This window comes from Paenibacillus luteus, from assembly GCF_006542765.1.
Taxonomy (GTDB): domain Bacteria; phylum Bacillota; class Bacilli; order Paenibacillales; family Paenibacillaceae; genus Pristimantibacillus; species Pristimantibacillus luteus.
In genome coordinates, this window is sequence record NZ_SKCD01000097.1 from 1 (window position 1) to 57671 (window position 57671).

Annotated in this window: 21 protein-coding genes and 1 rRNA gene (1 of these 22 running past the window's edge); 5 read left to right on the forward strand and 17 right to left on the reverse strand. The window is 48.2% G+C overall.

What is annotated here, in order from left to right:
- Positions 1–317, reverse strand: a 16S ribosomal RNA gene (locus E0496_RS34500); the annotation flags it as partial.
- Positions 318–733: 416 nt separating this feature from the next.
- On the opposite strand from E0496_RS34500, the gene E0496_RS34505 reads away from it, so the two are divergent.
- Entirely contained in the window at positions 734–2947 is a 2214-nt protein-coding gene (locus E0496_RS34505) for a sensor domain-containing protein (protein ID WP_241675103.1), read from the forward strand.
- Positions 2948–3024: 77 nt separating this feature from the next.
- Here E0496_RS34505 and ligA read toward each other — a convergent pair whose 3' ends face one another.
- From ligA to E0496_RS34545, 8 genes are all read right to left on the reverse strand, one after another.
- Entirely contained in the window at positions 3025–5028 is a 2004-nt protein-coding gene (gene ligA, locus E0496_RS34510; RefSeq protein WP_141506578.1) for an NAD-dependent DNA ligase LigA, read from the reverse strand.
- A gap of 63 nt (positions 5029–5091) precedes the next feature.
- Positions 5092–7494 (reverse strand): DNA helicase PcrA, encoded by a 2403-nt coding sequence (gene pcrA / locus E0496_RS34515; RefSeq protein WP_175598168.1) that lies wholly within the window; start codon positions 7492–7494, stop codon positions 5092–5094.
- Between the two features lie 92 nt (positions 7495–7586).
- Complete coding sequence (locus E0496_RS34520) at positions 7587–8726, reverse strand: response regulator (RefSeq protein ID WP_141506427.1); 1140 nt, start codon at positions 8724–8726, stop codon at positions 7587–7589.
- Positions 8723–11857: an ATP-binding protein gene (locus tag E0496_RS34525; protein ID WP_141506428.1), complete on the reverse strand. Its 3135-nt coding sequence runs from the start codon at positions 11855–11857 to the stop codon at positions 8723–8725. The genes E0496_RS34520 and E0496_RS34525 overlap by 4 nt, the downstream gene beginning before the upstream one ends.
- Before the next feature lie 210 nt (positions 11858–12067).
- Positions 12068–12757 carry a S1 family peptidase gene (locus E0496_RS34530; RefSeq protein WP_141506429.1) on the reverse strand — a complete coding sequence of 230 codons (690 nt, stop codon included), beginning with the start codon at positions 12755–12757 and terminating at the stop codon, positions 12068–12070.
- A gap of 18 nt (positions 12758–12775) precedes the next feature.
- The gene (locus E0496_RS34535; protein ID WP_141506430.1) at positions 12776–21823 is read right to left on the reverse strand and encodes a chitobiase/beta-hexosaminidase C-terminal domain-containing protein; all 9048 of its coding nucleotides are present in this window, start codon (positions 21821–21823) and stop codon (positions 12776–12778) included.
- A 117-nt stretch (positions 21824–21940) separates the two neighbouring features.
- Complete coding sequence (locus tag E0496_RS34540) at positions 21941–29620, reverse strand: S-layer homology domain-containing protein (RefSeq protein WP_141506431.1); 7680 nt, start codon at positions 29618–29620, stop codon at positions 21941–21943.
- Positions 29621–29740: 120 nt separating this feature from the next.
- Positions 29741–34969 (reverse strand): hypothetical protein, encoded by a 5229-nt coding sequence (locus tag E0496_RS34545; RefSeq protein WP_141506432.1) that lies wholly within the window; start codon positions 34967–34969, stop codon positions 29741–29743.
- A 472-nt stretch (positions 34970–35441) separates the two neighbouring features.
- Here E0496_RS34545 and E0496_RS37320 point away from each other — a divergent pair, with 472 nt between their 5' ends.
- The gene (locus E0496_RS37320) at positions 35442–35723 is read left to right on the forward strand and encodes a DUF6199 family natural product biosynthesis protein (protein ID WP_479680883.1); all 282 of its coding nucleotides are present in this window, start codon (positions 35442–35444) and stop codon (positions 35721–35723) included.
- Positions 35724–36646: 923 nt separating this feature from the next.
- On the opposite strand, the gene pcrB is transcribed toward E0496_RS37320, so the two are convergent.
- The 4 genes from pcrB to E0496_RS34565 form a co-directional block, all read right to left on the reverse strand.
- A complete protein-coding gene (pcrB, locus tag E0496_RS34550) occupies positions 36647–37342 on the reverse strand; it encodes a heptaprenylglyceryl phosphate synthase (protein ID WP_141506433.1) in 696 nt (231 codons plus the stop codon).
- Positions 37343–37517: 175 nt separating this feature from the next.
- A complete protein-coding gene (locus E0496_RS34555; RefSeq protein WP_141506434.1) occupies positions 37518–40052 on the reverse strand; it encodes a U32 family peptidase in 2535 nt (844 codons plus the stop codon).
- A gap of 164 nt (positions 40053–40216) precedes the next feature.
- Positions 40217–42127 (reverse strand): stalk domain-containing protein, encoded by a 1911-nt coding sequence (locus E0496_RS34560; protein WP_141506435.1) that lies wholly within the window; start codon positions 42125–42127, stop codon positions 40217–40219.
- Between the two features lie 57 nt (positions 42128–42184).
- A complete protein-coding gene (locus tag E0496_RS34565; protein ID WP_141506436.1) occupies positions 42185–43300 on the reverse strand; it encodes a S1C family serine protease in 1116 nt (371 codons plus the stop codon).
- A 311-nt stretch (positions 43301–43611) separates the two neighbouring features.
- Here E0496_RS34565 and E0496_RS34570 point away from each other — a divergent pair, with 311 nt between their 5' ends.
- Positions 43612–44580 (forward strand): sugar phosphate isomerase/epimerase family protein, encoded by a 969-nt coding sequence (locus tag E0496_RS34570; protein ID WP_141506437.1) that lies wholly within the window; start codon positions 43612–43614, stop codon positions 44578–44580.
- A 66-nt stretch (positions 44581–44646) separates the two neighbouring features.
- Here E0496_RS34570 and E0496_RS34575 read toward each other — a convergent pair whose 3' ends face one another.
- Entirely contained in the window at positions 44647–44862 is a 216-nt protein-coding gene (locus E0496_RS34575) for a hypothetical protein (protein WP_139996993.1), read from the reverse strand.
- 461 nt (positions 44863–45323) lie between these two features.
- On the opposite strand from E0496_RS34575, the gene E0496_RS34580 reads away from it, so the two are divergent.
- Positions 45324–46343: a DUF7309 domain-containing protein gene (locus tag E0496_RS34580; RefSeq protein WP_141506438.1), complete on the forward strand. Its 1020-nt coding sequence runs from the start codon at positions 45324–45326 to the stop codon at positions 46341–46343.
- A 78-nt stretch (positions 46344–46421) separates the two neighbouring features.
- Here the strand turns inward: E0496_RS34580 and uvrA are convergent, their stop codons facing one another.
- The 3 genes from uvrA to E0496_RS34595 all read right to left on the reverse strand — a co-directional run bounded on the left by uvrA (position 46422) and on the right by E0496_RS34595 (position 52689).
- Complete coding sequence (gene uvrA / locus E0496_RS34585) at positions 46422–49301, reverse strand: excinuclease ABC subunit UvrA (RefSeq protein ID WP_141506439.1); 2880 nt, start codon at positions 49299–49301, stop codon at positions 46422–46424.
- A 16-nt stretch (positions 49302–49317) separates the two neighbouring features.
- The gene (gene uvrB / locus E0496_RS34590; RefSeq protein ID WP_141506440.1) at positions 49318–51318 is read right to left on the reverse strand and encodes an excinuclease ABC subunit UvrB; all 2001 of its coding nucleotides are present in this window, start codon (positions 51316–51318) and stop codon (positions 49318–49320) included.
- A 213-nt stretch (positions 51319–51531) separates the two neighbouring features.
- A complete protein-coding gene (locus E0496_RS34595; protein ID WP_141506441.1) occupies positions 51532–52689 on the reverse strand; it encodes a response regulator in 1158 nt (385 codons plus the stop codon).
- Positions 52690–53218: 529 nt separating this feature from the next.
- Here E0496_RS34595 and E0496_RS34600 point away from each other — a divergent pair.
- Positions 53219–57671, forward strand: partial view of an SdrD B-like domain-containing protein gene (locus E0496_RS34600; protein ID WP_206669942.1) — the 5' portion only. It continues 2507 nt past the right edge of the window; the window shows 4453 of its 6960 coding nt (coding positions 1–4453); its start codon is at positions 53219–53221; its stop codon lies off the right edge, out of view.

The following is a 57671-nucleotide window of genomic DNA, read 5'->3' on the forward strand; positions in this document are numbered from 1 at the left end:
ATCACCCTCTCAGGTCGGCTACGCATCGTCGCCTTGGTGAGCCGTTACCTCACCAACTAGCTAATGCGCCGCGGGTCCATCTGTAAGTGATAGATTGCTCCATCTTTCCCGATTCAGTCATGCGACCATATCGCGTATCCGGTATTAGCATTCGTTTCCGAATGTTATCCCAGTCTTATAGGCAGGTTACCCACGTGTTACTCACCCGTCCGCCGCTAAGTATCAAAGGTGCAAGCACCTCATCAACTCCGCTCGACTTGCATGTATTAGGCACGCCGCCAGCGTTCGTCCTGAGCCAGGATCAAACTCTCCAAATTGGTGTTTGAAATGCTCATAACTTAACTAGCTATTTTAAAACATTATCGGATCGACGTGATCCATTTGTTCAGTTTTCAAAGAACTTGTTTTGTCACATTTTGTCGGTGACAAGAAGTTATATTATCATCTTCGTTTCACAGTGTCAAGCTTTTTGTTTCACATTTGTTTGTGTCTCATTAAGCTTGTTTGTCTGTGCCTCAGAAGCGACAAGAAATAATATATCACTTACGTTTGCATAATACAAGTTGTAATTTTTTACAGTTACTTTTGCACACGTTTTTCACATCTTATTGAATAGCACGGTTATAATTGACAATCATTCTCAATGAATTTAACATGATGAATAATATCTCTATATAAATGTATTCAAACAATACAGCAAAGCTAACGAGGGAGTGTTTCCACATTGTTTTACATGCATCATGCGGCACTTTCGTCCCTATGGCTCGAAAGTTCCCACAGGAATGAATATATCGTTATTGCCGTGTTTGCCAGTTTAATGGCCTTCATTATTCTTTACTATATTAGAAAGCAATTTTGCAGCAAGCTATATCATCCAAGCAGCAAGCTGCTATTCAGCCATATGGATGAAGGAATTGTCATCTTCGGGCTAGATGGGCAGCTTGTCCTCCATAATGATGCCGCGACCAAGTACGGCTACCAAATCCATGATGCAAGCCAGAAAGGAAACTCACCTGCTTTTTTTCATGTTAATGGTGTTACAAAACTCCCGTTCCATCATGAGCCGTTGCAGCAGCTCTTACAAGGAACACAGCTTACTACTCAAGAGCTTTGGTTAGTGCCGAACGAAGGAAAAGCTGGCAGTATCGTCCGGATAACCGGAAAACCCATTCGCACTTCACGAAAACTAGAAGGATATATGCTGGTCATCCATGATATTACTCAAAGCAAATGGGCAGAGAAACGGCTTGAGGTAAGCGAGCAACGTTTCAAATCACTATATGAGCATAATCCGGACATTGTCTTTTGGTTCAATCTCGATGGACAGCTTCTGAGCGTAAATCCCGCAATGGAGAGGATTACCGGTTTTACCTGGCTGGAGCTCAAAGGGAAAAACTTCGAAGATTTAATCAGTCATTCGTTAAATAAGTCTTCTTCTGATTCGTTCTCTCAGCTTAAAGCAGGTCATACGCTGAACGGTGAAACCACTTTCGCCCATAAGTCTGGAACCACGGTCTATCTGCAAACAACCGTGATACCGATCACTGTTGAACAGCAGTTGGTAGGCGTCTATGTCATCGCGCAAGACATAACTGCCAAAAAACAATCTATGGATACCATTCGGCATATTGCCTATTTTGACACCTTGACTGGTCTTCCCAATCGGCATCATTTTTTCGAAACCTTGACCGATACTTTAAATAGCTGCTCTAATGCTGATACTGAACAATCCTTCGCCCTCTTATTTGTTGATTTGGACCGCTTCAAGCTTATTAATGATTCACTGGGCCATCAGGCGGGGGACTGGCTCCTTAGGCAAACGGCAATGCGAATGCAAAATTGCATCGGCAGCAAAGGGATTATTTCTAGGCTTAGCGGTGATGAATTCATTATCCTGCTTTCCCATTCGGACGCGGAAGAAGCGGAGCAGCTAGCTCTTCACGTTCAGGAAACCGTCATCGAGCCAGTCCTATATGAAAATCATATTATCCATACTACGGTCAGCATAGGAATCAGTTTATATCCCGACCATGGTACCGAGCTTGAACAGCTCGTTCAATATGCGGATATTGCCATGTATCGGGTCAAGGAGCAAGGTAAAAACGGGACACTATTTTTCAATTCAGAGATGAATGAAGCTATTATTAGAAGAACGACAATGGAAAAGGAACTGAGAGAGGCTTTAACGAACAAAGAGTTTACCCTATATTATCAGCCGCAAACTGACGCTGCCACGGGCAGAATTACGGGGCTGGAAGCGCTTGTGAGATGGGAACATCCGGAGCGCGGACTCATATCGCCAGTTGAGTTTATCCCACTTGCCGAGGAAACCGGTATGATTACGAAGCTAGGGGAATGGGTCTTGCGGGAGGCCTGCTTTCAAACGAAAAGCTGGATAAATGAAGGACTAGCTCCGATTACAATCGCCGTCAACATCTCAATGAAGCAATTCCAAGATGAGAGCTTATTTGAGATGATTCGCTCGATTTTGGAGGAAAGCCAGCTTCCTCCTTCCCTGCTTGAGCTGGAGATTACCGAGAGCATCGGCTTGCAAGGCACCGACCAAGTGATACAAAAGCTTCATAAGCTAAAAACGTTGGGCGTTCGTATCGCGATTGATGATTTTGGAACGGGCTACAGCTCGCTTCATTATTTGCAGAAGCTTCCGCTTGATACGTTGAAAATAGATAAGTCATTTATTCGAGAAATGTCGAAGGAAACGACCGGGAGCTCCATCGTTCATTCGATTATTGAGCTGGCTCACAGCCTTAAGCTAGATGTACTTGCAGAGGGCGTAGAGCAAACCTCCCAACATGTCCAATTGGCCGCATTTGGCTGCGATCGGCTGCAGGGCTATCTCTTCTCTCGTCCTGTTGCTGCGGAACAGACTAGAGCATTGTTAGCGCTAGAAATCCTTAGCCTTGCTCCCGTTGAGCCACTAATATAATGAACTATAACCTCTCAGGGGACAAAACAAAGCGGCAGGCCGAATTCGGCCTGCCGCTTTGTCATTATATTGTATCGTTATAGATCGACCGTCTCACCTAATAAGCGCATGAGCTCTGCTTCTTCTTCTATTACCGTGATGCCAAGCTCTCGAGCCTTGGTCAGCTTGCTTCCCGCGGCTTCGCCAGCGACGACAAAGTCGGTTTTTTTGGAGACGCTGCCTGAAATTTTGGCACCGCAAGCTTCGAGTAGCTTCGCTGCCTCATCCCGCGACATCGTAGGAAGAGTACCAGTTAACACGACTGTTTTCCCGCTGAAAATACTATCATTCCTTGCTACAAGCTGCTGCTCTGCTTCTGCCTTCACACCTAGCTCGCGCATTCTGGCAATGCTTGAAAGAATGATTGGATCTCTAAAATATCCGACAATGCTCTCAGCGACAATGCCGCCAATATCAGGAAGCGTCACAAGCTCCTCTGCTTCCGCCTTCATAATCGCATCCAGACTGCCATAGTGGTCGGCCAGCAATTTCGTAGTCGCCTTGCCCGTATTCGGAATACCGAGTGCGAACAAGAAGGACGACAGCTCCCGGTCCTTTGATTTCTCAAAGGCTGCAAGCAGCTTAAGCGCCTTCTTCTCCCCAAAGCGTTCAAGCTTAATCAAATCATCATAAGTCAGCGCATATAAATCCGCGGGATCATGTACGTCGCAATCCTTGTACAACTGGTCCGCCGTCATGACGCTGAACGTGTCAATGTCCATCGCATCACGCGAGGCAAAATGCGTAATGCGCCCAATAATTTGCGGCTGACAGCCTAATTTATTGTTGCAGAACAAATGAGCGCCACGCTGCTCAAGCACCGTTCCACAGGATGGACATTCCGTCGGAAATACAATTTCCTCGCCGGGCTCTTCTTCTGCTTTGCCCAGAATTTCCGGAATGACGTCATTCGAGCGGCGAATCGTTACAAGCGTGCCGAGTGCGAACTTCAGGTTTTTGCGTTCGATGTCGCCAATATTGTTGAGTGTGCAGTTCTGAACGGTAACGCCTGCCAGCTCGACTGCTTCTACACGGGCGACCGGCGTTATTTTGCCAGTACGGCCAACCTCCCAGGATACGGACTCCAATACCGTCGTCGTCTCTTCTGCCTCAAACTTAAAGGCAACGGCCCAGCGCGGAAACTTATCCGTATACCCCAGCGCTTCCCTTGTGCGAATATCCACAACCTTGACGACAGCCCCATCGATTAGAAAATCCAGCTGATCGCGCTGCTCAGTTACCCGAACCAGCTCTTCCTGAACCTCTTCAATCGTGCTCTGATAGGTTACATAAGGATTAACCTTAAATCGGTTGTCCTTTAGAAATTGCTGCATTTCCTGATGGTTCTCAAAAGCGACTCCATCAGCGTAGCCAATATTATAGAAGAAAGCGTTCAGTTTCCGCTCTGCGGTTACTTTCGGATTAAGGTTGCGCAGTGCTCCGGCAGCCGCATTCCGGGCATTTTTGAGCGGTTCAACCGCGGTTTTGTTATATTTCGCAAGCACCGAAAGCTGCATAATGCCCTCGCCTTGGACCTCGATAATGCCGTTGGTGAAAGGAATCGTGAGCGGTACCGAACGAATCGTACGAACTTGCTGCAAAATGCCTTCGCCTACCGTACCGTTGCCGCGCGTTGCCGCTTGTACCAACTGGCCATCCTCATACGTTAAATTAAGCGTAAGTCCGTCAAACTTTAGCTCAACGACATAGGTTGGCTGCGGCAGCGGATCAACTTCGGGATTTTTGGCGTTATAGTCAGCCACCGCTTTAAGCAGCCTTGTATTCCAGGTCACCAGATCCTCGATGTTCTGCGCCTTATCCAAACTCCATAAGCGGGCACGGTGCTTGTAAGGCTCAAAGCCCTTCAGCAAGTCGCCGCCTACCCGCTGGGTAGGCGACTCCGGCAAAACGGTTCCCGATTCAGCCTCCAGCGCAACCAGCTCATCGTACAGCTTGTCATAATCCGCATCGCTGACCGTCGGCTGGTCCAGCGTGTAATAGCTATAGTTATGCTCGGTAATGATCGCAATGAGCTGTTGCATTTTCTCCAATTGAGCGTTCACGGGCGGCTCCTCCTTCTAATCGTCCAAAATAAGAAATGAATCTTATACCTTTGTAATGGGCGCAAAGCCTGCAAGCAAACGCTTGATACCGACGGGTGCCGGGAACGCGATATTCAGCTCCATGTCCTTGCCCGTCCCTTTCACGGAAACAATAACGCCGATGCCCCATTTGCCATGGGACACTCTCTCGCCGGAAGCAAAGCTTCCGGAAGCGGCGTCTCCCGCTCCGCCGCCACTGCCTTGGGCCGCCCGAGCGGCGTCCTGCAGCGGCGTGCTAACCCGCACGCCGCCTCTGCCGCCCATCGCGGCCGGGCCCGTTCCCCCCATACCCGGGGAACGGCCTCCTGCGCCAGGCGCGCCACTTGCTGGCGCGCGCCCTGGCATGGCGCGGCTGGCTCCGCCTTGCGCCGCGCCACCTGTACCGCCAATGACGCTAACGCCGCCACTGCGAGCACCTCCAGCGCGTGCGTAGCCGCCGCTGCCGCTTGAAGCCCCTTGCCTCACGCTCTCTGGAATCTCCTGCAGAAAGCGTGAGGGCAGGTTACTGCTTGTGCGGCCGAATAGCGTCCGCATGCGCGCGCAGGTCAAGTACAAGCGCTTCTCCGCACGCGTTATGCCCACATAAGCAAGCCGGCGTTCCTCTTCAAGCTCCTCATTGTCCGCCAGCGCGCGGCTGTGTGGAAACACGCTTTCCTCCATGCCGATGATGAACACCACGGGAAACTCCAAACCTTTGGCGCTATGCATCGTCATCAGCGTGATCGCATCCTTGTTTTTCTCCGCTTCTTCCTCGTCCTTGTTCAGCGAATCAATGTCCGCGATCAAAGCAAGGTCGGTCAGAAAAGCAACTAGCGTCCGATCTTCGTTTCGTTTCTCGAAGTCCATCGTCACAGACAGAAACTCATCTATATTCTCAAGACGAGCCTTTGATTCCAGCGTATTCTCCTGATGCAGCTCCATCCGGTATTGCGATAGCTCGAGCACCTTCTCGGTCAGTTCCGTCACCGATAGATATTCCACCATACGCGTCAAGTTATCGATGATCTCGTAGAATTCGCGGAGCAGTGTTCTTGTGCGCCCATTCACCTCAACCTCGCCTAGGTTGTTTAACACCCGATAGATCGACGTTCCGCGTCTCGCTGCCTCATCGGCGAGCTTCCCGACCGTCGTATCCCCGATGCCACGCTTTGGCACATTGATAATACGCACCAAACTAATATCGTCATCCGGATTGGAGACCAGCTTGAGATAGCCGAGCAAGTCCTTGATCTCTTTGCGGTCGTAGAACTTGATCCCGCCGACAATCTGATACGGAATATCCGATTTGATTAGTATTTCCTCAATTACCCGGGACTGTGCATTCGTTCGGTACAAAATCGCATGATCAGCAAATTTGCGGCCGCTGTTCACATTTTTGCGAATCTCGCCCGTTACGAAATAACCCTCATCATGCTCGGTATCCGCCTGGTAAAGTGAAATCAGATCGCCTGCGCCTTGATCCGTCCACAGCTTCTTCGGTTTACGGCCGGTATTCAGCTTAATAACCGCATTCGCCGCATCCAAAATATTAGCGGTCGAGCGGTAGTTTTGCTCCAGCATGATCGTGCGTGCCTCAGGGTAATCGCCTTCAAAGTTCAAAATATTCGTAATATCGGCCCCGCGCCAGCGGTAAATGGATTGATCGCTATCGCCAACAACGCATATATTATGATGCTTATCTGCCAGCATGCGGGTAAGCATATACTGCGCTCTGTTCGTATCCTGATACTCATCGACATGGATATAGCGGAACTTGTTCTGATAGAACTCAAGCACCTCCGGCACATCCTTGAACAATTGAATCGTCATCATGATCAAATCGTCAAAATCGAGCGAGTTGTTGCTTCTGAGCTTCTTCTGATATTTCGTAAATACCTGGGCCACGATGCCCTCGAAGTAATCGCCGACCTTCTGCTCGAATTGCTCGGGCGAGATCAGCTCGTTCTTCGCCCCGCTGATCGCCGCCTGAACGGCCTTCGGCTCCACTTTTTTCGTATCGATGTTCATATCCTTCATGCAGCCTCGGATAACCGACAGCTGATCGGAGGAATCCAGAATAGAGAAGCTGGAAGTGAAGCCGATCCGGTCAATATCCCTGCGCAATATCCGTACACACATGGAGTGGAAGGTGGACACCCAAATGTCCCGTCCCGAAGGCCCCACAAGAGCGCTAACCCTGTCCTGCATCTCGCGTGAGGCTTTATTTGTAAAGGTGATCGCCAGTATGCTCCACGGCGCTACACGCTTTTTTTCAATTAAGTAAGCAATTCGATGCGTAAGCACGCGTGTCTTGCCGCTGCCCGCTCCTGCCATAATAAGCAGAGGACCATCCGTTGCCTGAACGGCATCCCGCTGCGGCGGGTTCAGCTTCTGCACCGCTTGCTCGATACTAATATGATTCAACATGCTCCGACTCCTTTGTTCCCATTTGTTCGCCTCTTCCCAGTGTAGACAACGGTCTCCCCTGTGTCAATTTGAGAATACAGGAATTTGGTTCATTATGCCCGGCTCAGCCGCATATGAATTTGCGCATACAACTCTTTGGTTTGCTTATCTGGCTCAATCTTCAGATCCGCGCGGACCACAGCCTCAAAGTTTTCGTAGTAACGCTGCAAGGCCGCTTTATCTCTCAAATTTTCGTAGGCAAGCAGCATGTTGCGGCAAATTTCATCGGAGTACGGTTCTCTCTCCTGCAGCGTATTCAGCCTCAATACCGCTTGAAGCCCTCTTCCACTCGCAAGCTCGTACGAAACAAACGTCATGACGAGCTGGATATACAGCCGCCGCAGCTGCTCACGTCTTGCCACGGCCCAGAAGCAATCCAGCTCCTCCAAATAATCGCCACGGTACAAAGAAAGCAGCCCTTCATAGTGCTTCAAATTTTGCTGGGTAATGACCGGCTGTTCCGTTACCTTCTCTAGTAAATCTGCATCCACGCTCAGGTTCTCTACCGATAGGCGATAGCTGTTCCGGTCAAACTCAACCTTAATGTGAGACTTCCAGTTGCTCAGCAGCTTTCGCACTTGATAGATGGAAGTATGTAAATGATTGATCCCCTTCTCTTGGGAGAAATCGGACCACAGCGTCTCAATAATATGATTCTTGTCCAGCCACTTCCCTTTATGATGCAGCAAATAAGCGAATAACTCATGACATTTCAGCGTTCTCCATTTAAAAGACTCTAGCGTGTCAGGGGAGCTTCGCAGCACCAATCTGCCCAAACAAAGAATTTTCGCCTCTTCCTCTTGGACTGGGGGCTCAGCTACAGGTATACGCCGGGCAGCTCCTGCCCCGATTCGGGTAATCGTTTTGGCTAGACGGGCCGGGTATACCGGCTTCAGCAAATAGTCGAAGGCCTGAAGCTCGAACGCCTCTACTGCATATTCCGAGAAAGCCGTCACGAACACGATCGTAATATCGCTGTCCATCTGCTGAATATACTCCGCCGCCTCCAAGCCATTAACCTCCGGCATCTCGATGTCTAGAAAAACGATATCCGGCTTTTCTGTTTTGATATGTCGTATCGCATCAGCTAGCAGCGTAAATTTACCTCTCACCTCCAGACGTCCATCCGCAAGCAGCAGACGCTCCAGTTGGAGCAAAGCTGGATTTTCATCATCGATTAGAATCGCCTTCACTTTAATCCCCCCCTTGTGGCTGCCGCTGTTAATCCAGCGATTTTTGTTCTTGCAATCGCAAAGCTCACGGTTGTTCCTTCTCCTAGACTGCTTTTGATTTGCAGTCCGTTTCCGTATAGGGCAATCAACCGCTGGTCTATATTCCGAAGGCCTACCCCTTTTCTGCCTTCAACCGTCCCTGCGAGCACCTCCTCAGCATGCTTCTCCGACATGCCCACACCATTATCCGATACCGAGATTACAATTTCGCTATCGTTTTCTTTTACCGAAATCGTAACGGTACCTCCGTGGGCTTTGCGCATAATGCCATGCCGAATCGCATTTTCAACAAGGGGCTGGATGCTAAGCGGCGGAATAAGAGTATACATCTCCTCGTTCACTTCATACACCACCCGCAGCCGTTCCTCAAAACGAGCCTGCTCCAGCATGAGATAGGACCTGACCAGCTCGATTTCCTTCTGAACAGAAACCATGCGATCCCGATTATGGAAGTCAAAGCTTCCGCGTAAATATTGACTCAATTCCATCAGCAGCATGGAAGCCTTATCCGGATTGACCGGACAAATTGAAATCACCGTATTCAGCGCGTTATATAAAAAGTGAGGCTTAATTTGTGCTTGCAAAAAAGCAATTTCCGACTGGACCGCCTGCTGCACGGATTTTCGCAGTTGAATAAGCGTTCTGACGCGGGCACGCAGCTCCTTGGATTCCATCGGCTTGCTAAGGAAGTCGTTAATCCCTGTTTGGAATGCTTTCTCCATATCATCGGGATAGCTTCTGGAGGTTAAGAGCAGCACCGGCAATTCCGACATCAAAAACCGTTCCCTAATCATCCGGGTTAGCTCGATGCCTGTCATGCCTGGCATCATCCAGTCCGCTATGACGAGATCAATACTCAGATTTTGCCTAATTTCGTTAATCGCCGCTTCTCCTTGCGTTACCGCAATCACATTATAATGCTCGACCGACAATAGGTTTTGCAGCACTTGCAAGTTAACCGGATCATCGTCTACGATCAGAATCGTTCCGCTGCTCACCTTATCGCTGTAATCTGCTATGACTTCTGCTGCTGTAGCAGCCTCATTATTGCTACTATCCATCAGCTGGTTTACATCCCTGTACGCAGGCGCTCCAGGCAGCTCCTGCACATCGGAAATCGGCATCGTAAAATGAATCGCCGTACCGATTTCCCGCTCCGGCTCCAGCCAAATCCGACCGCCCCCTAGCTCCACTAGCTTTTTCGTTATGCCTAGCCCGAAGCCTGAGCCTTTATAGGCAGGATCATAACCCTCAGCGTCCCGATAGTTGCCATGAAACACATCCTCCAAGCGCTCCGTATGGATGCCGATGCCTGTGTCTGCAACGGTTATAACGGCCCTCTCGCCCACGATATCTGCAGAGATGCTGATTTCTCCCTCATGCGTAAATTTCACCGCATTGCCGAGCAGATTGTACAGCACCTGAACGAGGCGATCCTCATCCGCATGCAGCAGCGGCATATCATCCGGCCATTGCTGGACAAAGCTTATTTTTTTGCTGCCTGCCGTATGCTTCACGACCTCGATGACCGAATCAACAACCGTCGGCAGATGAACCGGACGGAAGTACAGCTGAATGCTGCCATTTTTGAGGCTTGAGAAATCAAGAATATCGTGTATAAGCAAGGACAACCGTTTGCCGGTTGCGGAAATCATCGCGATATGGCGAGACTGCTCCGTCGTAATAGTTCCCGCAGCCCCTTCCATAATGGAGTCTGCCATATTAATAATACCGTGCAGGGGCGTTCTCAACTCGTGAGAGGTATTAGCCAAAAACTCATCCTTGAGCACGTCCAGGGTGATCAGTCTACGGGATAATTGTTCAACTTCCATATAAGAGTTGGCAAACCGTTGAGACATCGTCATGGCCTGTATAATGACAAAAAACAACATTTCATAGGATATAATCGTCAAAGTGTCTAGCAAGCTGAGCAGTAGCAGAGATTGCAGAGCAATCACAGTGAGAATGCTTAATATGCTGAGCATATCAAAGAAAGTGTTGTTAGAGCTTCTCGAAAAGTTTCTCAGCATAATATAAAATACAAACAATACCGTGCTCGAAGCGATGACAACCACGAGCAACTCCATCGCTGAAATCAAGCTCGCTGGAAGCACAAAGGTAATAGCCATCAAAGAGATTGTCAATACTTTAAAAGCCCGAAGCAGCTTTTTAGAGACTATGATTAAGGAGACCGATGAGGTATATAATAGCAAAAAATAATAGATAAATGCCGTTGAAGCAAATTGTATTTTTAATATCACAGCATAAGCTATCCACGGCACAGCGTCAGCCAGCAGCTTCTCGCCATGGGTAAGAACATAGAGGCTTCCCGCTATACATAACAAACCAAGGTAAAGCAGCGACAGCTCCTGCCTGAGCTTACGGTAGAAAAGCAGCAGGTAAATGGCGGGCATGATCAGGCCGATAGCCGAGATTAAATCCTGAAGCACTCTCCATTCCCGATTATGAAGCACATTTCCCTGCTCGCCAAAGGAAATGGGCATAATAATGCCGCCCGAATTATACGTATAGTTAGATACTTGTACAATAAGCTCCACAATGTCCCCCGTCACGGACGAAAAACCGATATAAGGAACGTTATTAGGTACCGATGATTCGGGAGATTTCGTAGGGTTTCCGCTAGCGCCTACTTCTCGTCCATTTATATAAATACGGTTAGCCATTCGAATGTTGCCTGTATGTATGCCGTATATCTTATCTGATGTATTGTCCAGCCGAATAACTAAACGGTAAGTTCCATAACCGTAAGCGCCTAACACGCTTGTACTTTCCATATATTCGTTCCACATGCCAGGCACGTCCACTAACAAAGCATTATCTAGCACCTGTGCTTGGCCATCTTTCGCATCTGCGAAGGCCTTCGGCTCCAATAACTGATTTCGATAAAACTCCCATTCCCCTTTTAAAGGAACGATTCCATCCTCGCTAAAATTCCAATCCCGCAAATCCAAATAACCGCCTTTGGCTTCGGGCATGCTCATGCCGGACAATATGATTTGAATAATCAAAACCGCCGGCAGCACAAAGCCTAGCAGCACACTAGCTGCAATTGACAGCTTACGCCGATTCATACCCTTCTCCCCAATCGTCTTTGAATGCCAGATAACTCCATCATAACTTTAACAGCCTGAACCCGGCAATGGCTTTCAAGCCCCTGAACTTAATGACTAGCAGATAGAAAAAAAGAAGATGAATGCAACGAACTCACATTCATCTTCCAATCAGAAACAACCCGGCTGCTACAAGGAACAGCCAACATGCGCTGCCGTTCCAGCCTCTCTCTATTTTTTCATTAAAGCCCGCAAGTCTCCGGTATCAATAACCAGATGAATATTGTTCATTGTACGAAGCGAACCAGATATCGTTCCTACTAAACGCCCTTGCTCATCAAGCAGCGGTCCGCCTGACATCCCGCTCGCAATTTGGGCCGACGTCAGGATACGGGGTCTGCCATTGATCTCTGCGCTAGGATTATTAACAATTCCCTCCGTAATAATCGGCGTGTCACGCAGCGGGTATCCAATGGCAAACACTTTCTCCCCATGCTTGACGGGCGCTTCGCGAACCTGAAGCATGTTGTAGACTGCTACTTTGCCCTTCGCGTCTTTGCGCTCGGGAAGCTTAAGCAGAGCCGCATCTGTCAGCTCGTCATAGCTAAGCAGCTTAACTGCCTTAACGACCGCGCCATCGGAGAGGATCGCTTCGAAAGAAGCGGCTCCTTTCACAACGTGATAGGCTGTTGCCGCCTTGCCATCCTCAGAGATAAGCGCCCCGCTGCCCACCGCCAGCACGGTTCCATCGCTGCGCAGCGCCCGCAAATAAAATGTGGCAGCGCTGGCCTTCTCATAGGTTTGTTCGGCGTTTTGTGCGGCAGGCGTCTCCGCCTTCGCACCTGTAAACCAAATCGTACCGGTTAATAAAGCGACGATCAGGCACGCAGCGGCTAGTTTCAGGTTAAGGGTACGCTTCACTTCTTATCTCCTCTTTTCCTACTTGATTAAAGCAGACATAATTTCCTCATAAGCCCAATGTGTAGCTGGCAGATCCTTATAAGCAGCGTTTGTCTCGCCTTGCTTTTGCGCTTTGATCACCCGGTTAATAAGGACAACGGCCTGCGCTCTTGAAATTTCGTCATTCGGACGGAACGTTCCATTAGGGAAGCCCTTGACATAACCCGCTGACGTAAAGGCATTAATATATTTTTCCGACCAGTGACCCTTGACGTCCGAGAGAGAAGCTGCTCCCTGCTGAGCAATGGAGAGATTCAGCACTCTGGACATAATGACAACGAACTCCGCTCTCGTAAGACCACGGTCGCTTCTGAAGGTTCCATTCGGATACCCTTCTACGATGCCTGCGGAAGTAAAGAAGGCAACGAGCTCCTCTTCCCCTGCGCTTACGTCACTGAACAGGCTGCCTACGCTCACTTGCTCCATATCGAGCAGCAGGGATAGCGACTTGATCAATTCATAACGCGTCAGTGCTGTGTTCGGTTTAAACAAATCGTTTGAATAACCCGTAATATAAGGGGTTTTATTCGCATCGCTCTTCAGCTCATACTTGGCATTCTCTACCTTGTAAGCGATCGTAACCACTTCTTCGTTCTTATCGGTTATCGCTTTAATGGTCATATTGCCAGTAATCAGAATTGGCCCTTTATATTGAAGACTCTTTGTTGTTGGTGCAGATCCATCCGTTGTGTAATAAATCACTTGGCCTGTCGGCGCCGTCAAGACTAGCTTGCTATTGCGTGCGACAGTAACCGGAGTGCCCGCTTCCGCATCCACGGATTTTTGGCCGATTTGAGCGGTGACTGCCGGCTGCGTGACAACCGGAGCAGCGCCTCCGCCTCCTCCGCTAAATACAACCTGCTTCGTCCAAACGCCGGACAAAATCGCGCTGTATTCTTTTCCATCTACAACCGTTATCGCTTTAATCGTAGTCGTAGCCGTCAATTCAATAGGAGCTGTGTAAAGCTGTGAATGCTCATCAGGCTCCGTACCATCTACCGTGTAATAGATAACGCCGCGAGGCTCATCTGAAGCCAGCTCGACGGATACCTTATCACTGAAACTCACTTCACCCGAAACGACTTTAGGTGCAAGCGCTGCTTCAGCAAATGGAACTGAAGGGGCACCGAGAACAACAGAACGAGACTGTCCATTAACCGCTACGATAAATTCTACTGGCCCTGTCTTCGTCAAAGTTCCTTTCAGCTTGCCGGCAACACTAGTGATCGTTGCCTCTCCAAGCTTCGCCGTCCATTTCACTGCACCGTCTGTTGTCAATTCAAAGGCTGACTTGATGCGGTTGATTGAATCACGCTCGCCCAAGATGACAGCCGCTGTTCCAAGTACAGCTGTGTCAGAGTTTTCAAATGCTTGCAGTCTCGGATAGAAACCCTGTAATGCCTGCCATACAGACGAGCTGAGCTGCGAAGGCAGTGTTGCTTTTACAAGCTCCTGGGATATGACGCCCGCAGCTTCTGCCGCTTGTCCCGCCGTCCGGTTGCCTGCTGCATCATAATAAGCGACGTTCAGCTTCAGCATTTGCTTATTGAAGACGTTTTGCGCAAGGGATGCGCTATTGTCCTTCTGTCCAGCAATGCCTCCGAAGAAGGTATTTCCGCTAATCAGCTTGCCCTCTACGGCAGCTTTGATTTCGCCCGTATTTAAGGAATGGCTGATCATGCCTGATTGCGCATGGCCGGCGATGCCGCCTGCCCACGCTTTACCTGTCCCTTCCGAGATCACACGGCCTGCATTATAGGCGTTATCGATTAGGCCCAGTTGAATGCCCGCAATACCGCCTGCCGCCGCTTGGGAGGATACGGCATGGATGTCCGCCAGCGAGAAGGCTTCCGTAATGGCTGCTCCTGCTTTATTTTGGCCAGTGATACCGCCAAGAGCAGTTGTCGATCCCGAAGCTAGGCTTCCGATACTGCCGCTAATAATCGTTTTATTGATTTTGCCTTCGTTGATGCCTGTCACTCCGCCCACATTAGCCGTTCCTCGAACAGCTCCGCTAACGGAAACATTTTCGATCGTACCGCTTGCGCGGTTGATGCCTGCGACAATGCCGGCACTTTCTCCGCCTTCAACATTCGCGTCTACAAACGTCAAATGATGAATATGGCCTTCATTCTCAATAACAAAACCGATTGTGCCTGTATCTCCAGCCGCAAGCTTCAAGCCTTTAATCGTATGTCCTTGACCATCCAGCTCGCTTCCGAAGCGGGTGAATGGCGTCATTTTTTTGCTTGTAAGATCGAGGTCTGCCGCCAGCATGATTTTCGTAAAGCTTGGTTTAGCTGCAGCAGCTCTATCGTATAGACGATAATAATCCAACCCTGTGTCGTTCATAAGAAGAACAATGCCTTGCAATTGCTTCACCGTTCGGATGACAGCCTCCCCAGCCGATTGATCGCTAAGGAACGTCGTATCCACTTCAAAGTCCCAATCGCCAAGCCCTAGGCCGGCTGTCAGATCAGCCTGCTCCAGTGCTGCTCCAGCTCCCAGATTTCGGCCAATGGCAATAAGCGTGCCTTTGTATGAAGACTGCTCCACCTTGCCGTCTCTAAAGTTATAGCCGATAAAAGCGCCTGTATGGACATTTGCTCCACTAGCTTGGACTGTGATACTGGCTGCATCTGCATAAACCTGCTTCAACGTCCCGTCATTGTAGCCCGCGAAACCACCTGTATAAGACCTAGTGGCACCGTTCGTGCCTGTAGTCTTAATGCTAGGAGCAACTGCATAGGCTCGGCTTATCGTCGCATTTCTCTCAACAGCAGCTGCAAAGCCGCCGCTTCGCGTGTCGAAGCCCGAGGCCTGCACGCTGCCGGATGCATAAGCATCCGAAATGAGATAGTGATCAACCGAACCGGCAAAACCGCCTGCATAAGCGCCAGTCCAGCCCGTAACATTAACGTTGCCTGTAGCATAGGCCCATTGGATCAATGCCTCGCGTGTATCTGAATCGCCTAGCAATCCTGCGAAACCGCCCGCATAAATCGTATTATCCGGATTTGTGCAATTCACTTCAACGGCTACGTTTGTTGTAGAGTTGGTTATGCGGGTATAATCCGCCAAGCCTACAAAACCGCCAACATGTGTCGAAGGTACAACGTTTGGCTGCGTTACCGCAGTACCCAGAACGATTTTTTCTCCATTCGGGGATACCGCTTTTGAATAATGGATTTCTCCTCCGGCGGAAATCCCTGCTACACCGCCTACCGAATAGATGCTTCCCGCTTCGGCATGGATATTGCTCTGTGCATCCGAACTAACGATAATGCCATCATTAAAGCCCGTTAGGCCGCCGATTGCAACTGCCTTACCGCCGTTCACTCCAAGATCAACGATTTCCTTAGACTGATAGATCGATGCGTTGCTGTTTTTGCCTGCAATACCGCCCACGAACAGATCGGTACTATGTGCCGCTTCTACCAGCAATGCTTTGCCGCCCTGGACCTTGGCATCGTATATGCCATGATAGAACGGAATCAAGCTGCCAAAAGAATACGGCTTGTCGCGATCAGTTGAGGCGCTCACGCCTGCAATACCGCCAATCGCGCTTTCTCCTTGACCTGTCGTAAAGGCAAAGTCCGGTTTCACATCAGCTTTCATGATAATCGCATTTTGCGCATAACCAACGATTCCTCCTGCGGTTACACTATTTCCTGCCCCATGGATTACCCCGCGGAAGACCGGGCGGGCAATCGCGGTATCCGTAAGCTTGCCGGCAATCCCGCCGACTACAACGGCTTCGCTGCTTGCTTTCGTTGCGATTACTACATTCTCAGTAGAAACATCCTCGATATCAAAGTTGCTGTTTCCGCTGCCTGTCTTCGCGCCTATGACGCCTCCAACCGTACCTGCTCCGTAGAGGTGAGGGCCTTCGCCACTGCCAATGATTTTAATCTGACGAAGTGTGCTGCCAGCATCAGCCATTCGAAGAAGCGGGCTGTTAGCATCAGAACGGCCAATGACTCCGCCCAAAATCGAATCCTTGCCTGTAGCTTCAAGCTTTCCATCCGAAATGCTGACGGTCATGTTCTCCACCTTGCCGGATACGTGATTTCCGATGACGCCGCCTACGATACTGCGTTCGCCCGTTGCGTAAATGCGCGAGGAAGCATGGACTGCAAATTCAAGCTTGCCAACATCTCCAGCTTGTCTTCCGATGAGTCCACCGATGATCGCATCATTTTCTGAACTGCCAATGCTTCCGCCTTGCAGGTTCAGCACCTGCGCTTCATATGCGCCAGAGTTATCCCCGATAATACCGCCAACGATTGGCTGCGCACCTGTTCCTTCAATAAAGCTTGCATCTTTAAGCGAAATCGTTAGGTCCGCATAGGTTCCACTATTGCGGCCAATGATGCCGCCCACGATGCCGCCTGTAACGTTGGCATGATCAAGCAACGTAATCGTGACGTTTGACACGCTGCCTTTGTTCATCCCGGCAAGCGCACCCGTAAATCTGCTGCCAGCAATGGATGCTGGTTCCATAACGATGTTCGAAACCTGTCCATTCGTGCCTATGACACCAAATAATCCGGCGTAATCTTGAGACGAACCTACCGTAAGTCCGTCGATTAAGTAATTCTTCCCTTCGAATTCACCCTCAAAGGCATGGTTCTCGTCCTTGCCGATGGATGTCCATTGTTTGGATTGAATATGAATTGGATTGAGCAAACGAATCGTCCGGTCCTCGAAATTAAATTTCTCAAGCCCCGGAATCGTACCGTTTACGATAGCTGCAAGGCCAGCCAGCTCCGCTTCGGTTCCGATATCGTAGAATAGCGCGTCCTTATCCAGCATGTACCAGCGAATATTCGCATTGACATCGTTGCTGCCCCCGCCGTCATTGTTCGCGCTGCGGTTCAGCTCTGGATATTTGTAGCTGGCATTCAGCGAGCCGTACTTCCATGATTCATTGAAATCCCAGCCAGACAGACCTGGGAATACTTCCCTATCGCGAAGCGTTGCTTCAAGAATCGTGCTAAGTCTTGCATGTACATTCAAGAATCGATGATTTCCATCCGCAAAGTCAGGCAGGTCCTTATTAATGTTATGATCCTCATCCTTCACGTAGAAGGATTTGTACAACAGTTCTTTGCTTGCATTGTCATAACGACCAGCAAAGCCGCCGGCAAATGCGCCATTGGATGCCGATACCTGTACAGCAGAGTAACTGGTCGTAACCTTACCTCCGGTAATACGGCCGATAAAGCCGCCTGCGAAGGAGTTCGCATTGGTCGCTTTAACTTCTTTGGCTGTATACGAATCGGTAATATACCCAGCTGCATGCTCGCCGACCAAACCGCCCGCATAGCTGTAAGCCCCAGTTGCTGTTACATTAGCAACGCTGTATGATTTCGTAATCTCACCTGTATTGCGGCCAACCAAGCCACCCAGCACCAGTGAACGCGCCGCTGTACCGTGAGCCAGTGTCGTAACGTCCGTATCGAAGTAGGAAGCAATGACATGACCTGCGTTTTCGCCGACCAATCCGCCGACCAGTGCATTTTCACCCTCGATTTTTAAATTGGCATTGGAATACGTATAATATAAAGTTCCGCTTGCATGGTTTAAGCCGACAAGCCCGCCGATGACTCCATTGTTTGCTTTGAAGTTAACCGGAATTTTGTCAGCAATGCTGTTATTCGCAATCAGACTGCGGTTCTCGCCTACCCAGCCGCCAGTTACCGTGGATGGAGCAGCAATATTAACAACACCGACAAAACGGCTTTTTTGAATGGTACTGACCGCTGTCGCAGGATCAGTTCCGACTTCATTGGCACGCGCGTCATTCAGACCGACAAAACCGCCCGCGATGGAAGCTGAAGCCGTTGCATTAACTTTCAAATTCATATCTTCCGCATACACGTTTGTAATAATTGCCGTGTTCGTGCTGCGATTATAACCGGCTGCACCGCCGACAACCGCATGATCACCGTTAATCGTAAGGTTGGTTTTGCTCGTAACCAGACTATCCAGCAGCGTATCCTTGGCATAACCCGCAATTCCGCCAAAGTAGCCGTTAGTTGCTGCGGTCGTCGTGGAAATGACCAGGTTTTTGATATTCGTTTTGACCGCGTCGCCTTTAATCTTGCCAAGCTCGATGCGGCCCGCGATTCCTCCCACTGCCACGCCGCTGCCTTTGACAGACAACATCGCGTACTGAGGAATCTCAGTGCCCACGATTGCATCTATCAGATCCGTGCGGCTTGCTTGCCCGACGATACCGCCAATATTGCTGTTTGCCCCTGAAGCGGTGATCATAGGCTCGCCTTCTGCATACACCTCTACATAGGAAATGAGTGCTGCCGCACCATTCTCAGCCCCTATGGAATGACCTGTAATACCTCCGGCGGAAGTGTTTGCTCCGCTTGCTTGAATAACAGGATTGAAGGAGCCATTGTCAATCAAGGTTCCCGTATTTCTACCAGCTATACCGCCAAGCTCATTTCCTGTGCCGCTTGCCGTAATCGTAATATTTTCTGATCTTCCAAGCGACGCATGACCCGCATGCTCGCCATACAATCCGCCCAAATGGGCATCATTTCCTTGAGCTGTAAATTCGATGCCTTCAGCCCACAAAATACTCGATTCAGCTTGAATTGCTGCATTGTTTACCCCTGCGATAGCTCCGGCATTAACAGAGCTTGCCGGTACGTTGAACTGTATGTCTTTTACCTTTACGCTAACTTTAGGCGCATAGTTGATGCCAATGGCCCCTCCGACATTGCTCTTCTCCCCTTGAACGTTAAACAGCATTCGTTCAACCTGAATTGCCGTATCATCCTCACCAATTGTCGCTTCGGCTGTTAGAAGGCCCGCTACGGCTCCAAGCGCATAGCTGCTTCTGCCTACTTCGCCAAGCAGTCCAATTTGAGCAACATGGCTATTGACAACGGTCAATAGTCCCGCGTTCGTTCCTACAATACCGCCAGCCGTAATGTTGTCTACATTACCGACTGCATTGCGGACAGCAGCCTTAATAAGGACGCTATCTCCATTCCGCTCGTCAACAAGCCCGACGTTCGCATCAGTGATCAAGCCCTGCGCTTTACCAGCCACACCGCCAGCCGTACCGCCAGCGCTGTTTACTTCAAGAGCAAGCGTCTTAACGGTCGCTCCTTCAATCGTTCCTTTCAAATCACCAACGATACCGCCGGCGACACCGTCCGTTGAAATTTGTGCAAAGCTGCTAAGTGCATTCCCTGCATAAACCTCAGATAAGCTTCCGCCGTTAAACACACCTGCGATGCCCCCTGTGTACACGTGGTCGCCGCCCGTAACTTCAAGCTTCCCGTGGAAGGAGCTTTTGTCAATAATCCCATTTACGATGTAGCCGACAATTCCTCCCGTGCGCACCGCTTGTTCAGCGCTGGAGGATACTGTCGTTACCTTGATCTCCTGCGCAAAAACAGCTTTCAAGAACGTTCTGTGGCTTCCTTCCGAAGCCATGCCCACAAAACCGCCTGTGTACAGCTTGGCCGCTCCGTTTACTTCAATATTAGCCAAGCTCAAGACATTAACGCTGGGCTCGCCAGATACTTTTGCATATCCACGGTTAGAAACAATTCCGCCCGTATAGACACCTGTCCCGCCAAGCACTGTCATTTTACCGCTATTGGAATAATCGCCTTCGCCTGTGCTCTCAAGCTGTACCCTCGAGCCAGCATAGCCAACAAGTCCACCGCTATAAGCTTCATTCGGATTGCCGGAAACCCATACTTCTGCCGTATTATGGGCAGCTCCGTTGAAGCGAAGATCGCCAGAGATATTTCCGATCAGACCGCCTGTATAGACATTGGCCGATCCACTTGAGGTGATCGCTACATGGTTTGAATAGCTCTTGTTCCAAGTGAATGAACCGTTGATGTAACCGACAATGCCGCCCGTATTGACGTTAGTGCCGCCTATATTAACAATAGGTGCTGTATTCTCAAGCGCAATATTAAATATAGTCTGGTTTTGCTGCGCCGTAATCGCTCCAGCCATACCGCCAGCATAAGAGCCTTTAGCGCCGCTCGCATCCACTTTTACTGCACCGTTGTTGACCGTTTCATTGGAGAATCTGACCTCTGCTCCAGCTTTACCGACAATACCGCCCGCATAGCTCAGTTCGCCGCTTGAAGCCGTTACCGAAGCCGTATTGATAATCGGTGTCGCTTGATCCTCCATCAGCAAGGTGCCGGAAGCATGTCCCGCGATACCGCCAGCGTATACTTCCAATGCGCCCCCGTTACCGGAATGGATAGTACCGTTATTTGTTGCCTTCTTAATAATAAGCCCGCCATTAGAAGCACTGCCCGTAATACCGCCGGCATACGCATAGGCTCCGGACACTTCGACCAAAGTATCGTTCGTCGAATTCGAAATCGAGCCTTCGCCCGCGCCGACGATTCCACCTGCGTAAGCACGCTGTCCAGCAGCATTTAGCTTAACGGGAATCGTATTGGTAATGTTATAAACGATACCGTTGTTGACCATTTTACCGACAGCCGCACCTGCGTATGCCGATGAGTAAGTAGATTGAGTTACTGTATTAATGTTGATGCTGCCGTTGGCAAAATGAAACCCGCCCACGGTGCCTCCGTCCATGTAGCCGACAAGTCCCGCATACACGTTATTGGAACCCAAATTCATGCCTTCAATGGCGAAAATATTGGCGCTCTCTGCAACCAATGTGCCTCTAAACGGCTTCTCGTCCGTTCCGATAGGTACCCAAGTATAGGCCGATAGATTAAGATTTCCGGTTACTGTCAATATTTTGCCTCTAAAACCATCGATATTTTTGCCGTCTGCCGTTACGCCGTCATTCACCAGCTTCGCAATTCCCGCTAGCTTCTCCACCGAATCAATAGTGAATGTATTGTAATCTTCGTTATACCAATCTACCTGGGCATGCTCTGTCCAGTGATCCGAGCTTGCCGTAAGAATGGATACGCCAGCAAATACCGCTATTGCCGCGCCAACTAGCGCAATTACCATCCGGTAGATTGATTTTTTACTCAATGCCATTTGTACACCGCCTTAAATGAATGTCTGACTCTATCGTTGCTTGTGACTCTATCAACCGTAGGATGTCGCAAAGGTGCCCACATAGGTCTATGCGACTTATGTGGGCAGCACCTGCTATTAACGATTTGTAATAAATTCGTCAAGTCTTGTCGATATCGCCGCAGCCTGTGCTCTGGTCAGCGATTTCGTCGGATTGACGTTATTATTGTCTCCAAGAATGATGCCGTGCTTAACGGTCAAAGCAACCGATTGCCTAGCCCATGCCGGAATGGAATCTTTGTCATTGAAAGCTTGTAAAACTTGCTCGACTTCCTCAGCGCTGAGTTCTCCGCCTAGGCCAAGTGATGTCAGCAATCTGCCGACCATCGTCATCGCTTCAATACGATTCAATGTTGCCGATGGAGCATAGCTGCCGTCTGCATGGCCATTTACAATACCAAGTTTCGCTGCAATCGCCACGCTTCGCTCATACCAAGCACCAGATTTCACATCTGTAAAGCTATCGCTAGCCGTTTTGTTCATGAGTCCCGCTACGCGAAGCAGAATCGTTGGATATTCCGCTCTCGTTACTGTGCTCTCCGGCTCAAAGCGACCATTGCCCTTGCCAAGTACAAACAGCTTGGAAGCTGCATCGTTGATGCCCTTCTGCCCCCAATAGCCGGCTTTCACATCGTTAAACGTATTGGTGCTGCTAAGGAAGATCAGCTTGCCTTCACCTGTCAATTGAATATCAAGGATCGGCGCTGAGCTTGTACCAGCAAGCTTCCAAGGAACCGTTGTCCAGCTTCCGTCCGCGCTTTGCAGAACGACGGCTGTGATCGCTTTCGCTTGAATGCCATTCGGCACCGGTACATGAATGGGCACATATTTGCTCCAGCTGGTTTCCGGCAGATTAGTCGTGATCGTCACGCCTTTGCCATCTCCAAGCAAGGTAGCGCCAAGCTCCTTAGCGAGATTGACTGAAGCTGTTTTCCCTGCTTCGCTGTTAGCCCCGATGGATACCACCATGTCTTCCTTTAAACCATCCAGCATAGCAGGAGTAATGACCAATTCTGCTATCGGTAATTTGATGCTTATCCCCTTCTTCGCGGTTGCAGCTTTTTGAGCATTAGCTTTATCCATACGGAAGGTATAACTTGTGATCGTAGCATCTTCAGAAGTAATCGTGATGTCGCCATCACCAGCTGCCTGTAGATCCTCATCCGTAATTGGAAGCACTACCCCGCCATCCTCGCGCGTGACTTCAAGCTTCTTGCCGTTGACGATGATTTCAGCTGGTCCTTCTGGAAGCTCGCCGCCTCCAATTGCACCGCCACCACCGCCGCCACTGCCTCCGCTGCTCGCCGACCAAACCCTCGCTGCCAGTTTAGCCGATAGTGCAGTCGCTTTCTTCGTAGAGGAAGCTCTAGCCGCAATGACGATCGTTTCTCCAGCTTTTGCAGCAATTTGCCCATTCTGAGGGAAATAAGACCAATCGCTGATCTCTGCTCCAAACGTTGGAAGTACAAAAGAGCCGCTGCCTTCCGGATACACTTTATAAACCAATTGCTGGCCCGTCATGTCTCCTGCGGAGCCAATCGTTGCCAAAGTCATAGCGTTATTGCCGCTAATAGCAGACAAGGTTGCCGTTATCGTTCTTAGGCTGGTTTGCTCCGGCCATTCAACCGTCGCGGCTGCCATTGCCTTAAGCGATACATCCTCAGTCAGCTGATATTCCGCTTCAATCCGGCTGGCTCCGACATCAAGGCCAGTTATAACGCCAGTCTCCGATATGCGAACCGAGTCTCCCATGCCTACAGAGAAGCTCAGACGGCTCAGATCAGCTTTCGGAATATCTTTTTCCTCAAACTTCGGCTTCCCAGAATCGTCCTTCCCTTTGGCATACTTGAGGACCGCTTTAACTGCTATACTGTCGCCCGGCTTTATGTCGCCTATCGGCTTCAACACCAGTGCTGAAGGCACTTGGAAAGAAGCATTGGTAACCACAACAGATGCTGAGTTTTCGTTGCCGGCTTTATCTTTAGCGATAAAATGGAGCGGGACAGTCGCTTCGTTGCCCGTAACAGGCACCGTGCCGCTGAATGTTCCGTCATCTGCCACTGCAAGCTTGGTTCCGTTAACGGAAAGATTTGTGTCCTTTGTCGTCGTTCCAGCTACCTCTATGTTTCCGCCGCTTGATCTAGCCCCAGTAATCGGCTCATCGATGTAGATAACGGGAGCAATGGTGTCGACAGTCAGGTACAGCATTGTTACCGAAACGTCCTGCGTAACCTTATTCGTTGCTACTAGTTCAATTGCATAAGCCCCGTCAGTCTTAAACTGATCAAAGGTTAACGTACCGTTGCTGCCTGACCCGCTGTTTTTCAAGCTTGTTTTGCCAATCGATTTGTCGGCATAGAACGCCTCGATTTCAACATCATTTTGATTGGCCGTTAGATTAATCGTTTGTTCAAGCTGATTAGTAAGCAGCTCCATATATACCTTCGATGTGTCCAGCGTTCCAGCTGTCGTGCTCACTCCAAGCTTCGGCTTGGAAGGAACCGGCAGGAATTTCAATGCGCTATTCACTTTTCCAGCAAAATGATAGTTTTCATTTTTGTCCGCGTCCTTGGTTGGCTTCGTCACCGCAGATACCGAAATGACGTAATCCTTGCCGACCTCAAGACCTGTGTAGGTCACGGGAGCCTGCGCAGCATCGATTGGTACGAGACTATCTGTACTTATCGCATCCGATGTAGATGTTGCGGCCCAGCCGCCAACAAGAATGCCTTCATAGCTGCCTGTCTTCGCATTCCAGTAAGGAGCAAGCTCGGTTTCCGTAAACAGAATCTCGCCGAATTCCGGATAAGATTCAAGTGCTCCGCCGCGCTCTTTCAATGCTTCCAAAGCATAGCTATGCTCGTAGTTCTCATGACCAGCTTTTTTCTTACCTGGCTTGAACGACAAGGAGAACAGTCCATTGCCGGCTGGCTTAATCGCTACATCGCTGACTGGCTGCGGTGCAAGCGGATCAATGATTTCAAAGCGCTCCGCAGATGTCTTCGTACCGAAGGCATCGTCCGATTTCAGCTCCGCACGCAAGTAGTAGTTCCCTTGCTGCAATAAGCCGCGGATATCCTCGACATCACCAAGCATCGATACTTTCGTGACGTCAAGCGTCATGCTGCCGCTCGTTTTATTCCCTGTTTTGCTGCCATTTTGGCTGACAGGAATATCCTTCGCAATCAACAGACCCGGCTCGCCCGGCTCCAAGATGGCATCGGAACCCGCCTTGGCGGATTTAGCATCTGCCACTGCATTTTCTGTCAGGTACAAGCTGATCGTATCGCCTGCATGCGCATTCGTGACATTCCACGCTCCTGTAAAAGCATTGGCGTCCGTATTGCTCTTCTTCAAGCTAACATCCGTCAGCTCCGGCGTTGTCGGAATGTTAAGCAATCTGCTCTCCACCGCCGACACGGAAGCTAGTGTCCAAGTTCCGCCTGCCGCTGCGCGGTCCTGCGGGATAATGATGTACGCTTTTTTCGAATCTACGCCATCCACAGATTGATTTGCCGGGATATGCTGAACGAATGCATTCGCATTCGGATTAGTATTCGTGTTGTCGAAGACAACCGGGTAAAGCTTGCCTTTGGAATCCTTAAGTGTAAAGCTTGGGGTTTCCTTCGACGTGTATTCCACTTCAATCATGGCATTGCCCGTTACGCCGCCTAGCGGAATTTCATGCGTTCTGCCGCTGTTTTTCACAACGATTCCGCCGATACCCACGCCCATTGGGCCGTTATCCAGCACGCTTACGCCTTCCGATACTTTGCGGTACGTAATTTCCTGTATCGCTTTCTCCGTATCCAGCCACGAAGTGGCCAGCGTCTCAACACCTTGTCCAATAACCATTAAACGCGGACCTTTCTCAGGGTCCTCGACAACCATATGAATGAAGCCCTCTGGAAGATTTTCGCCCGAGGTGCCGAATTCAACGCCACCGCCCCAATAGTAGGTAATGCCAAGGGAAATGAACAGAATGCCTACGCTTCCCCACAGCTTGTCATTATTTACGCCCATAAACACGCTTGCCAGCGGCATGCCGCCAACGACAGGCACACTGCTTGGAATTTGAACCCTTGCTCCGATAAAGCCTTCGAAATCAATGCGGTTTTTTTCCAGGTTTTGGCCAACAAAAATGCCCGCTTTGCCGACAATGACCTCCCAGCCGCCAATATCAACCTCGGCCTCCATCCTTACAAACCATGGCGTCACCCATTGCGCTTCAATCATCGCTCTGGTCAGCATTGGAATAAGATCGTCGTCATCCGGCTCAGCTTTGGAAGAGTAATCCATCTTCCCTTCAACCTTGATGCCTGTTCGCTTCACGGTCAGGTCGATATCGCCAAAGAAATAAGCTGGCGTAATACCAAATTTCAAGCTGACACCCGCCTGCACAACAAGCGGGAAAGGATCTTTTTTCGAACCGCCTGCAATCGTATCTGCAAGCTCACGAACCGCACCGCGAATTGCAGTTAAATAGGTGGCTCCCGTAATGAGAACACCTGGTTCAGGCAAGCTTGTTCCAAATGCGATTACATCCGGCAAAACCCGGCCGTCTGCAACCTTCTTAAAGGACAGCTCAAGCTCAACATCGACCATGCCCTTGAGATCAGCTTTAAACTGAAGGCCGTATTGATTTTCAACATCCTCTACCTGCTGAACCATATGGACAATGTTGATTCTTCCGCTTGCCGATGAGCCTTCATCATCCTCAGCGCCGTCTTTTTTAGCTCCGAACAAGCCCATATCCTTATCCAGGCTGAACTTCAGCGCAGTATCAATACCGACAAAGCCTTTGTCGTTAAAGACAACGTTGCGCATCTCTGCATCAACGATTTTCAACGAAATCGCGCCCCCGAACGAAACGCCTCCCTGTCTCAAAATAAAATCATTAAAAGAGAGCCCGAAGCCTTCAATGGAGAAGCTCGGCGCTGCAAACAAGCTATGCTTGTTGAAGTAAACCGTCTCAATCATGAGCCTGCGAAGCGGGTTAACCGCATCTCCTAGACCACCAACCGCCCAATCGAGCGATCCATTCTCACTATCATCTTCTTCATTATCTTCGCTATCCGGCATTTCCTCGTCATTGACAAAGTAGCCTTCGCCTAGCGACTTATTGAAGCCGTTATAGAAGTCTAATGTCCATTCCCCTTGATGAAATACAAATCCGCTGTTCGCTACGCTCAAAATACCGTCGCCTTTAACGACTAGCGTATCGAAAAATGGCGTATCATTAACGTTGTTGTTATTATTAGACTGCTTGGTGAACAGGCCAAGATCCAACTTGCCTGGAACTAAAACGATGTTTTTGCCTGTATAAGCAACGGCTTCGTTAATAATTGCCGGCTCCGTCTTCGTATCCACAACAATCTGCTGCTCATCACCCGTACCGACCTGCTTGATCATACCCCGAATGACAACCAGCTGCTCGGGTCCATCCTCTTCACCGAAAAACTCTTCCAGCGCTTCCTCTGATTCAAAAAGCTGGTACTGGTAAGCAGCTACTTCCTTTAATGATTTCGGATCCAAATACTCTCCCAAATCAAACTCAGGATCGCTTGCTTTACTCGCCATGCCCACAATCGTTTTCGCTTTTTTATATTCCGTTACTGCCGTATAAAGATCCGTACCGGATTTAAAGGGCTCTCCCGGAAAAGCTTCATTAATAGAATCTAGCAAAGCTCCGCTTACGTTAGCCGTTACGAAGCTCAAATCCACCTCTTGCTTATAAACCGCCAAAATATTTGCTTCCCTAATACGTGTTTCCTCATTATCTGTTACAAGGAAGGTTTGATTTGTCGTAATGTCGTACATCGCCGCGATTTCCTCATCGCCGCCGGTATCGCCTTTAAAATCAATTTGAACCTGATATTCGCCGAGCGGCAGCTCAGGTCCCAAATCGGGATCTATTACATTGCCCTTATCGTCCACAAGGTCGCCGCCCCGGTACGTAATACGCATGTCTCCAGCGAAACCATCAGCTCCCGGCTGCAAAATGACTGAATCTTGCGTATCCACCTTGTAGCGGTTACCCGTAACTTTTTCTTTGAGATAAACATCAAAATTCGGGGCGATGGTCTCATTGCCCGTGTTGTAAGCCTCAATATTAGAGAGGTTTACCGTCATGTACTTCACATCCGTGCTGTACAGCTCGGAAGGCGAGATCGCATAGACATACGTCGGCACCGCTTCGCCAATTGGAGGCAGCAAGATAAAGTTTTTCTTCGTAGACTCGTATTGCGCCCGGAGGTCCTGGTCTACATTTTCCTCTTTCTCTTTTCCCTTTTCATCCCTTTCAATGACTGTACCTGTTTTTTTCTCAAAAGCTAGCTGGGTTTCCGGACTTTTTACCGTGAGCATATACTCTCTTGTCGTTGGCCATGGTCTGCCTTTGGCTTGTACAACAAAAGTAACCGTCTCCGTATCGCCTGGTTGATATTTAGGTACTATACCTTCTTCCGCTTCTTCCGGCGAAGGAGTCTTTTTCATCGGCTCCTTCACAAATTTCCGTGACGGCTCCGTTTCAATCTTATTGTTTTTATCCCGCTCAATTTTCCCGAATTTATCGAGTTTCACAAAACTCAATCCACTTTGCAGCGTCATAGAAACGTCAAGCTGAGTATGCTCCATGTCGTACATCGCCAAATTTTCAATCTCGGCTGTTATTTCAAATACACCTTCATCGACGTAATTACTACCATCGGACATTGTAGCAAGCTGCTGCACAGGGTCCATGTAGCGAATCGAGAATACCTTATCCGGCGCTACGATTTCACCCAGCCCATAGATCGTTTCGAAGGTTTGCGTTGCTTGCTTCGCCAGTTTCTTCGGGTTCCAGTAGAAGGCTACTGCCGAATCTGCCGTTCCGTAGTCATTCGTATCTCTTGTAAAATCCAAATTCGGATTCGGAGTGTAATCCCACTTTGTATTAGAGAGATTATTCCAGTGAGCTACCACCATTTCATCAATGATGTTGATGTTGGCTTCCGCAATATTATTGAAACCATAAGCCATTACATTCGTGGCGAGCGGGTTGTCTAGCTCCAGCTTGTCCCTCATCACCCAATAGGCTGGTATTTTATAAAAAGGCTGTTCACCTTCCGGAATACCTAACTTCCCCGGATCATGTACAAGCTTCCTCTCTACTAACAGTGGCGATTTGTAGGCCGTTCCAATCTGAAACTGCGGGCCATCATTGCCGCCTACCATCGTATCCAGCAAAATCCGGCTGCCGAGCGCGACTTCCGCACCGCTCTTGTTAACCACCTCATACCGGATGTTGACATTACCAGCATTTTGCATGTCTGCACTATCGGTATAAAGCATCAAGATTTGCTTGATCTCTACCCCTTTAATTTTCCAGACCGTTTCAATCTGCTTGGTACCGTTAATATTTTGAATAATCTTCGGTGTTGTCGTCTCCGAGAAAAAATTCGCAGCAAACTTATATGGATTACCGAAAATATAATCCGTGCCGTCAATTTTGAACGTCGTAAACGAGGTTTCCGGATCATCGCCGCGGAAGAGCATGTCGACGTTCTGATCCTTCTTGCGCACCGGCTGTCCCTCTACCGTACGAATCCCAAAGCGCCCCGTGCTATTATCTACTGTAATTTTAATAAAATCATTCTGAAGCACGGTTGTGTTGGGGCTGCTTACTGCTGCTGCAACGGCTTCCATGCCTGAATAGTTTGAAGCTATGAATAATAACAAGGCGAGCATGAATATGCCGCTTTTTCTAGCTACTCTCACCTAAATGCCTCCTGTCGTCTGACCAAATCTAGTATTCGCATTATTTCAATACGCCAACAGAGCAGCAGGCCGAGAACCAGCCGTGCTAAACGCACGGCCGATACTTGGTCTGCGGATCAATTACTGCGCCTTCGAAATGAAGAATGTAGCAAATTCCCGCTCGCGCTCCTGGTTTCTCACAATAATGGTATACCAGCCTGCGCCAGGGAAGGTCACTTTAAATTGACCGCTAATGAGTTCCTTATACGTAATCTTGCTCGCAATATATTTCATTTGGCCTTCACGATAGAGACCTGGCTGATAGAGCAAATCATAGGTACCCAGCTCATTCACCTGATCCTTGCCGCCAACGTTCATAAAGTTGTAACCGGAAATGCTGAAGGTCAGCGTGCTGCGGTCAAACAAGGCTGTCTCTCCTGCAGATGAAGAAATCAGCATGTCATTCGCAAAGATCAGGATTCCTCCGTCTTTGACCACATACACATTCTGTACAGCAGAAACCGTATTGCCTACTTCATCTACAGCTGTGTAAGTAATTGGCTGACGCCCTGTTTTGGTTAGGTCCAACGTGCTGATCGATACCTTAATGTTTTCAGGCTTCGATACGTTGTCTGAAACGGTAAAACCGCCTAAATCAACGGCGAAGTTGAAATCCTTTTTATTCTGAACCACTGCTGCTGAAGCGCGTTTCAATACAAGCTCAGGTGCTTTATTATCAATTCCATCAACAGTCACCGCTACTTTATTCACGTTGCCAAGCAGATCAGTAACTGCTATCGTCGTTGAACCATTGGCCGTGTACGTTCTGGAATAGTTAAAGCTGCCATCATCACCGCTGATTTGATTGATATAGCTGCCATTTTGCGCGATGGGCACAACGCCCGAAAATACTTTATTCGGAGCAGTCGTATGACCACTTAACGTGACTAGCATGTTTCCATTCGCATACGTCTTGCCGTCAATAGTAACGATTTTGTTTTGCGGCAAGGGTTGTCCGTCCTCATCAACATACGTATACGTCATGCTCTCCACTTGAGGCGGCGCTGCAATGATATTGTCAATCTCCGCGGTCAACACCTTCGTATTGCCAAGCAGATCGGAAACGACAAACGTTTGAATGCCATTGCTTTGCAACGTGACTACATCTTTCCCATTAACGATTTTGATTTCTTTTGTTTCCCCTGACTCTGCCTCTACCGACAACGTTACGCCGGAAGAGAATAGGATATTGCCATTCGCATCTTGAATGGTACCGAATGTCTTTGCTCCGTCTTTGCCATAGGCATAAGACCGTATCAGGCTTACTTTAGGGCTCTCTCTGTCTATATTGTTGACAACTGCTGTTGCTGCACCCGTATTGCCCGCTTCATCCTTAAACTCAAAGGTGAAGGACCCATTATCCGTAAAGGTATAAGCGCCTCTGCCTTCATTGTTTGTTACTTGTACAGGCTCCGAGGTATCCAGCCTTACCGTTACATTGCTTTTCGTTTGGGCGGTAATCATATATTCGATACTGCCTTCCGGCGGTGTTCCGTCAATATTATTAATAACGACATATAAGGTATCCTTGCGTTCTCCGTCATTCACATCTGTAAGATCGAATGTATAGAAACCGTTCTCCTTCACTTTGAACGTATTACCAGTACGCTCCGGTATAGACGGATTCATGTCCGTTGGAACGACTTTAATGCCAAGCGGCGCTGAAACCTCAATGTTGATACCAGTAACTGGGCTAATGGGCCTTGTTGTGCTCAGTGTGGTAAGCGCATAAACCGGCTCAATCGTCGATAGCGTCTCAATGTTGATCTTCTGAGGATCGCTGACCGCTCCGCCTGAGGTTCTGTATTTCACTTGAATCGGCAGCGCAGAAGCATGATCGGAATCTACCTTCACGGATACAAAGCTCGTGAATGACCGCCATTTGTTCCAGCTGGCTCCATTGTCCGCGGAAATGGAATATTCATAGCCTTTCTTGTCTTCTGTGTCGAGAGTCAGCTTCAAAATCGCTGTATAACCATCGGTATCATCACCGTACAAATAGATTAAATCGGAGTGCGACGGTGCGGGCGGAATTTCCGCTCCTGCGTTTTTGGAAACCTTGAAGGTTCCTACCGTGCTCTTGATCGTGCTGTTGCCGGCACCGTCAATTGCATACACATACAATCGGTAATCCGCAATTTCGCCATCCTCCAGCTCCTTGCTGTCCAATACAATTGCCCCGTCATCCGGCAGCTCCAACCAGTCTGGCGAATCTGCATCAGGGGCCGCTTTGCCAAGCTTCACCCATTGGTATTTCTTCACCAATCCAGTTTCGCTATAGGATTCGCTGACCGAAACCGTTACCTTATGCGATTCAAGCGGATAGGTGACTCCATTTTTGCTAAATCCGATGGTTGGCGCCTGATTATCAAAATAATAGGCTTTCGAGAAATAATAATAACGGTCTCCCGCTTTCGCCATCATATGGATATAACGCTGTCCGTTCACATCCGTATTGACTGGAACAAGATAATCGAAACCAGCAGTTATGCTTCCGCCTCCGGATACATTCAATGCTGTGAAGTCAGCATTATTTACTGGTCGTGTTGCATTAGCGCTTATCACATACCCAACGGTATCTGGCGTAACGCCGCTGATGTTGAAGATTACGTCATGGCTTTTTACATAATTCGTATCAGCAGGAGGAGAAAACTCAGAGAGTACCTTCTCTTTCGAATTAACCGTTACCGGTGTTGCTGTAGAGGTAACGAGCTCATTCCCCGCTTGGTCAACAACCTTGATGTACAAGTGGTAGACGCCATCCTCTTCCACTTCGTTCAGACTGGAAACACTAAGCTTATCGCCTGTAAGAGCAGCGGTTTTCCAGTTAATTTCTTTGGGCTGCTTGCCATCCAGCACCCATTGATAAGAGGTTTTCTTAACCCCGCTATGATCATCTGATATTTTGGCGCTAAGCTGAACATTAAACGTGTTGTCTCCATTAATTTCATTGATCAAAACGGCCGGCTTGCGGTTATCCAGCTTGATGAGTGTTGAATTATAGTTCCAGTTGGAATCTTCATGTGTAAAGTCTTTCAATTCCCACGAGTTGATATTTCCGTAGTCACCAACAGCAGCTAGTGCTTTGTTATCTGCATAAAAAGTTCTGTCAGCATCTGAACCGCTAGTTAGCTCCTGTTTCCAAGCTTCATACTGCTCTGCATGCTTAATGACGTAATCCGCTTTCTTCTTGTACTGCATCAGCTCTCTGGCACTGTCCCATGTCATATCTGCTGTCCAGGTATGCAAGTACCAATCTCCGCTGTTTTCAGAAGTTAGCGCTTCAGAAGGAGGAGCGAGCATGTTGGTTTTGTTATTAACGACCTGGAGGGAAAGGTCCGTATACTTCCCTGGATATAGCTCTTCACTCGGCTGCTTTGCCGATAAAGAGTAACGCTTGATCGCAGCGTATTGATCCGCAGCCTCCGCCGCAAAAGGATCATTTGGTGATTGGGTCCAAACGTAATAGACTAGTCCAACAGATGGCGAACCTGCGCCTGTATTGTTGGAGGGGCGATAGATCCCGCGGCTTGGTCTTTCTTGACCGCGCTCTTCGACAACCGGATCAAGCGCCGGAATCAACACAGATGGGTCGTTAGCATCAATCGTAATTTTCCCGTTTTTCTGATAAGTCTGATTAGTGGCTCCACCTACTTCGTAATGGTAGTCAATAATCGGCGCTTTATTGTCAATCGCAAGCCGTGCCCAATCAATCTTGGAATTGACCAGTGATTCATCGCCATCAATATGGATGCCATCATAGTTGGCCGGCTGGATAAGAAGATTCCCAGCATAATCCTGAATGACATTGATATCGGAGTCATCTCCTTTACCATCATTCGAGACGGCTATTGCTTTCAACAGCGGCGTTTCCATAAACTTTTCATCCGTAATGTTAGCACGGAAAATCCAATTTTTCGTGTTGCTGCCCGATACGTAATACGCCTTCATTCCCGTGTTAAAAAGAATAAAGGTCTTCTTCACATCCAAGCCTATCTTCACGATCGCTTCCTCGGTCATTTGCATCGTGAAGTCAACCGTATCGTTTTTGTTCAGCGTAACGCCTGTCACGATTTCCGGCTGTATTCCGTTGCCGGTCTTCGTATATTTAGGTGCGACTGCGTCAACGATGATGCGATAGCCGCCGTTGTTGTAATCAAAGGGATTCACCACTTTCCCTTTCAAATATGGATTACTGGCGTCACTGGCTATATTCGGAAAATCAGTAATGGCGACGTTCCCCGCAGTATCTGCCAGTACAGCCCCCCTAATTTTCTCTTCCATCGTCTGGTTAAGTGGCACACCGCTTGTTGAAGTACCCGTAATCAGCGGCTCTAGCGGCAAATTTCCGCTGTTATGGTATTTTACGCCTGTATATTCATACTTAATGTTTTTTTGATATGTATTTAGATTATTAGCCGTGTATGTTTTGTTTTCTAAATATTGCGTCTGTCCCGCTGCCGGCAGCCCTGTTCCGTTTGGATTAGCAAATAGCGGATGACGCAAGAAATGCTCATAATACGCCGAGTTCAACGCAGTAGGCTTAACTGGCTCAGTAAACTGATAGTTGAGCGTCAATTTCTCGTCCTGCTTAACGTACAATTCGCGTTGATTAATAGTATCGTTCTGGCGTTCAGCACCATTTCCTGTGAAAATATAACTCGTCATCTCAGGTCGTTTTTTATCCTGGAACTTTATGTACAAGCCTCTGGCGCCGGTAAGGTCTCCATCATCGTCTCCCTCGCCGTAGACGCTAATCTCAAGCTTGGAAGTCTTTTTAATGATCTTCGACGCTGATCTTGGGCCGACATCACTGCCGTTAGCATCCCCGAGTAACAACAGCTCCCCATCCAGATCAAAACGTGCCCATGATGTACGTGTCCAAGTGGGTATGCCTAGAAATGACCCTTCATAATAGACCAGTCGATTCCATCCCACCACAACTTCAGCTTCTCCACTTTCGGCAAGCTCTCTTAATCTAGGATTGTCAGCAATATTAATTTCAAATCTAACTTCGGTTTTACGATCTCCTTTGCCTGTGTATATATCTCCAGTACCCCAATCAATTTGAGAATCCGCATCGGTTTTCGTTTGTTTAAACCCCGGCGTATTCGCATAAATATTCACAAACGAATTATCCGCTTCATAGGTTAAATTACCTATGTGCGTACCAGCACCAAAAACAACTTCCAAATCCGCGGGTGCCGCCGCCTCCACTTTTTCTGCACTAAAGCCCTGCAGCATCGTCCCAAGCATAGCAATAATGATCATCGTTGCCATGCTTCTGAAAGCCTTTCGATTTACGTGCATAAACTTATGACTCCTCTCTGTAATCCAGCTCTGTTACCCAGCATACTGCCCTGCTTCACTTTCGTTTTAAACGAAACGAGCATACCTGTAGATCGCTATAAATCAGCAATAAATTCTCAATTCCGTCATTAATCGACATCCTATGAAAGTGTACCAAATAGCTCTGTGCAAATTCTGAGCAGAATGGGGTCTTTAGTCCCCTTTCACTCAGAAACCTGAGCAAACAAGGTGAAACGGCTGACGCCGTCCTCTGGCGGCGCAGCGTGTTTCATTCCGAGAAATATAGAGAAAGGATATACTTTCCTATATTTTAAAAAAGAAAGCCCTATCACAACTGGATTTCTTATTAATCTATAAAAATCAAAAAGCATCCAGTATATCCAAAACTGTACAATTAACTTATGATATATTTGCAGATAAAAAGGGCATGTAACAATTAAAAGGAGGCAATGTAATGTCGGATAGAATCATAATGTCCCGGTTCTTCTTTGTCATATTTTGCGGATCGGGGATTTTAACTATTTTATTTCCTGAATTCATGGTCAAAACATCCTCAAGCTCAAAACATCAGAAGGAACCCACAAAAGACATCATTTATTTATATAAAATCGGAGCATATATCTCCATATTCTTAGGTTTAATCATGATTGCAGGGGTCTGGATGGGAGGCCTGGTAATAAATATAATTTGTCTAATCAGACATAGTAAAGGGGAATATTCGTTTGAAAAATCGTTTAACTCACGGGGAGTTTAAGCTAAAGGTTTTATTACAAAAAAATTTGTGCATGGTTCTCGTTTATTGGGCAGTAGCATTCGCTACATCATGGATAGATCCAGCCATGCATACTATAATCTACTTCATTGTCGAGATTTTAATTTTGCCATGTTTTATTTCTTATCTCAATTATAAGTTCTTTCTTGAAGCCGGAAAACGGTTCTTTTTTCTAGGTTTTATATTCGTCATACTAGTCATAGTCTTAGGCCATATCCTGAGCTATTTTGTATTTTCATTGTATATTTACAAAAATGACTTAAGCCTTCCCGAAGAACAGTATTGGTTATCAGCGTTCTCCACAGTTGTCATTGTGATCGGGATTATTTCCTGTATCATTGCTCAAATTTTGTTGATCATTAGACTCAAGAATGTAATAAAAACAAAGAGCGGACGGAATACTAAAAAGTTATCGTAGACGATTGATTATTAACTTCGTAGCCTATACACGTTCGAGCAGGTGGAAATAAATTTGCGGGAGTGACGCCATATTATGAATTGGATTATATTTTTTCTTCTTGGATTACTACTGTTGTTTTTTCCAAGAACATTTTCAAAGATTGGGTGGTTTAACTTAGATAATATGGACGGTAATGCAGGACCAATGGAAAAATACGATAAACAGAAATTCATATCGGTCAAAACGATTTATGTGTATAGAATGATTGGCATGGTTCTTATTATATTAAGCTTGATATTCATTTTGTCATAATCTTTTGATGAATAATATGAATCTACCTTCGTCTTAAATTTCACAAGCCACATGAGATGAAGTGACCACCTAAAGTTAGACAGTTTATTTTGCTAGCCGATAGGCATGAATTCGGTACTGTACCTAGCTCATGCCTTTTTATTTTCAACTTATCCACTGCTCATTCGGCTTTGCAGCGCTCACAATACATCCTTCATATTCCCTTCACAGCCGCAACCGTACTAAGAGCCGCTTCCAAATCGCTATAAATCACATTTCCGACCACAACCGTATGAGCTGATTCCGCCGCTTGGCGAGCTTTGTCCGCACTATCAATGCCGCCGCCGTAAAATAATCTAGCTTGAACGGCTGTTGCCCGTGCTCGCTTCACAAGCTGCATATCGCCGAAACGGCCGCTGTATTCCAAATAAATAACAGGCAGGCGCATCAGCCGGTCAGCCATCCGCACATGAGCGATCAATTCTGCTTCTGTCAGCTCCGTATGTGCATCGGTTACCTTTGCGGCCGTCGCCTCGCCATTCAAAATAATGTATCCCTGCGCCGCTGTCTCTTCCCATGGAACAAACGAGCCGTATTCGAGCAGTCCAGCGGTTTGCCGTCCGGTAATCCATTCCGCCTTATCCGTATTCAGAACGAGCGGCACAAAATATCCATCGAAGCCAGGAACTGCCCCTTCCAGCGTCGATACCTCCAGCGCACAGTCTACCGCATATCTGCGAATCCGTGCCATGAGATCAACAGTATTCTCAAAAGTCACTCCGCTGGAGCCGCCCACGATAATCGCATCCGTCCCTGAATTGCATATCAGATCCAGTGCTTCATCGGTTATTTCACGCTCGGGGTCAAGCTTAAACACATGCCGCCAGCCCGAAAACCAAACCTCACTCATCAATGACCAAACCTCGCTTTTTCGCCAAAATCGAATGTCGCATAATTGCGCTATCCCTCTATGCTATGCCAGCGCCCATCGCGTGTCAAACCTGTCCTGCGCCGGCCATCAAATAGAAAAATGCCGCCCTCCTACGAATAGGAGAGCGGCATACCTTTTTCACGTCAAATCTATCCTATTTCTTGACTAGTTGACCACGGGTAACGCCTAGCTGATTGATCGCTTTCAGGCTGCGCCAAACCTGCGTGCCGCTGATGCGTCCATCCAGCGCGTCGCGGTATAGACCCAATACCTCAAGCACCTTCTCCGGCGTTTCTTCCAAAAACTCTACACGGAAGTTAGAGACGCCATAGCCGACAAAATTGCGGATATACTCTGCGCCTGATTGCTCAATCGCATTATATACGGTGTTGCGGCAGCCCTCATCTACGCGCACGGGGTGCGCCATGCCGATCCGGTCCTGCAAGGAAGCGCGCTGCTCCTCGCACGGACGGCCGCAGTTGGTGAAGTCGGTTCCTTCACTCATAAAGGTGCAATATACGCAGTGCTCCGTATGGAACATCGGCAAATGCTGATGGATGACCATCTCCAGCATCGACGTATCCGAGTTTTCCAGCAAATCGACCATCTGCTGAATGTTCAGGTCATACGAAGGCGTAATCAGATCAAGCCCAACCTCCGTGAACAAGTTCACTGCTTTGTGATTGGCTACATTCAGCGAGAAGTCACCGATCAATTTTGGGAACGGCTTGTCCGGGTTAGCTGCACGAGCGCGCAGGTAATAATAAAGAGCTCCTGTGTTCCGCACGAGTACCGCATCCGGCTGCAGCTTCAAAATATTCGCATGGTAGCCGTTCTCGCCCGGCATATGAATGCGCGGCGTTGCCAGTGCAATCGGCTTGCCCGCCTCACGGGCCGCAGCCACTGCAGCAGGGAACTGCTTAATGAATTCAAAGTCAGCATAGACATAGGATACATCCGTTGTTACGGCTGCCTGCACTTGCTCCAAGCTGCGGCACAAGGCGATCAGGTTCGCGTCCTTGCCGCTTTGCGGTGCCAAAATGTCCTTCGTAGCCGAGTCAGCCTGGAAGAGATTTTCGCGCGAAGCGACTGGATTCTTCACATATACCGGCGGCTTTGGACGCTCGCCCGCAAGCAGCTCTACCGCTTCGCGGCGCAAACGATTCAGCTCGCGGATCGGGACGATCAGATCGCCCTGAAGTTCAACCTCCATTTTCTCGAGCTGATACACCGTACCGCCCAAACGGCCCAATTGATCCTCCAGCAGCGCCGCATCCATCGGACGCTTCTGCGCTTGCTCAAGCTCGAGCTCCGTGGCAACCTCAACGGTCGTGCCTTTTTGTACATCCGTCCACCAAGTACGCATAGGCTGGCCCAGCGCACCAGTTACTCGTACATGCAGCGGGAACACGCGGTATGGCTTTTCCGTTTCAAACGTGGCTCTCAGACGCTTATCCAGCGCCGGATCGCTTGTTTTCCAGACGCGGTCGCCCACATGCACCTTGCGCAAGTCAACATCATTGCGTCCTGCTACAAGCTCGATCAGCGTGCCTTCCTGCGCTTCGCCCTCAATCTTCACGCCCTGGCGGCGAATATCGTACACGCGTCCGCCCTCTTCCTTCTTCGTCGGGTCGCCGGCGTCAAACACAATGCCGTCGCCGCGCTTCAGAGGCGCGTCGATCCGCAAGGAAACCGCATCGCGCATCACGCGCTCCACGCGGCCGAGGTAGACGCCGCGGCTTTTCGGGAACGTGCCCTCAACGAGCATCTTGTTGTTCGTTCCCGACAGGAAACCATGCGTGAAGCCGCGCGAGAAGCTTTGCTGCAGCTCACGCACATCCTCCGCCGACGGCTTCGACAAGTCGCCGTCAAAATATTTATCGATCGCGCGCCGATACTTGCTCACGACATTCGCAACATACTCCGGGCTCTTCAGCCGCCCTTCGATTTTAAACGACTTCACGCCGGCTTGGATCAGCTCCGGCACGATATCGATCGCCGCCAAATCCTTCGGCGACAGCAAATAGGCGATGTCGCCCATCGGCTGGATCTCCCCGTCAACCATCAGATCATACGGCAAGCGGCAAGCCTGCGCGCATTCGCCGCGGTTCGCGGAGCGTCCGCCCCACATTTCCGACGTCAGGCACTGTCCGGAATACGATACGCATAATGCCCCGTGCACGAATACTTCCATCGGCAGCTTCGCCTGCTCGCCGATCGTGCGAATTTGCTTCAAATTGTTCTCGCGGCCGAGCACTACGCGCTCCAGCCCGAACGGCTTCGTAAATTCAACCGCCTCCGGCGACGTTATCGTCATTTGCGTCGAACCATGAATCGGGAAATCCGGCGACAGCTCGCGGATCAGCTTCACCAGTCCCAAATCCTGCACGATAACCGCGTCCACGCCCGCATCGATACACATTTCAATCAGCTTCTGCGCGTCTCTCAGCTCGTCCTCAAACACGAGAATGTTAAACGTCAGAAAGCCCTTTACGCCGTACGTATGCAGAAAAGCCATAATTTCCGGAAGCTCTTCGCTGCGGAAGTTGTTCGCCCGGGCACGCGCATTAAATTTCTCCACTCCAAAAAATATCGCATCGGCGCCGTTAGCCACAGCCGCCCGCATACAATCCCAATCGCCGGCCGGAGCCAGCAGCTCTATGTCCGATCTTATTATTGTGTCAGTCATAATAACAATCCATTCCTCTCATTCTTGAAACCTGTTGCTACTATCTTAACAAACCCCGGTCATCTATACCACTACACAATACTGGCATCGCGCAAAATAGGGCAGATTTACAAAAAAAAGACCGGTTCCTCTATCGGGAACCGGTCTTCCATTCAAAATCTCAATTAACTAAAACGAATCGACTGTGCCACATCGTTAATTAGCTTCAAATTGCTTTCCGTTGCGTGGACATCATCAAGGGAGAAATAAAACACCATTGAACCATCTGCTGTATCAAACAAGTAGAGAATCTCCGAATACGGCAGCATTCCTTTTGGCTTAGCTGCATGCAGCACTACCTTGCGCGCCGTTTTCCCATTGATCGTTATCGTCGTATTTTCTTTGATCGTAACCCCTTCAGAAATAGCTTGGGGCTCGGTGGCAAGCTGAGTCGCTTTAGAAGCTATATCTGCAGCCGTATCAGCAGATTCATATGCCTCGAACTCGCCAGCATTAAACGTATAATACACGCCGTCTTCATTAAAGTTATTTTGCTCGCCTGTCCAGAAAGCTGGCATCTCGATGGAGTAGCCGTAAGTAGAACTGCGTTTCGTTAATTTTTTGCTGCGGTCGATAAGATCCAACTGATCATCCACTACGCCAAAGTTTTTCTCAATATACGCCGTATCAATCGTTACCGAAGCAATAACTTGCTTTAACGTCTCTTTGCTTTTGGAGCTGTTCGATGCCGGATGAAGGTAAACCAATGAATACCGGTACTCCCCAGAAATAAAAGCAATTTCATTAAAAGTGATCCAATAGTCTTCGCCATATGAAATATCATAAGAAAGACTTAATGCTTTCCCGTTCTTCAGGGTGACCGGTGCTGTAGCTACATTGCGAATATTGGAGCTGACGAACTCTTCGCGAAGATTTTTCTCATGGCGTACTGCCCAGCCTTCAAGTGTATCTCCAGCCAAAAGCGATCCAAAGGAGAACAAGAAGGAATCCGTTTTGTTTGCAAATGCTGGCGTCGAGCCGTCAGAATCATCATACCATCCCGCCGGCAGTTTAACGGAGAATCCATAATCAGCATCCTTAAACGTAATCATGCCATCTTGGACCTTCGTAATATTTTTTACGGTTTTGTCGGACACATTAAACGAAGGCGTAAAGCTGTTCAACAAAACATCGTAGCTGCTAAGAACAGACTTGTCTGAGCCTTTCACGCCAACGAGGACAATAAAGTATTTATCCCCTTTTTGGATACCGCGATATTCATAATACATTTTGCTTTGTTTCGTGTAAGAGACAACTTTTTCGAATTGCTGGCCGCCTACTGTAATCGTACGCTTGTCCACTGTAATTTCATCGCCATCGTAATAGCTATACAGCAGATCACGCTGCTCTTCAACTGTAAGCTCATCGTCGCCGACAAGCTCCGTGAAGACATTCACCTGTGCAGCCACTTTAGAAGCGTCTGCGGTATCCGCCCAGCTTACATAATCTCCGCTGTCGCTTTGTGCAACTTGAACGAGACCAGCCGGGTAGTTTAATGTCCATCCATAGTAGCTATCGCCGATTTTCGTTTTACCATAGTCGGAGTCGATCGAAGTACCGCCTGTGCCTGAGGATTGAGCCCGAACACCAATAATGACCGTTTCTTTTGTCGCACCATCGTTGGAAATCTTAGCGCCGAAAGCTTCCACGATTACGCGGAGCGGAACCATTGTGGAGCCTTTAACAACGACAGGAGCGATAGCAACCGTCTTCGCAGCTCCGTTGATTTTGACCGTTTTGCTGCCAAACGTTAAAACAACCTTTCGATCATTGTACGTTAAGGTAATCACATTCCCATTTTCCAATTTAAGGCCTGCGCCAAACGCATTGGTAATGACTTTCAAAGGAACCATCGTCGTGCCGCTGCTCACAAATGGAGCTTCTACCGTCGAAGCCTTGCCATTGATTTTGACTGTCGTGCTGCCCGCCTTCAAACGAACCTCTACCTTATTGTCTGCATCTGCGGCAAACACCGCCATTGGCAGCATCGCCAATACCAGCAGTAACGGCAGCAGCATCGTTAAAAATCTTTTCATTTATAATTGCTCCTCTAATGTCAGATAATTGCTAATTCATTCTCATGCTTCTACTGCCTATCCTTCTACCAGCGTCAACTTCTTCGTCACGAGATCGCCATCCATTTGCAGCATGACCTCAACCTGTTGGCCCGGCAAATAAGCTTTCAACAGTTCATTCAGCTCTACGATGGTAGATACCTGCTTACCCGCAACCTTATAAAGCAAATCGCCGTTTTTGATCCCTAATTTTTGGGCAGATGCCGACTGCACCGTTTTCACGGTAAGAGGATCAGAAGTCGGGATGCCGATTAAGGCCGACCAGCTTTCCTCCAGGCTTAATCCCAGTGAAGCGCGCTTCACATGCCCGTATTTGAAAAAATGATTCGTCACATACTGTACTGTATCCGCAGGAATGGAAAATCCAAGATTGTCGACCCCAACTTCTACGAATTTCAAAGAATTAATGCCAATGACCTCGCCCTTCATATTCACGAGCGGCCCACCGCTGTTTCCTGGATTGATGGCTGCGTCTGTCTGAAGCAGTTTGTAGGCTGAGGAAATACTGCGATTCATACCGCTTAAGATACCGCTAGTCGCTGTATTGCGAAGAGAGAAGGAAACCGGAGTTCCAATCGCTACAACCGTTTCGCCTACTTGCACATTAAGCGGGGTAGCCGCTAACTTTGCTATAGGGAGCTTCGTTGCTTTTATTTTGACCAGTGCCAAATCACTTGGTTCATCATAATGTGTCCGCTCAGCATCATATTTTTTGCCGTCTGCAGTAACCACGACTAAATTCGTCATGTCCTCCACGACATGCGCATTGGTTACAATCCAGCCATCTGCTCGAATGATGACGCCTGTTCCATGAGCTAGGGCGTATCTAGGATCAGCGGAGCCTACATCCTTCGGCTTGCCTATGATCGCTACGACAGAAGGAGACACCTTCTTGATTACTGATGGAATATCTGCAGTTGTGTACGCGTATGTATTGGTCTTGGAGTCGAACGTGCCCGTGCCGCCAAGCGCACTCGTAAGCGAACTGGCCTTGACATAAACTTCACCGTTAATCTTTGTCGCACTTAAAGCATGCGTGCCTGTTCCTCCTGTGCCGGCAGCCCACGCAGTTCCAGCCGCTATAATCGCTCCAATCGCGATAAAGCTGCAAACCCTAAGCATGCTACTTCTCATGAACCCACTCTCCCTATCCTTCTCTGCGCAAACGCCGGTTTTGCCCCGATTTGACGCTGCTTTCTCTATTTAACAATCCCCTCGTAACATAGCATATTTTCCAATAAACGACAATGAAAATTAGCTAGATTATTAGGCAAAAAGATATAGATACTTTTGGAACTTCGAGGCTGGACTATGCCCGTTTTGCTTAGTTATTATGCGATTTTGTCAATTGTCGTTTCGGTTATGTGTTCTGATTATGAAAGTGGTATACTATGTGGGACTACTAATTCAATCCATTTCGATGGATTCGGGAGGTAAAAGGACAAATGAAATTAGGCGTATTTAGCGTTCTTTTTGCACAAAAACCATTCGAGGAAGCACTCGACTACATCGCTTCCAAAGGTCTGGATGCAATTGAAATCGGCACGGGTGGATACCCGGGCAACGCACACTGTGATGTGGATGCATTGCTTGCGGACGAGGGCAAACTGAAAGCGTTTAAGCATGCAGTAGAATCACGCGGACTAATGATCAGCGCACTTAGCTGCCATGGCAATCCGCTTCACCCGCAGAAAGCTATTTCTTCTGACCATGATGCGGTTATTCGCAAAACGATTGAGCTCGCCAACCGTCTTGAGGTATCCGTTGTAAATACATTCTCTGGCTGCCCAGGCGACCATGAGGATGCAAAATACCCGAACTGGCCGGTTGCTCCATGGCCGAATGATTTCCAGGATATCCTGAAATGGCAATGGGAAGAAAAAGTTATTCCATATTGGTCTGAGATTGGAAAACTAGCTACGGAAGGTGGCGTCAAAATCGGCCTTGAGCTGCATGGCGGCTTCTCCGTTCACAGTCCAGCTACCTTGCTTCGCCTGCGTGAAGCGGCTGGTAATGCAATCGGTGCCAATCTTGATCCAAGCCACATGTGGTGGCAAGGAATTGATCCGGTACAAGCGGTACATATTCTTGGCCGTGCCGGAGCAATTCATCACTTCCATGCGAAGGATACAACAATCGATCCGATTAACGTCAATCACCATGGCGTAACGGATATGCAATCATACGCGCTTATGCTTGATCGTGCTTGGCAGTTCCGTACTGTCGGTTATGGCCATGACTTGAAAACTTGGGCTGACATCCTCAGTGCGCTTCGCCTTGTTGGTTATGACTACGTGGTCAGTATTGAGCATGAAGACGGCTTGATGTCGGTAGATGAGGGCTTCACGAAGGCCGTACAGAACCTACAGCAAATTCTGATCCGCGAGCCGCTAGGCGAGATGTGGTGGGTTTAATCCTTCTAAACAAAACAAAGGCGTACTGGACTTGTCCAGTACGCCTTTGTTTTGTTACATTAGATACTAAGCTAACCAAACCTGCGTGATCATAATAAAGTCGATCAACAAAAACAATGCAAGTGAAACGAAAGTGAAACCGATCGCAAAAATGTTTTTCTTCGGGCGAGCGGTCAATAGTCGCACAAACCCGATTGCAATCAGTACGGTAAAGGCAAGCATGAACCAATCGAAAGTACCGATTTTACTTGCTTCTTGAACTGCTTCTTCTGCCAAAAACATGAAGGGACCTCCTTTTTTCGCACGTAACCTATAATACTATATGTTAGCTTTTTGTGGCTCCTGACGCAAGTCAGAATCGAATTTCGTAACAAGTTTGTCACGTTTTTTTTGAAATATAAGACTTTATCTGTTTCACACCACAAAGCAGCCTTATATTTCTGCGAGAAACGAATCGCCAACCTCGACAGAGGACGGCAAAATCGTTTCTTCTTGGTTAATTATAAAATGTCCATCTATGGCAAAAACTATAACGATTAGCATTCAACAAATTCCTGTTATATCATGCATCTATGCACACTTAACGAATAATTACCCTTCTTTATTTTTTGTTTATTTTCAACTTTTAAAATTACTGTAATCTAATCAAAAAATCAATAAAATAAATGTTTTTTCAGAAAATGAGATTTTCATTTTTATCCATATACAACTTTCAATAAACAAATATAAATTGGAGGATTAACATGCAGCCCACACAAGAGCAATGGAAAAACTTATATGAAGCGGCAAACGCATTTAAAGTAGCCGCACCTTGGAACGTGTTTGAAGATAGCGATATTTTCGCTGTCAAAGACCCATACACTGGCAAAACCGGCTATTGCTGCATTATGGGTGCTGGGGGCCAGCTATTTGGTTTGGCTCTTTATTTAGGCAAAAGAGGTTTAGATACCATTCATGCCATGCTGGAAGGAGAATTGCACGACGATCCTCTGTTTGTTCAGCATTGTCTCATGCTCTCCTTCGATGACCGCGAGGACTTGCATCCTGAAGAGTATAAACAAATCAAATCGCTTGGTTTAAAATATCGCGGACGCAGTGCCTGGCCTGCCTTCAAAATTCATGAACCCGGTTATTATCCTTGGATTCTTGAGAAAGCTGAAGATGTTCTTTTCTTGACAGCAGCTTTGGAACAGGTCATCCAAGTCGCCCTTTCTGCGCCTGAAGATGCTTACAGCTATATCCAGCCTCAGGGCGAGAAGCTGCTCACTCGTATAGCAACTGCTCAAGAAGACGGAAGCCTGCAATGGAATAGCGAATGGTTGGTACCGGAAGAGGACAAGAAGGAACCCGACATCGAGACTCCTTTCGTTCTTAACGAGCTACAGCTCGCCAAGCTGAAGAAAACGGTCAAAAAAACAAGCAGCTCCTGGGAAGTCAGTTGTTTCTTCATGCCTACGCCTGTAGATGATAAGGGCAGACCCTATTATCCTATGATCTTTGCCGTTATTGATCAGGACTCCAATCAAATTATTTCGATGAACCTGTTCGAGCAGCAAGAAGCTCCTTTTATTGTTCCCGAAAAAATGGTAGAGCTGCTGGAGACCGTTAAGCTCTTGCCTGCCAAATTAGTCACTAATGATGCTAAAGTCTTTGATTTATTATCCGAAGTCATTGAAAGCTTTGATTTAAAATGTTTTACCTATAATGGTCCGCTTATGATGGACGACTTCAAAGATTCATTATTTAATCGCATGGGGAGATAACGAGCAGTAGTTATGGTCTATCGAACTTAGCAGAACAAGAAAAACAGCAGGCTGATCGCTCAGCCTGCTGTTTTCTGTTTATTCCATTGCTGCCGCTACCTGCTTCTCCTTATGCAGTGTAATCGTCCGTTCACGATCACGCTCTAGGATTGGCTTTAAATATTTACCCGTGTACGATTGCTCTACCTTAACAACCTGTTCAGGCGTTCCAGTTGCCACAATCATACCGCCGCCGTTGCCACCTTCTGGCCCCAAATCAATCAGATAGTCCGCTGTTTTAATAACATCCAAATTATGCTCAATAACGAGGACAGATTCACCTGAATCAACCAAGCGATGCAAAACCGTCAACAAGCGATCAATGTCATGCACGTGTAAGCCGGTTGTTGGCTCATCCAAAATGTACAATGTTTTGCCTGTAGAGCGGCGGTACAGCTCAGCCGCTAACTTGACCCGTTGTGCTTCGCCACCAGACAAGGTTGTGGCTGGCTGTCCCAGCTTCATGTAGCCAAGACCCACGTCAAGCAGTGTTTGTACCTTCCGGTGCACTCTTGGAATATTCTCGAAGAAGAGACAGCTGTCTTCAATCGTCATATCCAAAACCTCTGCAATGTTTTTCCCTTTATATTTCACTTCAAGCGTCTCGCGGTTATAGCGCTTGCCTTTGCAAATTTCACAAGGCACATAGACGTCCGGCAAGAAATGCATTTCGATTTTGATAATGCCATCACCTCGGCATGCCTCACAACGGCCGCCTTTGACGTTAAAGCTAAACCTACCTTTTTTGTACCCGCGTACCTTAGATTCATTCGTATTGGAATATAAATCACGAATATCATCAAACACGCCGGTATACGTCGCTGGGTTTGATCTTGGCGTTCGGCCAATCGGCGACTGGTCAATGTCGATAACCTTCTCTAAATGCTCAATACCGCGCAGCTCCTTGTATTGACCGGGGCGTGTCTTGGCTTTGTTCAAATCCCGCGCTAGCGTCTTATAGAGAATTTCATTAACAAAGGTTGATTTGCCGGAGCCTGAAACACCTGTGACCGCTGAGAAAACGCCAAGAGGGATCTTCACATTCACATTTCTCAGGTTGTTTTCCTTCGCTCCACGTACCTCTAACCACTTCTCATTGGTTTTTCGGCGAACTGCGGGCACCTCAATGAACTTCCGTCCGCTCAAGTATTGTCCCGTTAGCGAATTCTCATTCGCCATCACCTCTTCCGGCGTCCCTTCAGCAATCACCATGCCTCCATGAATACCGGCGCCAGGCCCAATATCAATGATATAGTCAGCTGCCAGCATCGTATCCTCATCATGCTCAACCACAATCAAGGTGTTCCCGAGGTTGCGCATATGCTCCAGCGTCTCGATCAATCGGTCATTGTCGCGCTGGTGCAACCCGATGCTCGGCTCGTCCAAAATGTAGAGCACACCCATCAGGCTTGAGCCGATTTGGGTAGCCAGTCGGATCCGCTGCGCTTCCCCTCCGGAAAGAGTACCTGCAGCACGACTTAACGATAAATATTCCAAGCCAACGTTGACTAGGAAACCTAGTCGACTGTTGATTTCTTTCATAATTAGATTGGCAATCGCAAGTTCCTTTGGTGTAAGCTTGAGCGAATCAAAATAATGCTGAGCATCACCAATTGATAGCGAGGTCACTTGTGATATATTTTGTGTATTAATGGTTACGGCCAAGGTCTCCTTACGAAGGCGATGCCCCTTGCAGCCCGCGCATGGCTTAGCACTCATATAGTTTTCAATATGCTCACGCATCATATCCGATGCCGTATCGCGGTAGCGCCGCTCTAGGTTGTGAACGATACCCTCGAACGGAACAAACGCTTCCTTCCGGTGGCCGAAATCATTTTCGTACAGGAAGCGAACCCGTTCTCCTCCCGTACCATAAAGAATCTTTTTCATTTGCTCTTGGCTAAGCTCCGAGACAGGTACGTTCTGCGGAATGCCGTAATGAACGCATACTGCGCTAAGAAATTGCGGGTAATAGTTGGACGTGCTGCCTGCCCAAGCCAGAAACGCTGCATTCTCAACCGATTTGCTCATATCCGGAACGAGCAGCTCGGGATCGACGATCATTTTGACGCCCAAGCCATCGCAATCTGGACAAGCTCCATAAGGACTGTTAAAAGAAAACATACGCGGCTCAAGCTCTTCAATACTGAAGCCGCATTCTGGGCAAGCCAGATTTGAGCTGAACAACAGCTCTTCTTGATCGATAATATCAACTAGCACGCGGCCTTCAGAGAGCTTAAGCGCCGTTTCCAAAGAATCCGCAAGGCGAGTTTGAATGTCTGTTTTCACTACGATCCGGTCAACCACAACTTCAATGCTATGCTTTTTGTTTTTCTCCAGCTCGATCTTCTCGCTCAGCTCACGCAGTTCTCCGTTCACACGGACGCGCACGAACCCTTGCTTCTGAATATCAGCAAGCAATTTGGTATGCTCGCCTTTGCGTCCAGAAATAAGCGGAGCCAAAATTTGCAGCTTCGTTTTCTCTGGATATTCCAAGATCCGGTCAACCATCTGCTCCACGGTCTGCGATGTAATTTCAATGCCATGCTCCGGGCAATGGGGTTTCCCGATACGGGCAAACAGCAACCTGAGGTAATCATAAATTTCCGTTACGGTTCCTACTGTAGATCGTGGATTCCGGCTTGTCGTCTTCTGGTCAATAGAGATGGCCGGTGATAAGCCTTCAATTGAATCGACGTCCGGCTTCTCCATTTGGCCTAGAAATTGACGAGCGTAGGCCGATAGTGATTCCACGTACCTACGCTGTCCTTCCGCATAGATGGTGTCAAAAGCCAGTGAGGATTTACCCGAGCCGCTAAGACCTGTTAACACGACGAATTTGTCGCGTGGTATGGTAACATCAATATTTTTTAAATTATGGGCACGTGCGCCCTTAATTACGATTTTATCGCTAGCCAATCTTTTCTCCTCCTACTTAGCCCATCTCTGCCCGCAGCTCAAGCAGCGCATCCCGAAGCTCTGCTGCGCGTTCGAACTGCAGATTTTTTGCTGCATCCTTCATTTCTGCTTCCAGCTTCTGAAGCAGCGCCAAACGATCTTTTTTGTTCATTTTGCCAACGCCTGCACCCGTTAAATAATCCGCCTTCTGCTCAGCCACCTTCGTAGCTTCGATGACGTCATGGACTTTTTTGCGAATCGTCTGCGGCGTTATGCCGTGCTTCTCATTGTATGCCAATTGAATGGTTCGACGACGTTCTGTTTCTTTGAGCGCTCGGTCCATCGAATCGGTTATTTTATCCCCGTACATAATAACGCGGCCTTCACTGTTCCTCGCCGCACGTCCAATCGTCTGAATAAGCGCGCGATCAGAGCGTAGGAAACCTTCCTTATCCGCATCGAGAATCGATACGAGCGATACCTCCGGTAAATCCAGCCCTTCCCTTAAGAGGTTGATGCCAATCAGTACATGGAACACGCCAAGCCTTAGGTCACGAAGAATCGCCAGCCGCTCCAATGTCTTGATATCGGAGTGGAGGTAGCGAACCTTAATGCCAATCTCCTTCATATAATCCGTTAGATCCTCTGACATCTTCTTGGTCAACGTCGTAACGAGCACCCGTTCATCCTTTGCAATGCGATCACGAATCTCGTTTAACAAATCATCAATTTGCCCTTTCGTAGGACGTACATCGATAATCGGATCGATAAGACCAGTTGGCCTAATAATTTGCTCGATCATTATGTCCGTATGTTCGATCTCATACGGGCCTGGGGTAGCCGACACATAAACCAGCTGCTTTGCCTTTGCCTCGAACTCTTCGAAACGCAGCGGCCGATTATCCATTGCCGAAGGCAGCCTAAAACCGTGATTCACAAGCATTTCCTTCCGAGCCCGGTCACCGTTGTACATGGCCCGGATTTGCGGCAGGGATACATGTGACTCATCTATAACAATAACCATGTCGTCAGGGAAATAATCAAGCAACGTATACGGCGTAGCACCGCGCTCCCTGAAGGTTAGCGGTCCTGAATAGTTCTCGATGCCTGAGCAGAAGCCCATCTCGGCCATCATTTCCAGGTCGTAGCGTGTACGCTGCTCCAATCTTTGCGCTTCAAGCAGCTTACCTGCCTCGCGCAGTTCCGCAAGCCGCTCCTCCAATTCCCGTTCGATATTGACAAGCGCCACTTTCATCGTCTCTTCCTGGGTCACGAAGTGGGAGGCCGGGAAAATAGCGATATGTTCGCGTTCGCCGATAATTTCGCCTGTGAGCACGTCGATCTCCGATATACGCTCAATCTCGTCTCCAAAGAGCTCTACGCGAATGGCACGTTCATTATTGGCAACTGGGAAAATTTCCACGATATCTCCACGAACACGGAATGTTCCCCTCGTGAAGCTAATATCGTTGCGTTGGTATTGAATATCGACTAGCTTATGCAAAATGGTATCCCGAGACTTTTCCATTCCGACTCGCATCGATAACACCATGCCTCCGTATTCGGTTGGAGATCCGAGACCATAAATACATGAAACGCTGGCAACGATAATGACGTCGCGGCGATCGAACAGCGAGCTTGTCGCCGAATGTCGAAGCTTATCTATTTCATCATTAATACTGGAGTCCTTCTCGATAAACGTATCCGATGACGGGATATAAGCTTCCGGCTGGTAGTAATCATAGTAGCTAACAAAATATTCAACTGCGTTGTCCGGGAAAAAGCTCTTGAATTCGCTACACAGCTGCGCAGCCAACGTCTTATTGTGCGCGATGACGAGTGTAGGCCGATTAAGCTTCTCCACCATGTTCGCAATCGTGTAGGTTTTGCCCGTTCCCGTCGCCCCAAGCAGAGTTTGATGCCTCTTGCCTGCCTTAATGCCTGCCAAAAGCTGCTCGATCGCCTTCGGCTGGTCCCCTTGTGGTGTATAGTCTGACTTCAATTCGAACAGCTTCGTTTCCTTTGCGAGTTCACTCACGCCTCTATCCACCTCCGTTATTCGAAATACTCTTATTATTATAGTCAATTATATGAATTTCATTTCAGTAGCATTTTAAAAATAAGAATGTTTGTTCCCGTTTATTATACCGTGTACTGTCAACTGGCGCAATGATCCTCACACAAAAAAATACCGCAGCCTATCTCTTCTTGAGACATGCTCCGGTATATTCCAATTTTGCAACTTGTGAGCTCACCGCATCTGTTCCTTACCCATTCTTCTCTCGCTCCACTGATCATACCAGTCTTCAATTGGTTTCGGAACAACCAGTCCGAGCTCATTCTCCAGCGTTAGAAGCAGCCGTTCATAATAAGCTGTCACTTTATCAAAATGACCTAGTTCATCATAAAGCTTCATAACAAGAAGACCCTCAGTCTCATTATATGGATCGATCGTTTGTATTCTTTCATATAGCTGCAAAGCTTCGCTCCATTTATCCTGTCGTTCCAAATCGTAAGCGGCCACCTGCCTTGCCAGACTCAGCCACAGCTGGCGAAGGCGCTCGCTCTCATGCTCTGCCCATATATAACCATGGTCCTGAAGATAATGTCCTTCATATTCCCCTAACAGCTGAATCGCGCGATCATAATGCTCGTCTACAGGCCCCATCAGATTTTCCAATTCCCGTTCCCACCGTTCGGTGTCCAATGCCACCTGCCCGATCTCAAGGATGTAACCTTCCTGAATGCTCGTATTTTGAATCACAATAGATAGATTTGACTTTTGAATGCATTGTCTAATTTGGTAGATAGCCGTATATAGTTGAGTCATGGCCCGCTTCATATCCATCTCAGGAAAAAACAGCTCCAGAAGCGTCGATTTATGAACAATCTGACCGCGATGATGGAGCAAATAAGCAAAGATCTCCTGAGCTTTTGCTGTACGCCACTTCGGCAGCTCTGCCGGCTGACCATTCGTCTGGAAGCGGAGCATTTTGAAGCAATAAATCATATCCGTGCTCTTCTCAAGAGCTTCTGGTGGTGCCTGAATCCCTCTGAGCTTCATTAACCTCTCCATTGTTTTCTGAATACGCGAGGGTTGCGGAGGCTTCAACAAGTAATCTATCGCATTCAGCTCGAAAGCTTGAATCGCATACTCATCATAAGCGGTTACAAACACAATATAAGCTTGCGGACAAACCATCTGAATAAGCTCCGCTGCTTGAATACCACTTAGTTCAGGCATGTGGATATCCAGAAATACAACATCCGGCATCATCACGCTTGCCCGCTCCACCGCCTGTACCGGATTTTGATAGGTTTCAATTGACGTTACTTCGGTAGACTGGCGGAGCATGCGCTCAAGCTGTACGAGCGCCAGTCTTTCATCATCAACTAAAAGCAGCTTCACTTGCTTCACTCCTATATTAGCATCATATCTCTTCTAAATTATAAATCATATCGGCATCGTCCCCGAAAACGATTATTTCCTATAAATCTATTATACCTATTCCCTTGAAAATTGTTCAGAAAATGTATAGTATCCATTAATACAATAGTCATGATGCGAACAAAGACAAATCTTGTTGCTTTATGACGAGAATTAGCAATGTTTGTTCAAAAAATGATCAGTTGCACTTGTTACATTTTGTTACAGGATCCGTGCAGCTTGCTAAATTTATTTGCGAAGCGAGCAGGCCGCAATCTATTATACGGCGTTTATTACTTTGCCGATAAGTGAACCAGCTAGCACGATGCTGATATTATCATGTTCCTGCCGCATACCCACTGGCAATCCTCTAGCTATCCAGCGGTTGACTAGAATAAGGAGGCTGATCACAGGTTAATCCCGTTCTTTTGGAACGACGCGTCTTCCTGCTTCACGTAAACGTGAAAACAGATCGAAAGGAATGAAGAAAGAAACCATGCTATTACAGAAATTGCGGAAAGGCCGTATGGTCCCCCTCATCCTGATGTTCGCCTTGCTGCTGCAAACAGCATTGCTGCCCTTTGCATCACCAGCAATGGCGGCTACACCAGTTGATGGACTAACGATAACAAAATCCGCAAGTAAACCCAATGTCAATGTCGGAGATACCTTTACTTACTATATTCAAATTGAGCTCTCCAGTACGGTTGGGCTGAGCAAAGACCTGGAAATTAAAGATATCGTTCCAGCTCCGTTCAAGGTGTTAAGCACGACCGGTGCAAGCTTCTCCGGAAATACAGTTACCCTTAACCGTACTTTCAATCCCGGCGATTCCCTGGAGATTGAAATAGAAGTGAAGGTTGACAACACGTATACAAATTCGCAAGTGTCGAAGATTAATACGGCAACGGCAACTGAAGCTTCAAGCGGCAACATTAGTTCGGCCAGCGCTACAGTAATCGTCGAGGCAGATGCAACGCCATCGCCTACACCGGCGCCAACAGCCACGCCAACGCCTGTTCAGTCGACTTATGATAAATGGGCTGCCTTTAAAACACAAGACACCGGCTATGCGAGCGGCGTTGCGATTGTTGGCGGTTCAGTCAATTACAATGTCGGCATTAACGCTGTCCAGAAAGGCAATGTAACACCGGCAGGCGCGCTCACAAACATTACTCTTGTGGATTCTTATCCATCGCAAGCAACGGTAACTCTTGCGGATATTACGCCAGTAGCCGGTCCGTCGATCACGCCTGTGATCGATAATGTCAACCATACGATTACATGGGTTATTCCGCGATTGGATTCCGGTCAAAAGTTCGAGGCTCGCGTTAAGCTTACTTACCCTCCTACATTAGGCTGGGCAGGAGCTGTTAATGCAACAAACAATCTTGCAATTACACAGTATACAATTGAAGGCCCTGTTGAGGGCGAAGTAACGAATCCGAATGCATCTATCGATACAAAATTCGGACCTCCAGTCTCCGGAGGAGGAGAAGTTACCAAGAACCGTACTTACGATTATCGCTGGCATAGCCAAGAGCAACGGTTCACGATCGGCGGTATTACAAACTCAGCTAACGGAGCAAACTCCGAGCTGCGGAATATTGTTCTTACGGATACACTTCCTTCCGAGCTTAAGTACACGTACTTAAAAATGCCTAACCGCCAGTGGACTTCCTTCACTTATACATTAAAGAACGGCGGAGCAACAACGATAACTCCAAACAGCAATGGCACCACATTGGAGAAAGCAACGCCTAATAAACAACTTACGGTCGGAAACGGTTCTGATCTCAACGTACCGACTGGCGATTCGCTAGTCAGCGTTTCCTGGACCTTTGATTCGCTTCCGGTAAACCAGACGATCGGCGGCGTAGAGCTGCGCGGCTTGGTGCTGGATACAGCTACAGGAATTCGATCTAGCGAAAACACAGCATGTGGAGCAGCAGCAATTCCTAACGCCGACTCCGCAGTTAACCAAGGCGATACCATCAAAAACTGTGCGGTTGTCACTTATGAGGCTTTGACTCAAACAACGCCAGGCAACTGGACATATACAGCACAGACACCTGCTACGGCTGTAGCAATTTTTAAGATCAATGAACCAAAACCATGGTTGACAGCATCTAAAAGCCAACCAGGCGGCGGCACCTTCTTCCCGTTAAGCGAAGTTCCATTCTCACTGACGGTGAGCAATAAGATAGACGCGACAGGCCCATGGGTAGATCCCGTCATTTACGATTTGCTGCCTCAGGATTTCGATTATTACACGGATCCAAAGCAAACAAATCTCGTAACGGCTCTAGCCAATTCATTTACGATCACGGGCTTGCCTTCTGGCGCGGCTAATCCAACCCTAGTCAAGCTTGCTGATGTGAATGGACGGGCTCTAGTCAAATGGTCATGGCCAAGCGGCTTGTCTTTAGATCCTGGCACCAGCTTAACGATTACTTACAAAGGAAAAGTTCGCTCCGGCGCTTTGCCTTCTGGCGGTTCGGTCAGCTATCTCAACAAAGTATTTGCAACAACGGCTGACGCAACTACCCAGTTCTGGCATGACGGCAACAAAAATCAGTTTAGTCCGCTTGGTTTCCCAGCATGGGCAGCAGCTAATCCGGACCGTTCAGGTACGACGCTGCAATTCAAACCAAACGCAAGCGATCCGGTTGAGCACTATTATGTCGATGCGAATGCTCCAGTCACTGTCGGCCTAGCCGCTATTGTCAAGTCGACCAAATGGAACAAAGGCGATTTGCCTGCCATCTTCGATGTTGCCAATTCCGGAGGCTACAGCGGCCCGCCATCGATTTCCTACACACCATTCGACAATGGGACGTTAGGAACGCCTGAATATACAGAGTTCCCTCGTTTCAGCACAACCTATGAAGGCGGATCCGCAGATTATAAGCTGGTTATCCAAAACAGCGGCAACACGCGGTTATCGAAGATTGATGCGATCGATATCCTGCCATTCATCGGCGATAAAGCTGTTCACCCGAATTCGAATGTGGACCGTAATTCCGAATGGCGTCCAAACCTAGCAACAACGCCACAATCTGGCACAGGCAAAACGTTTTCCTATACGCCTGAAGACGGTGGAGCGGTTAAAACCGTTACGTATGATCTTCGCGTATTTTACAGTCTGTCGTCAGACAAAAGCAGTATCGTTAACTTCACGAATGCCGTCGGCAGCAAAAACGGCTGGATTAACCAGTCTACTTTTGCAAGTGATAATCTGACCGATATTCAATCTCTATACTTTGAAATCACGAATATCAAGGGCAGCGATGGTGCAACAGATTTAGCAGCTGGCGATTATATCGTTCTCGATTGGGAAATGAATGCGCCGGTAGGTACGGAATCAGGTAAAGTCGCCTGGAACTCCTTCGCCATTCAAGCTACCAGCGCTGCAAGCGGCAGAACGATGCTGCCAGCTGAACCAAACAAAGTAGGCTTCCTTGTTCACCCGAACGACGAGCATGCGCCGCTTGGTGAAATTGGAAACTTCGTATGGTTCGACAGCAACCGTGACGGCTTGCAAAATGAAGGCTATCCTGGTGATAACTCGCAAAGCGCCGGTATCAACGGCATTAAAGTAAACCTTTATAAAGACGGTGCTACCACGCCGTTTAAGGACACGATTACTGGATATGATCAGTCTGGAAGCCCTGGCTATTATTTATTCCAAGGCTTGCCGACCGGTCAATATGAGGTTGAGTTCGTACTGCCGGAACATTATGTTCCTACCGTAGCGAACACGCCTGGACTAGATCCGACTCATATCGATAACACCGATTCGAATAAAGTTGTCAAGCTGTCAACAGCTGGCGGATACACGCCATACCGTACAGACGCGATTTCGATTAACGTTCTGTCGGCTGACAAAATCAAAAATTATACGATTGATTTGGGCTTGGTTGAGGCAGGAACAACAACTCCGTCCTATCCGTCAGCAACAATCGACAAATCGATTACTAACGTAGCGAAAGGGTCCTCTACAGCAGCACCATCACAAAGCTACGTCGTTGTGGGCAATCAAGTTAATTACAAAATCAACTTTAAAAACACGTCCACCGTTACCTTGCATAACATTAAAGTGCAGGATGAACTGGACCGTGCGCAAACAGGTTTTGCTTTCAATAAACTGACGTATAACGGCACTTCCATTTCAATAAACGGCAATAGCCACTCCCGCCCTGATATCATTTCTAGCGTGAGCAATGCCGGATCAACGCCATTTGTCATCGTTAAAAACCTTGCTCCTGGCGGCGAAATTGAGCTCGAAGGCACCTATACGGTTACAACAGATGATTTTGATTTAACGGATTTGGATAACAAAGCAACGATTTACTACAATGAATCCAAAGAACCGCTCGAAGACGAAGCAAGCATCCCTACTGCCGCCGTAAAGGTCGAGAAATCAAGCAGTAGAACTTCAGCTTCAAGCTTCGATGAAGGAGATTGGATTGATTACCTTGTTACGGTAACCAACACAGGCAGCAGCGAATTGACGAACATTGTCATTACGGATACGAAGGTTTCCAATATACCTGCGATCCCAACGCTCGCTTCCGGTAAATCAATTGAAATTACGTACCCGTACCAACTGACTGCTGCAGATGTGGCAGCTACGTCCATCATTAACATCGTTACCGCCGACCCGGACGAAACGCCACCGGTTACCGATACTCATGAAATTCCGGTTACTACCGATGCACGCGGTTCAATCGGAGATTATGTGTGGTTCGATCGCAACGAGGATGGCATTCAGAATGCAGGAGAAAACGGCATTAATGGGATTATTGTCAAGCTGTTCGACAGCTCCAATACCCTTGTGTCACAGACGTATACGAGAGACAAAGATGGCAAAGCCGGACATTACATTTTTAAAGGCTTGCCATTCGGAAGCTATCAGGTTCAGTTTATCGTTCCTGCTGATTATGAGGTAACGAAGCCGGAAG

Excerpts from the sequence above, each read along its gene's own strand:
- E0496_RS34570 (WP_141506437.1), top strand. The coding sequence starts at position 43,612 with ATGAAATTAGGCGTATTTAGCGTTCTTTTTGCACAAAAACCATTCGAG.
- E0496_RS34535 (WP_141506430.1), bottom strand. The coding sequence starts at position 21,823 with ATGGCATTGAGTAAAAAATCAATCTACCGGATGGTAATTGCGCTAGTT.
- E0496_RS34555 (WP_141506434.1), bottom strand. The coding sequence starts at position 40,052 with ATGACTGACACAATAATAAGATCGGACATAGAGCTGCTGGCTCCGGCC.
- E0496_RS34580 (WP_141506438.1), top strand. The coding sequence starts at position 45,324 with ATGCAGCCCACACAAGAGCAATGGAAAAACTTATATGAAGCGGCAAAC.
- ligA (WP_141506578.1), bottom strand. The coding sequence starts at position 5,028 with ATGCAACAGCTCATTGCGATCATTACCGAGCATAACTATAGCTATTAC.
- E0496_RS34525 (WP_141506428.1), bottom strand. The coding sequence starts at position 11,857 with ATGAATCGGCGTAAGCTGTCAATTGCAGCTAGTGTGCTGCTAGGCTTT.
- pcrA (WP_175598168.1), bottom strand. The coding sequence starts at position 7,494 with ATGTTGAATCATATTAGTATCGAGCAAGCGGTGCAGAAGCTGAACCCG.
- E0496_RS37320 (WP_479680883.1), top strand. The coding sequence starts at position 35,442 with ATGTCCCGGTTCTTCTTTGTCATATTTTGCGGATCGGGGATTTTAACT.
- pcrB (WP_141506433.1), bottom strand. The coding sequence starts at position 37,342 with ATGAGTGAGGTTTGGTTTTCGGGCTGGCGGCATGTGTTTAAGCTTGAC.
- E0496_RS34545 (WP_141506432.1), bottom strand. The coding sequence starts at position 34,969 with ATGCACGTAAATCGAAAGGCTTTCAGAAGCATGGCAACGATGATCATT.
- E0496_RS34560 (WP_141506435.1), bottom strand. The coding sequence starts at position 42,127 with ATGAAAAGATTTTTAACGATGCTGCTGCCGTTACTGCTGGTATTGGCG.
- E0496_RS34505 (WP_241675103.1), top strand. The coding sequence starts at position 734 with ATGCATCATGCGGCACTTTCGTCCCTATGGCTCGAAAGTTCCCACAGG.
- E0496_RS34575 (WP_139996993.1), bottom strand. The coding sequence starts at position 44,862 with ATGTTTTTGGCAGAAGAAGCAGTTCAAGAAGCAAGTAAAATCGGTACT.
- E0496_RS34565 (WP_141506436.1), bottom strand. The coding sequence starts at position 43,300 with ATGAGAAGTAGCATGCTTAGGGTTTGCAGCTTTATCGCGATTGGAGCG.